Here is a 57,671-nt window from a genome sequence, read left to right as displayed (position 1 = left end):
TATGTGAAGATTCTTATGAAAAATTAATTGATAGCAACTCATACTTTACTATTGCCGACATGAATCGTAAAGTGGAGCAGTCTGGTAATTTGAATCCCTATAAGGGCTTGAAAGAACAAGGAATACAAAGTGCTATTTTTGCTCCCATAGCTTATGAAAATAATCTTTTAGGAGTTTTAGAAATTGTTTCTGAAAAGAAAGGAGTGCTTAATGGTGTAAATGCACAAAAGTTAGATGATGTATTGCCATTTATTGTCTCTGCTGTAGTACGTACTAAAACTGAAGAAAATAATAGAATAGACGCTATCATACAAAATGAGTGCACATCTGTACATACTTCAGTTTATTGGAGATTTCAAGAAGAAGCCAAGAAATTTATTTTAGATGAAACTGAAGGTAGGTCTCCTTCATTTAAAGAAATCGTTTTTAAAGATGTCTATCCCCTATTTGGTCAAATAGATATAAAAGATTCTTCGCAAGCTAGAAATTTAGCTATTCAGCGAGATTTGATGATACAACTTTCTGAAATAGATAATGTGCTTAATATTGCCTTAAAAACATGGAATCTGCCAATCTACGAGGAATTAATTTTTAGGGTAAATAATCATCTAGAGAGTATTAAGGAAATACTTTATACGAATAGTGAGCAGGCTATTTTTGATTTTGTACATGACGAAATATCTCCTGTTTTTGCGCATCTAAAAAAGTCTGATAAAGATATAGAGATTCATATTTTAAAATATGAATCTAAAATTGATATGGGTACGGGGTCTTACTATGATCATAGAAAGAACTATGACGAAAGTGTAACATTGATTAATAAAAAGCTTTCATCGGTTATTGATAAAAGACAAGAAAGCGCTCAGGCAATGTTTCCTCATTATTATGAGCGTTACAAAACAGACGGTATAGAGCATAATTTATACATTGGTGCATCAATATCAGAAAGCAAAGAATATAATCCATTATATCTTAATAACTTAAGGTTGTGGCAATTGCAGGTAATGGTTGAAATGGAAAATGAACATTACTCACTAAAACCAAAATTACCGGTACCGTTAGATGCCGCTTCGTTGATATTGGTGTATAATACATCATTATCTATTCGCTTTAGAATGGACGAAAAGCAGTTTGATGTTGATGGTACTTACAATGCACGTTACGAGGTAATCAAAAAAAGAATCGATAAATCTTATATTAAAGGTACCGATCAAAGGTTAACGCAAAAAGGGATGCTTTCTATTGTGTATTCTCAAAAGAAAGATGAATTAGAATATTTAAGATATATTAAATTCTTAAAATCTAAAGGCTGCTTTACCAACAATATAGAAATTGTAGAGCTAGAAGGGTTGCAAGGTGTATCTGGCTTAAAAGCTATACGTGCAGAGATTCTTTACAAAAGAGAACAAGAACCAGAAAAGACATATACCTACCAAGATTTAATGGATGCTTTAAAAGAATAAAACTTCACTTAACAACTGTATTTTACGATCCGGACCAAAGAATTTGAATGAAACGGCAAATGCTATTACAGATAGTATCATCCCAATCATAAATATAGTATAAGTCCAACGTAAAAGTGAATATTTTCTATTTAGAACTATCCCGAGAAAATAAAGATCTTTAGTTAAAGAAGTGTAGATATAATCTTTGTCTTTTAGCATTTCTTGAATAGCCCATTCATACTCGCTTAAGGCCATTTTGTGGAAGTTGCCGAAGAACAGTAGGTTTACATTTTTGTTCGCCACATCTTCTTTGGTGAATTCACCGCTAGTAACGTTTGGTCTTGTAGCCAGAACAGCTAGAACCATAGAAACCACACTAAAGAATACGAATATTACAGTAGGGTAAATAAGGTAGTCGTTAGAAGGGTTGTCTAATTTTGGAATTAGGTTAGATAATGCTAAAGATATAATTATAGCATTTACAGATAATAAAATGTTAGCCTTGGTATCTGCAATGTCACTAAGGGTAATATGGTTTTTTAACGTTACACGATAAAGCGTTTGAATGCCTCGATCAGGGTTTTCGCTTTTAAATTGTGCTTTAAGTTTCTCTTTCTTAGCAAGTTTCTTCTCAGACTTCTTTTCTTTTATCAGCTTTCTTAAATTCTTATCTTTTTTCTCGATCCAATGTTCTTTGGCATAATCTGTATAGTAATGGTGATCGGTTCTGAATAATTGAATATTGAGTTCTAGCCATTCTTTTTGGCTATAATTCTTAACTCCGAAAAGCTTTAGTTCTTCACGCAGTAGATCAGAAGTCTCTAGATAACTGCTCTGTGCAAAATGAGAACAGTCTGCATCGCGTATAATTTCTTCCATTAAATTATGCGGCTTTGCATCCCATTTTGTAGCGCGTATACACGATTTAATTTTTTCTATTCCGTCTTTACTATAGCCTTGTTTAGTTAAAAATTTATCTGCAATTTCACAGCTACTTTCCTCGTGTTCGTTGATGCCATTTGTGAATCCGGTGTCGTGAAACCAAGCTACGATTTCTAATAGCTCTTTATCCTTATCTGATAGAGAACATGAATCAAGTAATTGTTTAGTACTTTTAACGACTCTTTGGGTATGTCTTAGATTATGGTACAGAAACTTCTTGTCTAGTCGAGTGGTAAGTAGTTCAACTACAAATTGTTGTGTACTTTCTAAGATTTCTGACATAGAAGAAATGGATTTGAAATATCCAAATTACAAAATTTTAAAGAGGGCAACGTTAGTATGAAAAAAATATATACATATCTGTCGGTTTTTATATTCATTACTAGCTGTGCTACCTATAGTACTAAATATGTAGATGAAAAATACGCTATAGATATAAACGAGTCTAAAGATATATCACATACCTTTTATTTAATTGGTGATGCGGGTTTATCACCTATGGGCGGAATGAATCCTGCATTGAAGCTATTTAAAGATAGACTGGATCAAGCTGATAAAAATAGTACGGCTATATTTTTGGGTGATAATATCTACCCTGCCGGCTTACCTGATCCTAAAGATTCTACTGAAGCTTATAGAACCGCAAAAAACCATTTGGATGCTCAGTTGAATACATTGAATGATTTTAAGGGAAGACCACTTTTTATACCAGGTAATCACGATTGGTATGCCGAAGGGTTGGTCGGTCTTGAAAGAGAAGAGAATTATATTAAGAAAGCGCTTAAAGAAAAAGAGAAAGATCCTTTTTTGCCAGAAAACGGATGCCCTATTGATGTTGTAGAAATAGGTGATGATGTGGCTATAATTACCATAGATACAGAATGGTATTTGACCAATTGGGACAAGCGCCCAGATATTAATGACAAGTGTGATATAAAGAGTAGAGCAAAATTTTTCTTAGAACTTGAAGATGCGATAAAAGATTACCGTGATCGTACTACCGTCATTGCAATGCACCACCCAACCAATAGTTACGGAGAGCATGGAGGTCAATATTCATTAAGAAAACAATTTTATCCTAAAGAAATGGCAGTGCCTTTGCCTGTTTTGGGTAGCTTTATTAATGTGCTTAGAAGTACTTCGGGTGCATCTGTAGAAGACGTAAATAATAAACGTTATCGAGAATTAATGAACAGGGTAACTACCTTAGCGCAGTTTTCTGATCGTGTAATATTTGCATCTGGGCACGAGCATACATTGCAATATTTTGTTGAGAATAATACACCACAGATAGTAAGTGGTTCTGGTGCAAAAAAAGGTTTTACACGTTTGTTAAATGGTTCTCAGTTTAATACAGGTAAAATGGGTTATGCTACCTTGGAGGTTTATAAAGATGGCTCATCTAGAGTACGCTTCTATGGTGTAGGTGATGATAATAACGAAGAGTTTTTATTTACAAATGAGGTATTGCCACCAACCAAGAAAGAATATGTAGGTAAATTTACCGGTCAGTTTCCAGATAGTGTAAAGGCATCGGTGTATACCAAAGATGAAATAGATAAGAGCGGATTCTATAAAGCAATTTGGGGAGACCGTTACCGTGAGTATTATGGAACCGAGGTGAAAGTGCCGACCGTTAATTTAGATTCATTGATGGGAGGCTTAGAACCGGTTAAAAAAGGAGGCGGACATCAATCTAAATCTCTTCGTTTACGGACAAAAGATGGTAGGGAATATGTAATGCGAGCCTTAAAAAAGAGTGCAGAACTCTATTTGCAATCTATGGCATTTCAAAATCAGTATGTACTCGATGATTTAAAAGAAACCTATACTCAAGAGTTATTACAAGATTTTTATACAGGATCACATCCTTTTGGTCCTTTTACAACTGCTGGGTTATCTGATGCTGTAGGTATTTATCATACCAATCCTGTATTATATTATGTGCCAAAGCAACCTGCATTAAAGGAGTATAATGAAACATTTGGGGATGAGCTTTATATGATAGAAGAGCATACGGGTGATGGTCATGGAAATTTGGCTAGTTTTGGATATTCAAATGAACTGAAGAGTACTGATAGTATGCTTGAAGATATTCGGGATGATGAGCAATATGAAGTAGATAAGGATTTGTATTTAAGAGCAAGACTTTTTGATATGGTTTTGGGTGATTGGGATCGGCACGTAGATCAGTGGCGTTGGGCAGAATTTAAAGACAAGAATAAAAATAAGATTATTTATAGACCGGTACCTAGAGATCGAGATCAGGTATTCTCGAAAATGGGCGATGGTGCTTTGATGCAAATAGCTACTCGTATCATACCTGGCTTAAGGCTAATGGAAGGTTTTAATGATAATATTAGAAGTGTAAAAGGGTTCAACTCTTCGCCTATGACCTATGTGTTAGACTTAGCATTGTTAGGCGAAACCGAAAAAAGTCAGTGGATGGCGCAGGCAAAATACTTACAAGAAAACCTAACCCCTAGTGATATTGATGAGGCATTTAAATCTTTTCCTGAAGAAGTACGTGATGAAACCGTAGACGAAATAAAAGATATACTACTAGCGAGATTGAGTCATATTGAAGAAACAGCGAACGAATACTATAAAATTTTAAATAGATATGCTGTAGTCGCTGGTACAGATAAAGATGATTGGTTTGAGATAAATAGGCTTAATGATGAGGAGACCGAAGTAAAGGGTTATAGAAATATTGATGGGGAAAAAGAGCGAATGTTTTATTATAAAGTATTTGCAAAAGAAGATACTAAAGAAATATGGGTTTTTGGTTTAGACGATGATGATATTTTTGAAATTAATAATCCATCAAATATTTCAGGAATAAAGCTAAGAATTGTTGGTGGTCATAATAACGATATCTATAGGGTTGATAATGGCAAAAACGTTGCCTTATACGATTTTAAGAGTAAGAAAAACTCATTTGAAAAGACAGGTGGTGCAAAAGTAAAACTATCAGATGATTATGAGTTGAATACATACCAACCACTTAAGTTAATAAATAGTTTTAATCAAATAGTGCCTACTATTGGTTTTAATGCTGATGATGGGGTGAGAATAGGTTTTGTAAATACTTACACATATAATGGTTTTAGGCAAAATCCTTTTACCCAACAACATACTTTTGCGGCATCTTATTATTTTGCTACAAGCGGATTTGATTTTAAGTATCAAGGTGAATTTGCCCATGTATTCGAAAATTGGAACGCTGAGCTGAAATCACGATTTACAAGTCCGAATTTTGCCGTAAATTTCTTCGGTTTTGGTAACAATTCTGAGAATATTGATGATGATTTAGGTTTAGACTATAATAGAGTAAAGCTAAGGCAAATAGATTTTTCTCCTTCATTAGTATGGAGGGGTCAATTGGGTGCTAAGATAAAGTTAGGGGTGTCATATGAAAATATTAGTGTAGAGGAAACCAACGACAGGTTTATAAATACTTTTTATCAAAATAATGGGGAGGAAACTAATAACGATTTTATTGGCGCTAGTGCATTATATACTTATGAGAATAAAGATAACAAAGCTTTTCCTACTATAGGTATGTCATCATCAATAGAGGCAGGCTTTAAAGAAAACTTAACAAAAGAAGGAGGTGGTTTTGGATACATAGCTCCTAGTTTGGGCTTTGATTATAAATTGATTGCCAACGGTAGATTGGTTTTAGCTACTAAATGGAAAGCACATTTTAATATCGGTGATGATTACGAATTTTACCAAGCCGCAAGTATTGGTGGTTTAGATGGTCTACGTGGATTTAGAAATCAACGTTTTACTGGTAAAACATCGTATTATCAGAATACGGATATTAGGTTTAGTTTAAAGAAAAAGCGTACCAAGTTGTTACCTGCATCTGCAGGGTTTTTCGGAGGTTTTGATTATGGTAGGGTTTGGTTTCCAGGTATAAGTTCTAAACGTTGGCATACTTCTTATGGTGGAGGTTTTTTTCTAAATGCTTCTGATATTATTTCTGTAAACAGTGCCATATTCGCTAGTGTAGACGGACCAAGATTTACTTTCGGACTAGGATTCGGTTTTTAGGTAAACCAGTTACTTTAAAGAATATGTATAAAGATTACCACCTTTACCGTGAGCTTGCTCATCAGAAATTAGTAAGGTGTCATCATTTAGAAAACAAACGGATTCTAATTGCGAGCGGGCGCCTAGGTCAATTTCTTTAATGTTTCCTTTAGTGAAATTATCCCAAGTGAAATCTGTAAATATGAAAAGCTTACCGTAACTAAGTGCTATTATTTTATCACCTTTTGGCGATATGTCTATAGAAGTTATCTGGCAAATTTTCCAATCTGTGCATGGTACAAATGAACCAACGAAAGTAGCTTCATAGTTACCTTGTGTGTCGGGTATCGAATAAATATGAGCTTCACCGGTAAAAGATTTAGACCTATTTTTCGTTACAATATATAATTTGTTACCGTGGTGAAATATAGCTTCTGAATCATAAAAAAGGGCATCCTTTTTTGGAGGAAAGTCTTTTTGGTCAGGGTAATGTAGCTCAATTTTTTCCGCATCTATTTTATCGCCAGGTTCAATAGTTGGGTTTGGTAATTTAAGAATGACCAAGTTTTTTCGATCATTAGCGTTATTGCCGATATCAGCTATGTAGAGATTGCCAGAGGTATCTTTTGTAAGATCTTCCCAGTCATGATTTTTACCGTTTTTAACCTCTAAACTTTTAAGTATTTCTCCGTTTAGGTTTACCTGGTATATTTCATCTTTATTACCTCCATCTTCAACGACCCAGACAGTAGAATCGCCGTAGATAGCTAAGCCTGAGTTTTCAGACAAACTATCAGGCAAATCAGCAATTACCTTAAGTTGCCCGTAATTATTACACGAAATAAGTGTAATTGATAATGCAAGAAACGTTACAATTAATTTGTTCATATTATTCTGCAATTGGCATGAATATTTCTGCTTTCCAGCGTAATGCATCTCCGCCCATATTTGGGTTGTTGAAAAAGAATTCAATGGGCTTATGGTCAACCTTTATATTCTTCTCCTCAGCATAATCTAGTAAAGTGTACCAAGCTCTGTCAGAGGTCATATAGTTGCCGTTGTAAATTGCTTTTAACGATTTCATACCTATAAATTCTTTATAAACTAAGTCTTTAATGGTAGGTAGTGTATCGGTTTTTATGATAGGGTAACAAAAATTAAAACTAATACTGTCATTTTGCATGTTCCAATCGGTAGTTTCTATAAAAGGTACGCCAATTACTTGAATTCCGTTACTGGCAATAACAGAATTTATAAAAGGGTAGCTATCCATCATTTCAAAAGCTTTGTTGTTCTGAAGGCTTTTATGTTCTACGCAAGCGCAGTATGTAGAGGGTAATTCATCTTCGCCCATAAAGGTGACTTTGAATTCCTTTATATGTACATTTAAACTCTCAATGAAATCGGTTACCTTTTTTCTGGTCTGTTTTTCAAAGTTGGTATCTGAAAAAGGAATAGCTATTTTATTGCTTAAACTATGATTTTGATCTTTAACATCAACAACTATTTGAGAGGTTGAATCGGTAATGGGTTTGATTACCCATTTATATATATGAGTAGAATCACCTGACACCATCATTTGTTCTAAAGTACTAATATCTTTTATTTGACGAATAGAAGCTCTAGGTAGTGTTTTATTCCATGCTTTTAATGCTTGGTTTATAGTACCCGTATTTGCTTTGGCAACTACCCGTATTTGGTAGTCTTGAGGTTTTATGAAAAAATACCAGAGTATTGCAATAGAAATGATGGCTATTGTGATAGTAATCACTTTTTTCATGCTAAAATTTAATTTTTCTTCATTTTGATTTTCGAATTCAACAGAGCGCCAATTTTTCTTCCTTGTCCCACACCTACTTCGACAGCGGCTCTATAGTGAATTCCACCATACATTCTACTTATGGCAGCCTCATCAGCAGCTTCGTTGAAAGAATTAAATTTTCTAACAGGTAGACCATACGGCGTTTCGGTGTCATCTTCAAAACTAAAATTTTCACCAAAAATACTAGTTAATGCTACTCCTGCAGCACCTGAAACGACACTGTGTCCACTAGTGTATTCTGGAAACGGTGGTGTTTGTAAAATTGGTTTCCAGTTTTCATCTATGTGCTGGTTAATTAGCGTTTCTGGTCGAATTAAATTACTTCGATATTTTTCATCCCAACAACTAATGAATGCGTCGGCGATTGCCATTGAGGTTTTAGTGTAAGCAAAAACGGTATCATCAAAATTGCTGTTCGTTTTTTTACTGGCAATTTTCGTAATACCTATCCAATGTGCGCCAGGAGTAATTTTCTTGGTAGCGAACATTAAGTGTCCTCTTGTAACCGATACATACGGATTGCAATCCCAGAATTTAGCAATTGCTACTTCGTCAGATTCATCACCATTTTCGGTTATTTCATTACTAATATTATAAACTTCAATCAGTTCTTTGTAAAAATCGGAGTCTTTTTCTAATGAAAACGGCGGTGGAGGAACTGGTTTAAACTGAGAGGCTGAATCTATAATAAAAGGGCGAATTTTGTTCCAGTGTGGCTCAATACCATCCATGTAAGCAGGTGGGGTTGGTTGCCATCTGGTAGGGTCGTCTGTATTTACCGTAAATTTTGGCATGGTACGGGTTTGACTATAATTGTCTTTTCCCATCCATTCTTTAATATGGTCTGCAACTTTTAATCCGTATGCTTTAGAAGCTTCGAACTCAGGTTCGTTCATTGACTTCCATTTAGTGAAAAGACTATCCTGTAATACATCAAACTTATCTTCAGAGAATATTAATTGTCGGCTAATATTCATATGCGCAATTAAGGCAGATAATCGAGGATTAATACCTGAAACGGTGTCGATGGCAGGTATAGGTTTCAAATCTTTTATTTGACCAGATAATGATTGATAGTCAGGGTTTATTTGAGCAACAATTTCATAGGCAGCAATATTCGGATAAGCAAATATTCTACTTGCTACCGGTGGAGAGAAAATATCATGGATCATAATATCTATGATTTTGTCAATAGAATTGTGCAATTGATCAGGAGATACTACTATGGGTTCTTGCTTCTTTTCGCTGCAGTTCGCTAATAAAAGCCCTGCGATTAAGATGATTAAATACCTTTTCATTTTACTATGGTTTGAGAATGCTATACACCTCTGCTGCCTCGTCATTAAAAGTAAGCAAAAGGTATGTGTTGTTGTTTGAGTTTATAATGTTCATGTTTCGAATCGATTTTCCCGTTAAATCGAGTCCTATTTCATTCGCTAAGGTAACATTGTTGTCAGTACTAATCAATGCACCTGGAAAAGAATCAAAACGACCATGATATGGTTTTACACCAAAATAATTTCCGGCAGCTAGTATTTCAGTTTTGTTATCTCTATTAAAGTCATATTCTAAAAATGCCATAATGGGTGCCAACTGTAATTGATAACTAAATGGTACAAAAGTGAACTTACCATCCTTGTTTTGTAGATAGCCTGAACTTAGGGTATGTACTTCTTGAATTTCTGCGTTTGATAACATTTCTTCGCCAAGAATTTCATCCATCGATTTTCCTGCAAAAGAACTGTAGGTATTGAATTTTTTACGAAGGGATACCAATTGGCTAGATAATTCTTTTAACCCATCTACTGGGTAGTCTTTACCGTCTTTATAGGTGCTGACAATAGTTTCTGTTGCTCCGTTTTTATCAAGGTCGCCGTAAAACATTTTCATCGGATGATTTTGTGAGGCAGTAAACTTGGTATTCATTCCCCAATTACCTAAAAGGTAGTCTTGGTCTCCATCACCGTCAATATCAAAACTAGTAACAGCTTGCCATAAGCCGTTCATATCTTTATTTTCTAATGGCTGTATTTCTTCAAATTTACCTTGGTTGTTTTGAAAAAATCTAGGTGACATCCATTCCCCAACAAATAATATATCTTCCCAGCCATCATTGTTGAAATCGGTAACAATGGCATCGGTTATCATTCCTAATTTTTCAAAAGGATTATTGATTACTTTGAAATTCCCATTCTTATTTTCTAGAACATAGCTATTGGGTTTGTTTCCATAATCGGCACTGATAGATTGATTGCAAATGATAATATCTAAATCATCATCATGGTCGTAATCTAACTTTAATAGAACAGATGCATTTTCGAACATCTCTGGAAATTCTTTTTGAGTAAAAGTACTATCGCTTGCCACGTAGTACGAGTCAGTTAATGGCTTCATTTCATTAAAGAAGTCTGCCCCGCCAGTACCCACTATAATATCATTTTTACCATCACCATTGAAATCACCTATTAAAGAAGCAATATCTTCTTTAATGCTATCTTTTTTAATCTCCGGATAATTTTTTAATTGAAAAGTGGAATCCCCTTGTATGTAAATTTGAGATGGAATAAATTTAGCTCCTCCAAAGAAAATATCATCTTTTCCATCAGCATTTAAATCGCCAACACTAACAGCCGGGCCTCGATCAGACATTTGATAAGGAATTAGCTTTTGGCGTAAATAATCGCTGTAGGCATCTTCAATGTGTGTGTAGTTTATGCTTAGATTATTTGATGTTTTTTGAAATAGCTTCTGCTGTTTAGGGTGTAATGAAGTATAGTCGAAAGGTTGTACTTTATCAGGACTAAGATAAAGTGTTTGGTTGACGGCGATATTTTTCACCAATTGAGAGCTTTTGTCTGGCCATATAATTTTCAACGAATCAATATTTTTTAGTTCGTCGTAGCCAAAGTGTATAATGGGTTCAGAAGATGCTTGAAAGCCGCGAACGGTATACATTTCTTTAAACTGTTGAATTCCGTTAGCATATGAAAATACCTTGGTGCCAATGCCGAATTTGTTTTTATTGGAAAAATTCAGCTTAATTTTCAGCCAATTACGTTGGCTGTTTGTAGTGTTCTCTTGAATTTTCGCAGGACTAAATAGGTTGTTGGTTACTAAATCTAAATCTCCGTCATTATCTAAATCACTATAGGCTGTAGCTCCGGATATAATAGTGTCTTGAGCGATCCAAGATTTAGATTCATCTATAAATTGAAGATCTGCTGCTCCTTTAAAAATCATGTTACCAATAAAACCAGAAGGCATCATTTTAAGAGCCTTTTGATCTACTAGATTGGTATTATTAATTTTTGACCGGATGTTTTCGTTAGATATGTAGTTGATATAGTCAAGATCGTTCGGTCGTTTAGGTATTCCGTTACTAATGTATAAATCTTGTTCGCCATCTTGATTAAAATCACCAAACAGTGCACTCCAGCTCCAGTCTGTCGCGGCTACTCCGCTCTGTAGTGCTGTTTCTAAGAATTTACCATTTGGTTGGTTCACAGATAGCATATTTCTAGTATACTGGTTGTGATAGCCCAAGGTTTCGGTTTTCATTTTTTGAATTTGAATATCATCATCACCTTCCGATGATTTTAAAACAATTTCATCTTTACCCAACATGTCTAAAGAAATCAGATCTGGTAGTCCGTCATGGTTTATGTCTGCTACATCGCTACCCATCGAAAATCTAGTGGTATGCCCAAATGCTTCTTTAAGACTTTCTTTAAAAGTGCCATTACCATTATTTAAATAGTAATAATCATCTTCATGAAAGTCGTTGCCAATATATAGGTCAGGATAACCATCTTGGTTAAAATCAGATACTGCGATACCTAGTCCATATCCATTTACACCGCCATAAATGCCAGCCTCTTCGCTGACATCTACAAATTTGCCATTGTCGTTACGTAGTAGTTTATCGCCTGTTTCGTATACTCTTTTGTAACGAATTTGTGCGTTTCCATAAGAGTCTTGGGTGTGTATGGCATGATTAAGAAGATACATATCTAAATCGCCATCTAGGTCGTAATCTAAAAAAGCAGCTGAAGAACTGTACGATTCAAAATCCAGTCCATACTCTGCGGCACTTTCTTTAAAAGTGGCATCACCTTGGTTTATAAAAAGCTCGTTATAACCATTAAATCCATTAAGGCCGACGACAGCACATACGTAAATATCTAGGAGTCCGTCACCATTTACATCACCCATTATAGTGCCCGTATTCCAAGAACTATTTCCTGCAACACCAGCTGTTTCGGTAATGTCTTCAAACTGTAAATTACCTTTGTTTAGGTATAATTTATTCTTTACTTGATTACCAGAGAAATAAATATCAGGTAGGCTGTCATTATTAATATCACCAATAGCAACACCTCCTCCATTATAAAAATAGAGATAGTCTAGAATACTAAGGTCCTTAGATTCTGTAAGGGTATTTTCAAAGGTAATACCTGTTTTTTCGGCAGAACTTTTTACAAATAATTCACCAGAATTTTCAGTACAACCATTGGCGAATATCAATAAACATATGTATAGTATGCTATTCTTCATGTAGGCGATACATTTTTGGAGTTTCGTTATTGATTGCTACGATAATGAATTGATTGCCTTTCTTGTCTTTTACTATTTTTAATTGCTTTACCTCATTTCGGATAAAGAAACCGCTATCGGCATAATTTTGCCATTCAAAGTTCAACTTGCCATCGCCAAGTAATACGTTACCGTAATTAGCATCTAGCCTCGAATATTGAGGTTTGAACTCAAAATTATTACCAGCCATGATCAAGTCTAAGTTTCCATCTTTATTAACATCAAGACATTGAATACCACAAATACATGAAAATTGAACTTGAGGTGGTAGCATTTTAATAGTAAAGTTGCCATTACCATCGTTTATGGCAATTATAGACTCAGAGATGTTTGACTGCTTTAATATGGTATTGTCGATAATGTTCTTCGGAAATAACTCTTGGATTGTTTTTGAAGCATACTCAGAAGCTTTAATATTTTTCTTCTTCAATGCAAGAATTTGGGTTGTTAATTCCTTTTTTTGATGAAGAGGATAATCGCCGCCATCATAATTTTGTGTGGTAATTTGCTCAATAGTACCGTCATTATCAAAATCGTTTACCCACATTTTCATGGGTTGCCCCGGTTTTGGCTTGTAATGAAGATTACTTCCCATGTTACCTAAAATTAGATCCTGATCTCCATCGTTATCTAGATCATACCCTTCAATAGCTCCCCACCAACCATTTAGGCTGTCTAAAGAGCTCTTTGAATCGCTAAGTCTTCTACCAGAATTTTTGTAGATTTTTGGACTGCCCCAGTCAGATACGGTTACTAAATCATCTTTACCATCGCCGTCTATGTCTATCCATTTAGCATCAGTTATCATGCCGGCATCTTTTAAATCATAAGCAGAGCGCTCGGTAATATCTGTGAAAGTTCCGTCTCCGTTATTCAAAAGAAAAAGGTGGTCAGGGTTTATGCCGTAGGTACCAACCACACTTCTTGAGCCAACGAAAATATCAATGTCACCATCTGCGTCAAAATCTGACGGAGCTATTACGGCAACATTTTTATTAATACTCGGTAATTTGTTTATGCTCAATGAGAAATTGCCTTTGCCATCGTTTAGGTAAAGTCGAATTCCGTAATTCCCTTGCATGCCTAATTCGTTACCGCCTGTACCGATCATAAGATCTAAATCGCCATCATTATCTGAATCAAAAAAGGATGCAGTGGTGTCTTCTAATAGGGCTTCTTCCGTGAAATATTTTACAATAGGTTTAGAAAGTGAGCCATTACCACTATGTAGATATAATGCACCAGCTTGGTTTTTTGCTCCGCCAATAAAAATATCATCATTGCCATCGCCATTTACGTCACCAACCGCTAAACCAGGTCCTTCTTCTGCTAATGACTTAGAAATTAATCCCTCATTATCAAAATCCATATAGTTATTCTCTTTATGTGTCAAGAAGGTTTTATTGTCAATAGCTTCTAAAAGGGTAGAGGTTTCTTTCTTATTGATTTTAAAAATATCTTTAGCTTCATTTTGCTTAAAAATAATAGATTGGTTCGCTTTTACATTGGTTAATTTAGCTGTAGCGTCATTGGGCCATATAATACGGATGGAGTCTAACATTTCTGTAGCGCCCAAACCAATAGTCATTGGGTAATCTACAGAAGATTGAAAACCTCTTGAAGGCATCAACGTCTGATCTATAATATTATCTGGGTAGTAAAGGCGCGCAACGGTGCCAATCCCAAATTTATTACCATCATTTCCTTCAAATTTTAATTTTATATAGTTGTTTTTAGATTGCGATTCAGAATTGTTACGATAAACAAAAGTCTCCATGTTTACGTTATTGACCACAAGATCTAAATCACCATCGTTATCTAAGTCTCCATATGCAGAACCATTTGAGCGACTTGGTATTTCAAAACCCCACTGTTTATTGTAATTACTAAAGGTGATATCTCCATTATTTCGATATGCATAATTTGGTAGTGGAGTAACTGGCATTTTGTTGATAATTGAATCAATAGACTCTTTTCTACCGGTCAAAGCCATTTTTTGAATGATTTCATTTGCAAAGAAATCAACAAAATCTAAATCGGTAAGGTCATGATTGATACCATTTGTAATGTAAATATCCTTTAGACCATCATTGTCCATGTCGAACAAGAGTCCAGACCAGCTCCAGTCAGTAGCTTCAACTCCGCTGTAATAGGCAATTTCAGAAAAAGAGCCATTACCGTTGTTCAGTTGTAATGTGTTTTGAATATACTGCTGATGAAAATCTTTACTCTGCTTTAGTTTGAAAATGTTATACCCTTCAAATTCCATAACAGATTTTACACGCTGATCTGGCTCAGGTAGCATATCGGTTATGAAGATATCTGTAAGTCCGTCATTATTGATATCAGCCATATCAACACCCATAGCTGATAAGCTTAAGTGATTCGTCCATTTTTGAATTTCTTCTCTAAAAGTACCGTCTTGGTTATTAATATACAGGTAGTCTCTTTCATAAAAATCGTTAGAAACATAGATGTCTGGGTACAGGTCATTGTTAATATCCGTCACCATAACTCCTAGTCCAAAACCGATAAGACTACCGTAAATGCCTGCTTTTTCACTAACATCGACAAATTTGCCATTGTCATTTCTTAAAAGCATATCACCTACGCCTCTAAATATTTTTGGTACACCTTCCCAATCTTGAGCCCTAACTTCTCGCTGTTCTGCATACCCAAGACTACTAACGGGAATATTACTATTGTTTAGAATGTATACATCTAAATCGCCGTCTTTGTCATAATCAAAGAAAGAAGCATGAGTAGAAAATCCTGTTTCTGCTAAATTGTATTCATGACCTTTTTCGGTGAAAGTACCGTCTCCGTTATTGATGTAAAGGTCGTTGTCATGGTTGTTGCCTTCCATGTTACCGGCATTACTGACATAAATATCTAGAAATCCGTCATTGTTTATGTCTGCCATCACAACACCTGTAGACCAAGGTTTATTTCCTGATATTCCGGCAGTTTTCGAAACATCTTCAAATTTCATATCGCCTTTATTAAGAAAAAGTTTGTTAGGCTCCATGTTTCCGGTCAGAAAAACATCCGATAATCCATCATTATTAATATCTCCAATGGCAACGCCACCACCATTATAAAAGTTACGGTATTTAAATATGTTGAATTCTTTTGAGTTGGCAACGTTATTTACAAATGAAATACCTGTTTCTTCGGGTTGTAATAAGGTAAATAATGTTGGTTCTTTTTTTTCTTCTGATGTATCTACATCATCTTTGGATCCGCAAGAATATAAAAGGGAGAAAAATAAACCAAGGTAGCTTAGCTTAAGCAAATTAGAGTTCATTGTTGAGTATGTTTGAAATAGCACTTTGAGTTATTTTGTAGGCTATTAAAGTTGAGTTAGTAACCTGTGTAATAGTTCTTTTAAAATTAATTTGCAAGATAGCAAATACCTACTATTTGTAAGGCTTATTTAGTAAAAGTCGACGTTAAAATTTAAAGAAAACGTTATAGGATCGGTCGAATAATATGAATAATGAGATTTTGCACCAAGTTTTTAGAAGTAATGGAAATAATCCAATATATTTAACCTTGACTAAATAACAAACAACTCAACCAATGATAGGAATTTTATCTTTTTTAGGCTTTACCATTTTAGTGGCGGTAATTGCTTATTTCGCAACAAGAACAACAAATGAACAAACCTCTGATGGTTACTTTCTAGGAGGGCGAAGTTTAACGGCTGGTGTAATTGCAGGATCGTTACTACTTACCAATTTGTCTACAGAGCAAATAGTTGGACTTAACGGTAACGCTTATAGTGATGGAATTTTAGTAATGGCTTGGGAGACTTTGGCAGCAATTGCAATGGTGATATGTGCTATTTATTTGTTGCCTAGATATTTAAAAGGAGGTATTAGTACCATACCAACGTATTTAGAAAGAAGGTTTGATAGCACAACAAAAGCAATGACATCGGGCTTGTTTTTAAGTGGGTATGCGATTGTCCTATTACCCATCGTTTTATATTCTGGTTCTCTAGCTATTAGTGGAATGTTCGATTTACCTTCAAAGTTGGGGATTTCTGAATGGGCATCAATATGGGTATGTGTTTGGAGTATAGGAATCATAGGTAGTATTTATGCCATATTCGGAGGCTTAAAAGCCGTTGCTGTTTCTGATACTATTAATGCCATAGGGTTGTTAATAGGTGGTTTGCTGATACCAATATTCGGACTATATGCTATTAGTGATGATAACAGTATTCTAGGAGGTTTGTCAAAACTTACGACCGAGCATCCAGAAAAGTTTAACGCTATAGGTTCAGAATCTTCAAGTATACCCTTTGCAACAATATTTACAGGTATGGTTTTGGTACAATTGTTTTACTGGGGTACCAATCAACAAATAATACAAAGGGCTCTAGCAGCAAAAAACTTGAAGGAAGGTCAAAAAGGAGTAATGCTTGCTGCCTGTTTTAAGATTTTAGGTCCGTTAATTGTTGTTTTGCCTGGTATTATAGCTTTTCACATGTTTGATGGTCAATTGGATAGAGCAGATCAGGCTTATCCTAAATTAGTGGCCGCGGTATTGCCGGTTACTTTGGTTGGTTTTTTTGCTGCGGTACTTTTTGGAGCTATACTTAGTTCTTTCAATAGTGCTTTAAATAGTTGTGTTACTTTGTTTGGTTTAGATATTTACAAGGAGTATGTAAATAAAGATGCTTCAGAAAGTAAAGTAGTTTCAGTAGGAAAACGCTTTGGTGTTTTACTTGCATTGTTTTCTATGGTATTAGCTCCTTTTCTATATTATGCATCAGATGGTCTTTTTGGTTATTTGCAACAGGTAAACGGTGCTTATAGTATTCCTATTTTATCGGTAATTGTAATTGGCTTTTTAACGAAAAGAGTACCGGCTATAGCGGCCAAGGTAGGAATAGTATTTGCCGTCGTAGTTTATGTTATTTATATATTTATGCAACGAGGTCTTGGAGTTGAATGGTTACCGCATATGTTGCACGTACAAGCAATAACTTTTGTGCTAACAATAATTTTAATGTTGGTAATTGGTAAATTAAAGCCAAGAAGTAGTGATTATGTGCAGGAGTATACAAATGAGGTTGATATTACAAGTTGGAAGTATGTAAAGCCTGTAGGTTTAATTATTACACTAATTGTTATAAGCACTTATATTATTTTTAGATAAGATATCATAGTCTATAATAAATTGTAGCTTTTACTTTTAGGAGTTTTTCTAAATGAATTTGGAAAACTCAAGCTATATAATTGTATTGAAAACGCAACATTCCTTTATGCAAAAGCAATAAAAGAATGTTGCGTTTTTTTATGTTCAAATAATAAACTCTGGCTTAATTTTTCATACTTAATGAATTGTTCCTTTTTAAATTAGGAGTGATTTATTAATATCAATGGCTTTATAGTGATCTGAGTATTTGAAGAGGTAAAAGATGTGTTTAAAATTTTAATGATACGGTATTTGCATTGCTTTGTCAAAAACGTATAAAATACGGCTCTTAGTAAATACTAAGAAGGCTATTATTAAATCTTACAAAAGCTATCTTTGTCAGCATTTATTAGCTTTGATTATATTTTAGTAAAAGTCATTCTAAAAGTTGATAATAAAGAATGAATATACCCAGTTTTTTATTCTTCTAAGACGAATTAAGTAGTATTTATTTTTTCACAGTACCAATGTAAATGATTCTAATCAAACGAATGATTAGTAGGTTTCATTTCTATATGATTTATTAGTTCAAATTAAACCTTACTCACTCAGACTGCTTATGAGTGTTACTTTCTTATGATGTTTCTTATTTGTTGTAAATAAAAAGACCTCCAAAATGAATTGGAGGTCTTTTAAACTTAAACTTAAATTTTTATATGCTTAGTATCCTGGGTTCTGTACCAAATTAGGATTTGCAAGCAATTGTGCTGGTGGAATAGGGAACACATTGTAATCATCATTATTAATAGTTCCTTCTGCTTTAAATAACCAATCTCTACCAAATTGACCAAAACGAATTAAATCGTTACGTCTCCAAGCTTCTTGGTATAATTCTCTACCTCTTTCATCTAAAATGTCTTGTTCAGAAACCGTACCTAATAACTCTTCAGTATTACGTATTGTTCTTAAATCATTAATCATAGCTGTTGGGTCGCCACCACTTCTAAACATTGCTTCAGCTTTCATTAAGTGAGCATCTGCATATCTAAACACAATTTGATGACTTATTGAAGCATTTCCATTTCTAGCAGCATACTTTTGAATTCTAATACCTGTAGTTTCATCATTATTAATGAAGTTAACAGCACCGGTACCATCTTTAAAATCTCTTTTAAAAGTAAGCGGAGCACCTTGTCTGTCTTGTAATGGTGTTCCGTCTAAAGCATATTGTTGGTTAATAAGAAAACCATAACCAACATTAGATCCGTCAACATAGCCATCATTTTCAGCAGCATAAGGTTGATCAGAAAATGTTGTACCTATAGTTGGTACGCCGCCTCTGCGCTCTTCTTGACCATCTGCAGGGTTTTGAGAAGCATCTAACTCGTTAGATTCAGAATCTCCTTCAAATAGGTCATAAAATTCAGCAAGAGTACTAAAGCCGTTCCAACCACCACCTTGAATACTTGAGTTATTGTAGTGAAGTCCCATTTGGATTTTATTAATCGTATTAGCTTCTAAAGACCAGATTGTTTCAGAATCAGCGTCTGGTAAGAAAAGGTCAAAATAACCATCTTGTAAAGCGTAACCGTCAGCTGTAATAGCATCAACTAAAGAAATAACTTCAGCCATATCACCCGAATCGGGGGAACCACCTAAATAAATATGCTTGTTTAAAAGAACTTTAGCCTTTAAATATCTAGCTGCAGCTTTACTTGCTCTAAGGTTAAGATCACCGCTCCCGGCAGCCGTAGCTGGAGCGTTTGCAATAGCAATTTCAATGTCTGCAAGAATAAAATCAACAGCTGCTTGACCAGTTAATACTTCAGGTACAGATGAAGATGGTAGTGCTGTATCTCTATAAGGTACTTGACCAAAATTATCAAGTATTACCCACATGCTGTAAGCTCTAATAAAGCTTGCGTCACCAATATTAGTTGCCGACGGGCTACTTCTTGAGTCTAAGACTTGAGAAGCTTGTAATTGATTACCGTTCCATAGTTGAAATACGTTAACAATAAAAGCATGTTGTCCGTTCCAATCATGTGTGTGTAATACTCTCCAAAGTCCGTTATCACCCCAGTCACCACCACGGGTAGGAATTAAGTGCTCATCTGAAGTTACCTCTTGAAGGGCAAAGTAATTGTCCTGTCCAGCATATTGACCAGCAAGAGAACCGTATAGATTCGTAACTGTTGAAGAAGGGTCTGCTAGACCTTGAAACCCATCAGAAATGATTGAATCTGTTTCTTCTATTTCTAGATCGGTACAGGAGGTAACTCCTGCCAACGATAGAATAGAAAGCGTTAAGATTTTAAAATTATTTTTCATGATATACAATTTTTTTTAATTAAAATGATGCGTTAATACCAAAAGTGAATGTTCTTGGTCTTGGGTAAGAACCATAATCAATACCTCTTGAAGGTACACCAGAACCTAAATCACCAGTATTAGCAGTAACCTCTGGATCTAAACCGCTATAATCAGTAATTAAGAAAAGGTTTTGGCCGGTTAATGAGAAACGCAAAGAGTTTAAAGCTCCTTCACCAGATAATGGAACATTGTAACCAATGCTAGCATTTTGGAAACGAACGAAATCTCCTTTTTCCAAGAAACGAGTAGAAGCATCAGCAGAAGCTCCTGGGTTTTCTCCACTAGTCAAAACATTTTTTGTCACGTTTCGAGAATTAGAAAGTGCACCTGCTGTAAAGTAGGCATTTTCAGTATTATTATATACAGAGAAACCAAATTGACCTTGAAAGAATACAGATGCATCGAAATCTTTTACTTTTAAGTTTAAGCTCAAGCCAGTTGTTATATCTGGTAATGCATCTTCGCCAACAAAAGTCTTATCTTGGAATGGGTCTCCTGTGCCATTTCCATCTATGTCCTGGTAAATTGGATTTCCGTTGCCGTCAAAACCTTCAAAAATTGGTAGGTAGTAAGAATACAAAGATTGACCAGAAGCAAAACGTTGGGCAAATGCGCCTGTCAAACCTGGACCATTAATTGCTCCGGTGTCAATTTGACCATCAAAATTTTGGACCTCGTTATTATTGTATGCAATATTGAAATCTGCAGAAAAAGTAGTATCATCAGATCTAACAAAATCATAGGCTAAAGCAAATTCGACCCCTTGGTTTATTATGCTGGCATCTACATTTTGGAATTGGAAAGGGTCAACAGCAGGTGCTGCAGGTGGTGTTTGTAAAAGAACATCAGTAGTTTCTGTTCTATAAACATCAATACTACCACTTAAACGATCATTGTTAAATCCGAAATCAAGACCAGCATTTAAGTTGAAAGAAGATTCCCATTTTAAGTCAGGTCTATCGGTTGCAACAATAGCAGTACCGTTAGCATTGATATCAAGGTTTTGTTGAACAGTTAAGTCTGAAAAACGTTGTCTTGCCACAAAATTTCCGTAACCTAAGCCATCTTGGTTACCAGTGATACCTGCGCTTAAACGTAATTTCATGGTAGATACTTTTTCTCCAACAAAATCCTCTTCATTCATTTTCCATGCAAAAGCACCGGATGGGAAGTAGCCATATTGATTTTCAGGTCCAAATCTAGAAGAACCATCTGCTCTCATTGTACCAGTGAATAAATACTTATCGTTGATACTGTAGTTTAATCTTGCAAAGAAAGATTGTAATTCATCTGTGTTATCGAAAGAGTTTGAGAATACAGAGGTAACGTCACTACTAAGGCTTCTCCCTAACTCTTCTTGTGCTACAACCGTAGGGAGCAATCTGTTTATTAATACTCCATTGGTGTTTGGTGCATAGTAGGCTTGTTGATATAATCCAGTTACAGAGTTTTGTAAATCGTGAACAGCATTTCTTAAATCGGTCCCCATTTGGTTTAAGTCACTTGTGTTGAAACCTCTGCCTCCACCATTAAAACCGAATGTCTGAAAATCTTGGTAACCAAAACCTACTAAAGCTTCTAGGCTTGAGTTTTCAAATTCTTTATTATAGTTTATTGTTGCTTCAAAAGTTTTGTTATTTCTTTCTAAAACACCATAATTTCCGCGTCCAATATCAGAAACACCATTTATGTTGTTGATGTTTTTTGAAATAACAGACGTGTTAGAAGCTTCAGCGATATCTAAACCTGCATTTAATTTAGCAGAAAGTTCAGAAGTAAAATTGTACTGAATAGAACCGTTTAATAGATATCTATCTGTGTTGGTAATATTTTGAGTGTTATCTAATGCATTTTGAGGATTCACATTTAATCCGCCTGCATTAAAACTAGAGCTAGACGGCCATGTTGGGTTTGCAGCATAGGCTCCACCTAAAACATCACCTGCTGCACCAGCTTGTGCACTAATTGGTGCTTGAGAATCGTTAATTCTAGCGATTGACATTTGAAGTCCAAGAACTAATTTATCGTCTAAGAAACGTTGGTTAAAATTAACTCTACCTGTAATTCTTTCTAAATCGGAATTTTCAACAATACCAAATTGCTTGCCGTATCCGAAAGTTGCTCTTACATTTCCACTACCATAGTTTTTAGAATAAGAAAGGTTTTGGTTTTGAGAAGCAGTAGATCTTAATACAACCTGTTGCCAATCTGTATTAGCTCCAAAATTAACCGCATCGGCATCGCCACCTACTGAGTCAACACCAGATAAAAATTCAGAGGCATTTAAAAGATCAAAAGTATTTGCTGCTTTAGCAATACTTAAAGAGCTTGAAAAATCCCAAACACCTTCGCTATTTCCTTTACCACTCTTAGTAGTAATGATAACAACACCGTTAGCACCTCTAGAACCGTAAATAGCTGTTGCAGATGCATCTTTTAATATACTGATACTTTCGATATCATTAGGGTTGATAAAGTTCAATGGGTTTTTAACGGCACTTTGTCCAAAACCTGTTTCACCTTGAGGTGAAGTATCACCACCACCTAATGGAATACCATCAACTACGAATAGTGGATTATTGTTTGCACGTACAGAGTTAGAACCTCTAATGTTAATTTGAATACCTGCTCCTGGCTCACCACTCGTTTCCTGTATGTTAACACCGGCAGTTTTACCTTGTATTAATTGTTCAGGAGAAGAAATGTTACCGCCATTGAAATCATCAGCTGTTACAGCTGTTACGGATCCAGTTGCATCTTTAACAGTTGTAGTACCGTAACCGATAATTACAACTTCTTCCAATGCTTCAGCATCTTCATCTAAAGTGAAGTTGATTGAAGTTCTACCGTTTACTGCTACTTCTTGAGTTTTGTAGCCGATATAACTAACAATAAGTACAGCACCTTCTTCTGCGGTCAATGTGTAATTGCCATCAAAATCAGTTTGTGTACCATTAGTTGTTCCTTTTTCAAGAACACTAGCTCCTGGTAAAGGTCCACTTGCATCTGAAACAGTTCCAGATACTTCTTGCGCCTGTATGGATCCAAAGCACAAAAATGCACTAAGGACAAACAGACTTTTTAGGAATGTAATCTTCATAAATTGTTAATTTAAGTTGAGTTAATTTAATTTCAATTGTTAAAAATATGTAAAAAGGTGTGTTAACAAAGGTTTGTGCAAAGTTAAAAAGTTACGAAAACGGTTTCGTGTTAATAACTTTTATTTTTTGCGACTATAATGAATGCGAATAGGTAATATTAAGATATTCTTAATTAACATATAGGTTAAATGTGAATATTTGAAAATAATGCAAATATAAGAAAAATCCTTTTTTGTATATATTTACGAAATAGATGTTGTTTGTCAACTTTAACTTTTAGATTAATTTAAGTTATTATCTTAAATTTTAAATTCCTTTTTTTTGAAACCAAAAATCACTTTAAAAGATATTGCTAGAGAACTTGATGTTTCTATTTCTACGGTGTCGAAGGCATTGAAAAATAGTAAAGAAATTAGCAAAGACACAAAAGATAGAATAAAGGCTTTTGCAAAATTCTATAATTACCGTCCTAATAATATAGCGCTTAGTTTAAAGAATAGGAGAACCAAAAATATTGGGGTTGTTATTCCAGATATTGTACACCATTTTTTTACCACAGTATTTAGGGGTATAGAAAAGTATGCCAATAGTATGGGGTATAATGTAATTATTTGTATTTCTGATGAATCATTTGATAAAGAGGTTATTAATATGGAAATGTTGGCAAATGGAAGTATTGACGGTTTCATTCTCTCATTGAGTGCTGAAACACAACGAAAGAATGATTTTACACATTTAAAAGAATTATTAGATCAGGGTATACCGATTGTGCTTTTTGATAGAGTAACCCAAGATGTTGCTTGTGATAAGGTGGTGTTAAATGATGTCGAGATATCTCGTGAGTCGGTAGAGCATTTTATAGGGAAAGGGTCTGAAAAAATCGCCTTGATTACGACCGATAACTATTTTAATGTAAGTGAAAGCAGAAAAGATGGCTATCTAGAGGCTTTGAAGGATAATGATATTCCGTTCGATGAGAATTTGATTTTGACGTTACCACATGATTTGGACAATACAAAGTTAATAACAGAGTTTTTTGAAAAAAATGAAATAGAAGCTGTATTGTGTGTTAATGAAATTTTTGCGGTTCAATGTATGAGTGTTATTCAGCAAATGGGTTTTAGAATTCCTGAAGATATTTCTATAATCGGATTTACAGACGGAATCTTATCTCGGTTCTCGTCGCCTAAATTAAGTACTGTAGCTCAGCATGGTGAAAAAATGGGAGAATTGGCGGCTAAAATGTTGATAAATAGAATGGAGTCAACAGAAGTAGTTGAAGAGCCTTTTAAAACCGAGATTATTAATGCGACCTTAATTAAAAGAGGTTCTACAATCAATTAATAGAAGTAAGAAAATGGGAAAAGTAGGTTTTATATTTGACTTAGATGGTGTTATAGTTGATACGGCTAAATACCATTATTTGGCTTGGCGTAAACTGGCTAATGAATTAGGGTTTGAATTTACCAAAGAGCAGAACGAGCTCTTTAAAGGTGTGAGTAGAAAAAGATGCTTAGAAATTCTTTTAGATATTGGTAATATGACGGCTACGCAAGATCAGTTCGATACCTGGATGGTAGAGAAAAATGTAGATTACCTTGCTTACATTGAAAAGATGGATTCAAGTGAAATTCTGCCAGATGTAACAAGGGTTTTGCAATATTTAAAGAATAAAAACATTCCGATAGCGTTAGGTTCTGCAAGTAAAAATGCAAGACCTATTTTAGAGAAGGTTGATTTGTTGCCATATTTCGATAGTATAGTCGATGGCAATAGCGTAACAAAGGCAAAACCAGATCCAGAGGTGTTTTTGATTGCAGCGAATAATTTAGCTGTTGCAGCAAATTCATGTGTAGTTTTTGAAGATGCAGTTGCTGGTATTCAAGCGGCTAATGCTGCGAGTATGGTTAGCATAGGCATAGGAGATGCTGAAATACTAAACGAGGCTAATTACAATTTTAACGACTTTACCGAAATGAGCGATGATTTTTTAGAATCATTGATTAACAAATAACATTAAGAATAAAGTAAGATAGTTGTATTTTATTTTTTCATATTTCAATTCAATATAAATTTTATGAATCAAGATTATATAAAACCAGATAATTGGTGCATCATAGAAGAAGGTTTCGATCAAGAAAACGTAAAGTCTTCTGAGAGTATATTTAGTATAGGTAACGGTGCCATGGGGCAGCGTGCCAATTTTGAAGAAACCTACACAGGCGAAACTTTTCAAGGTAGTTATATTGCCGGGGTTTATTATCCTGATAAAACCCGTGTGGGTTGGTGGAAAAACGGCTATCCAGAATATTTTGCAAAGGTTTTGAACGCTCCTAATTGGATCGGAATAAAAATTTATATTGATGGTGTAGAGTTCGATTTGGCAACAAGTAAAAAAGTTTCAAATTTTAGACGAGAATTAAATATGAAAGAGGGTGTTTACACTCGCAGCTTTCACGCAGTAACTTCTAATAATGTAGAAATAGAGGTTGTTGTAAAACGGTTTTTAAGTATAGATATTGATGCGGTAGGTGCTATAGCTTATACGGTTAAGGTTTTAAATACAGATGTTACAATAGTGTTTGAGCCATATTTAGATAGTGGTATTACAAATGAAGATAGTAACTGGGATGATAAATTCTGGAATACCACAAATGTAAGTGCAGCTGATAATCGTGCCTTCATAGAGGCACATACCATGAAAACAGAATTCAAGACCTGTACGTTTATGCAGGCTTCTTTGGAGTATGATGGTGCTGAAGTAACAGGTGTTCCTTCAGAAAAGACAGATAATTTTGTGTCTTTAAAATTTGAGCAAGATGTAAAAGCAAATTCGTCTGTGACTTTGACGAAATTTGGCGGATACACCGTTGCAAGAAATCACCCTAATCAAGAATTGGTTCAAGTTGCACATAAGAGTTTAGATTTAGTAAGAGCCTTAGGTTTCGATCAATTATTGCAAAAACAAAAAGATGCTTGGGCTGCTATTTGGGACATGAGCGATATTATAATTGAAGGCGATGTAAAGGCGCAGCAAGGTATTCGTTTTAATATTTTCCAATTAAACCAAACATATTTAGGCACAGATTCTAGGTTAAATATTGGTCCGAAAGGATTTACAGGTGAAAAATACGGTGGTAGTACCTATTGGGATACCGAAGCATACTGTATTCCTTTCTATATGGCGACCAAAGATGATAAAGTAGCTAGAAAATTATTGAAGTATCGTTACAACCATTTAGAAAAGGCTATTGAAAATGCCAAGAAATTAGGCTTTTCTAATGGAGCGGCATTATACCCTATGGTAACCATGAATGGCGAGGAGTGCCATAATGAATGGGAGATTACTTTTGAGGAAATTCATAGAAACGGAGCTATTGCTTTTGCAATCCATAACTATTTTAGATACACGGGCGATTACAGCTACATTCCTGAAATGGGATTAGAGGTACTCATCGGTATTTCTAGATTTTGGCATCAACGTGTAAACTTATCTAAGGATAAAAATAAATATGTGATGCTTGGGGTTACCGGTCCAAATGAATACGAGAACAATGTTAATAATAACTGGTATACCAACTATTTGGCGAAATGGTGTATCAACTATACGCTAACTCAGTTAGACAAAGTTAAGAGTGGGTATTCTGATGATTATCAAAGAATAATTGGTAAAACTCAGCTTACCGATAGAGAGTGTGATAAATGGAGGAAAGTAGCTGATAAAATGTATTTTCCATATTCAAAAGAGCATGGGGTATTTTTACAGCAAGATGGCTTCTTAGATAAAGATTTGGTAAGGGTAGATGATTTGCCAAAAACAGAAAGGCCTATAAATCAAAAATGGAGTTGGGACAGAATTTTAAGATCTCCATATATTAAACAAGCAGATGTTTTACAAGGCTTTTACTTTTTTGAGGAAGATTTTTCGGTAGATGATTTAGAAAAACATTTCGATTTCTATGAGCCTTTTACCGTTCATGAGTCTTCTTTGTCGCCATGTGTACATAGTATTCAGGCAGCGAAATTGGGTAGAATGGAACAGGCGTATAATTTCTATTTAAGAACATCTAGATTAGATTTAGATGATTATAATAAAGAGGTAGAAGAGGGTTTGCACATTACCTCAATGGCAGGTACTTGGATGAGTATTGTTGAAGGTTTTGGTGGTATGCGTGTTATAAACGATAAATTATCATTTAAGCCTCAAATACCGAATCAGTGGAGTGCATATTCCTTTAAAGTCAATTTTAGAAATCGAATAATTAAAGTAAATGTTACAGCTAAGAATACTACTTTTCATCTGAAAGGAACTGAAGAAGTGACCATTCGTGTAAATGGAAAAAAAGTAGCATTGTTTCCAGATGAATTGACTACTGTGTAATAAGTCTTTAGTTTAGTGCTTTAAAGTTTAAAATTGAATTACCCCATGAATAGTAAGATTGTAATTTATCATGTATTTACCAGACTTTTTGGTAACACGAATACCAACAATAAGCCTTGGGGTACAATTGAGGAAAATGGGGTAGGGAAATTTGCGGACTTTAATAAAAAGGCGCTTGCGGAAATTAAAGACTTAGGTGTTACCCACATTTGGTATACTGGTATTCCGCATCATGCTGTAATTAATGATTATACTGAAATTGGTATTTCAAATGATGATCCAGACGTTGTAAAAGGTAGAGCAGGTTCACCATATGCAGTTAAAGATTATTACAATGTTAACCCAGATTTGGCTAAAAATCCATCAAATAGGTTAAAAGAGTTCCAATCTTTAGTTGATCGTACACATAAGGCGGGCATGAAGGTGATTATAGATATTGTGCCGAATCATGTAGCGAGAAAGTATGAAGGAAAGACGAACCCTAAAGGTGTTTCTGATTTCGGATTTGGCGATGATACATCCGTAGAATATCAAAAGGATAATAATTTTTATTACATCCCGGGAACGGAATTTCAAACACCACAATGGCGAGATGGTTATGTGCCTTTAGGAGGAGATGTTCCAGATTTTTCATATGCTAAATTAGAGGAGATTCCGGCGAAATGGACAGGTAATGGTTCTCGTAGTCTCCAACCAGATATGAACGATTGGTATGAGACCGTTCGTATAAATTACGGTGTTAGACCAGATGGCAAATTAGATTTTGATATGCTGCCGAATGATTTTGGGGAGAAAGATTATGAAGAGCATTTTAATTACTGGGTAAAAAGAGTAGTTCCTAGTTCTTGGCGTAAGTTTAGAGATGTTGCCTTGTATTGGTTATCAATGGGTGTTGATGGTTTTAGATATGATATGGCAGAAATGGTTCCTGTAGAGTTTTGGAGCTTTATGAATTCATCTATCAAAATGAAAAACCCTCATGCTTTTATAATGGCAGAGGTGTATAATCCAGATTTATATAGAGCCTATATCCATAAAGGAAAAATGGATTATTTATATGACAAGGTCGATTTTTATGACGGTCTTAAACATATAATGAAAGGTTACGGTTGGTCTGATCATTTGCCAGTTGTGCAAAATGGCTTGCATGATATAGAGCATAACATGCTTCACTTTTTAGAAAATCATGACGAGCAGCGAATTGCTAGTCCAGAATTTGTAGGTAATGCTGAAATAGGCAGACCTGCAATGGTCGTTTCTGCAACTATAAGTACATCGCCAACGATGATTTATTTCGGGCAAGAAGTTGGTGAGCCAGCTGCTGAACATCCAGGTTTTGGTAGTCCGTCAAGAACATCAATATTTGATTATATCGGTGTCCCTCATCACCAACGGTGGGTAAATAATAAAAAGTTCGATGGAGGTCAATCTAGACCAGAAGAAGTTTCACTAAGAGACTTCTACAAACGACTTTTGAATTTTACTATTGGCAGCGACGCGTTAATGGGTGCTTACCGTGAAATTCATTTTTATAATAAAGAAATTACTGAAAATTACAATCACCGGGTGTTATCATATGTTCGTTGGTCTGATAATCAAAAACTGATAGTTATTTCAAATTTTGATGTCAACGAACATTTTTCGTTCGATTTAAAATTACCGGTTGATTTAATGAATACATGGCAATTAAAAGAAGGTGATTATCAATTACTTGATGCGCTTTATGGTCACACCAGCTCATTACGAATAGAAAATGGAGAAGGTCATGTCGCAATCAATCTAAATCCTTTAGAATCCTTTATTTTTGAATTAAAATCTTAAGATATGCTCAAAAGAATTGCCTTAGCTTTTATTTGTATCACTTTAGCATCCTGTAATATGAAAGAAGAACCGTTAGTAATTGGTCATAGAGGTGCTATGGGTCACGAAACTGAAAACACCTTGCCATCTATTCAAAAAGCCATGGATTTGGGTGTTGATATGATAGAGATTGATGTCTTTAAAATTAAAAGTGGTGAGATTGTAGTTTTTCATGACGAAACATTAGATAGACTAACAAATGCACCAGGTAATATTGAAGATTATTACATATTTGATTTACACAAGGTTATTGTAAACGGCGGACATAAAATACCAATGCTTCAAGATGTATTGAAGCTAATTGATAATAAGGTTGCCTTGAATATAGAATTGAAAGGAGCTGGAACTGCAGATAGGGTTAATCATATCATGAATTCTTACATTGAAAAAAGAAACTGGTCACCTGAAAACTTTATAATCTCAAGTTTTAATTGGGATGAGCTGAAGGAAATGCGTGAACATAATCCGAATGTAGCTATCGCCGTTTTAACCGAAGAGAATCCTTTAGATGCCATACCTGTGGCTAAAGAATTGAACGCCGTGGCTATTAATCCGTATTTCAAAAATCTAGATTTAGAAAATGCAAATGAGATTAGAGATGCCGGTTTTAAAATTTATACTTGGACGGTAAATGAACCTGCAGATATTGAAGCTATGAAGCGTATCGCGGTAGATGGTATTATTACAAACTTTCCTGAACGGATAAAATAATGTACGACGTTTTAGTAATTGGTGGTGGTGCAGCAGGTTTCTATGCGGCAATACATATCGCAGAGAAGAGACCAAATACAAAAATTGCAATTTTAGAGCGTGGTAAAGACGTACTCACCAAGGTGAAAATTTCTGGTGGTGGTCGTTGTAATGTTACGCATGCAGAATTCAATCCGGCAGATTTAAGCAAGAACTACCCAAGAGGAGAAAAAGAACTTTTAGGTCCTTTTCATACCTATGCCAGTGGTGATACCGTTGGTTTTTTTGAAGAACGTGGTGTGGCTTTAAAGATCGAAGAAGATGGCAGAATGTTTCCGGTCAGTAATTCATCACAAACAATTATAGACTGTTTTATTTCAGAGGCTGATAGATTAGGAGTTCAGGTGAAAACACTTTGTTCGGTAAATGGAATTGAGCAAATTGTGGAAGAAGGAGTTAAAAAGTGGAAGGTTGCTGTAGGCGAGAGTTTTATGTACTGTAAAAAGCTCATTTTGGCAACGGGAAGCAACCCTAAAATGTGGAAGTATATTGAAGCATTAGGGCATACAGTTGTACCACCTGTACCGTCATTGTTTACTTTTAATATCAAAGATGAGCGTATATCAAATATACCTGGTGTGGCTACACATGCCGAGGTCAACGTAATCCCAAAAAAGAACTTTGGTAAAAAGACAGGAAAAACAAAATTAGATGCATCTGGTTTAAGTTCAGACGGACCATTATTGGTAACCCATTGGGGAATGAGCGGACCGGCAATTTTGAAGCTTTCAGCATGGGGAGCAAGAATTTTAGAGCAGTATAATTATCAATTCAAAATTCAAGTGAATTGGGTGCCGGATTATCACCAAAATGGATTATTGGAACTGTTCCTTAAGGTGAAACAAGTGGAAAAGAAAACGGTTTTAAGAACCAAGGTGTTGGATATTCCTAAACGTTTATGGGCAAACTTGGTAAAAGCAGCTGGTATAGATGATACAACAACATGGCCAGAAGTATCAAAACAACAATTAACTTCATTATCAGAACAACTGACTGCAGGTATTTTTCAGGTAAATGGAAAAAGTACTTTTAAAGAAGAGTTTGTTACGGCCGGTGGCGTGGACTTAAAAGAAATCAATTTTAAAACTTACGAAAGTAAAATTCTGCCAGGTCTATATTTTGCAGGAGAAATTATAAATATAGATGCCATTACTGGTGGATTTAATTTTCAAAATGCTTGGACGGGTGGTTTTATTGCTGCCAATGGAGTAGTTGAAGGTTTAAATGCAAATATTCAAAAATAATGAAAGTATACATCGCATTTTTAAGAGGGATAAATGTCAGCGGAAAACATAAAATACCGATGGCAGAATTTCGAGATTTGTGCAATGGTTTAAAACTACAAGATGTGAATACTTACATTCAAAGTGGTAATGTGGTTTTTAAAAGTGAACTGCAAAATACATCAGAGTTAGAAGCATTGATTTCCAAAGCTATTTTAAAAAGTTTTGGTTTTGAAGTGCCTGTTATAGTAAAAACAACATCTCAATTACGTGATATTCTTAAAGATAATCCGTTCGAATCGGAAGATGAGATTATAAAAAAGCAAATCTATTTTGTATTGCTAAATGAAGTTTCGAAACTTGAAGAGCTTACTGCGTTTAAGGCAGAATCGTACGAGAACGAAGAGTTTTCAATTTCTGATAATTGTATTTATTTAAAGTGTAAAGTTGGGTATGGCAAAGCAAAATTGAATAATAATTTGATAGAGCGAAAACTGAAGGTTTTGGCAACTACCAGAAATTATAGAACCATGCACAAATTATTAGAGTTGAGTAATTAGGTTAATTCAGCTCCCAGATTTTGTAATTCAATGCCGTAGCGAAACAAACCCAAAGTAAATACGGAATTAGCAATATGGCTGCAAATTTGCTAACTACATTGAACCATTTAATAGTAAGAAATAAAACGACGAGAAGTACCATAATTACGAGCAGCCCATAAAAAGGTTGTTTTAATCCGAAAAATACGATACTCCACAATCCGTTTAAAAGTAGTTGAAAACCAAAATGATACAATCCGGTTTTTACCCATTTATGATGAAAACCTTTGGCCCAGACCCAACCGGCAGAAATACCCATCATAATATAGAGAGCACTCCAAACGGGAGCGAAAATCCAGTTTGGCGGGTTAAAACTTGGCTTATTCAGTGTCATATACCATCCGTTTACAGAGCTTTGCGTGACTACGCTGCTAAGAAATCCAATAGCCGAACAAATGACAATGCCAATAAGAATGTAAGTAAGCTTTCTTTTCAATTGGTTGGTGTTTACCTCTAAAATAAGGATTTATTTTAATTGATAGTCCTAAAAACTATATTTGCACAAATTGAATATTCAATGTCAGAAAAAGAATTTATTCCAGCATCATATACCACATTGAAAGAAGAAGGCACAGTATCGTATTCTTCGCCCAGTAATATTGCTTTGGTAAAGTATTGGGGTAAGAGAGAGAATCAGATTCCCGCTAACCCATCTATCAGTTTTACATTGGCGGCATGTGCTACAAAAACCAGTGTGCAGTATAAAAAGAAGGACCAAAAAAGTGATGAGTTTTCGTTCGACCTGTTGTTTGAAGGCGAAGCAAAAGAAGAATTTAAGCCGAAAATAAATACATTTTTAAAAAGAATAGAAGACTATTTACCGTTTTTAAAAGAGTACCATTTCGTTATAAATACATCAAATTCTTTTCCTCATAGTAGTGGTATAGCATCATCAGCGAGCGGTATGTCAGCATTGGCATTATGCTTTATGGAGATGGAAAGGTCATTCTCAGTGTCTATTTCTGATGAATATTTTAGCAGAAAAGTTTCGTTCTTATCTCGTTTAGGTTCTGGTAGTGCATGTCGCAGTATTGAAGGACCTTTGGTACAATGGGGCGAAACAGCTTCAATCGAAGGAAGTTCAAACTTATTCGGTATAAAATATCCGTACGCAGTACATGAGGTATTTAATAATTTTCATGATACCATTTTGTTGGTTGATAAGGGAGAGAAACAGGTGAGCAGTACGGTAGGTCATGAGTTAATGCATGGACACCCGTTTGCAACTCAGCGGTTTGATCAGGCACATACCAATTTAGAGATGTTGAAATCGGTTTTAGTAGATGGTAATTTAGACACTTTCATAAGTATTGTAGAAAGTGAGGCACTTACATTACATGCTATGATGATGACGAGTAATCCGTATTTCATATTAATGAAGCCCAATACCCTTTCTATAATTAATGCGATTTGGAAATTTAGGCAAGAATCTAATACCCATGTTTGCTTTACCTTAGATGCAGGTGCGAACGTGCATGTATTATATCCTGAAAATGAAAAGCATATCGTTTTTCCATTTATAAAAGAGAAGTTAATGCCTTTTTGTCAAAATGGGCAGTATATTTGTGATCGAATTGGTCTGGGTGCTAAGAAGTTGTAGGTAATTAATGTACTATTTTTTTATAAAAAACGTTTGTAAAAGAATGATTCATCTATTCTGTTTAACCTTTTAAGGTAAAACGTTCAACTTTATGTGAATCTTTGACTATATTTATATAAGTTTCAATATTAGCTTAGTTTTTAAAATGAAAGGACCTCTTTTTTATTCAAAAATTCTTCTCTTCGGAGAGTACGGTATCATTAAAGATTCCAAAGGATTATCAATACCCTATAATTTTTATAAGGGAGCTTTGAAATCTGATGCTAGCGTTTCAAAAGAGGCAACAAAATCTAACGAAAGTTTAGAGTCATTTGCTCTTTATTTAGAAGAACTAACTGTTGAGGAACCAAGTTTGGTTACTTTCGATTTAGACCTTCTAAAAGCTGATGTTGCTGAAGGTATGTATTTTGACAGTTCTATACCACAAGGGTATGGTGTTGGTAGTAGTGGTGCTTTAGTGGCAGCTATTTATGATAAATATGCCCAAGAAAAAATAACGGTTCTGGAGAACTTAACCAGAGAAAAATTATTAAAACTTAAAACGATATTCGGTAAAATGGAGTCGTTTTTTCACGGTCAATCATCTGGGCTTGATCCATTGAATAGTTACTTAAGTCTTCCGATTCTTATAAACTCTAAAGACAATATTGAGTCTACTAGCATACCTTCACAAAATGTAGAAGGTAAAGGAGCCGTATTTTTATTAGATAGCGGTATTATTGGAGAAACTGCACCAATGGTTCAGATTTTCATGGAGCAAATGAAGAACGATGGTTTTCGTAAAATGCTAAAAAATCAATTCATAAAGCATACAGATGCTTGTGTAGAAGATTTTGTAAACGGCAATATTCAGTCATTGTTTGGTAATTTAAAGCAATTGTCTCATGTTGTTTTAGATAATTTTAAACCTATGATTCCTGCAAAATTTCATGCCTTATGGAAAAACGGAATCGACACCAATGATTACTATTTAAAGCTTTGTGGCTCAGGTGGTGGTGGTTATATTTTAGGTTTTACCGAAGATTTTGAAAAAGCTAAAACTGCGTTAAAAGACTATAAACTAGAAGTAGTCTATAATTTTTAGGTAATTTCCATCCATGCTTAATAGAAGAAATAAACTCTTACTTTTAAAAGTACTGAGTCTGTTTTCAGTGGTTAGGGGGTATAACATTCTAGTTATAGCACTAGCTCAATATTTAGCGTCTATTTATATTTTAGCACCAGAACTTCCTGTTCGTAAAGTAGTTTTTGACGTTAATCTTTTCGTTATCGTAATAGCTTCAGCTATGGTTATTGCTGCTGGTTATATTATCAATAATTTCTACGACGCAGAAAAAGACCTCATCAATAAACCACGAAAGAGTATGCTGGATCGCTTGGTAAGCCAGCGATTTAAGCTAACGACCTATTTTGTGCTCAATTTTTTTGCGGTAATTGCAGCCAGTTATGTATCGTTTAAAGCGGTTTTCTTTTTCTCATCATACATTTTTGGCATTTGGATCTATTCGCATAAGTTGAAGAAAATTCCATTTTTGGGTAATATTATTTCAGCCACTTTGGCAATTACGCCATTCTTTGTCGTATTCATTTACTACAAGAATATTCAGCCAGTGATTTTTATGCATGCGGTATTTCTTTTTTTATTGATACTAGCACGAGAAATGATCAAGGATTTAGAAAATATTTCAGGAGATTTAGCTCAGAATTACAGAACTATTCCGATACTTTACGGAGTACGAACTTCTAAAGTTCTTATCAGTTTATTGATTTTATTGACTCTTGTGCCATCATTACTGCTTATTTTTAAGTTCGATGTGGGGTATATGAACTTTTATTTTATGCTTTGTGTGGTATTGCTAGTCCTCTTTGTATTTCTTTTATTCAAGGCAAAAGCCCGTAAGGACTATGTTTGGCTGCATAATATTCTAAAACTAATTATAGTAATGGGAGTCTTTGGTATTCTACTCATAGATGTTGACCTTGTTTTAAACAGAATACTATAGTTGTTCGTAATATGTTTCATATAACTATTTGAACGGCAACGCAATTTGCTACCTTTGTGCAAAATTGGTACAGTTATGAGTAGGGATGATTCTAGTAGAGGAAAAAATGCTTCAGGTAGGCAAGGTGGTAATTTTAAAAAGAAGAGTTATGCTCGCGGTAATGCTCCCATTAAAAAAAATGTGACGCCAGCTAAGCCACAAGATCCAAATTCTATTAGACTAAATAAATATGTAGCCAACTCTGGGGTATGTTCTCGAAGAGATGCAGATATATACATTGCTGCTGGTAATGTAACTGTAAATGGAAAGCCTATTACAGAAATGGGATATAAGGTTAAGTTGAGCGATGAGGTAAAATTCGATGGTCAATTATTAAATCCTGTGAAGAGAGAATATGTATTGCTGAACAAGCCAAAAGACTTTCTTACTACTGTACGTGACGAAAAAGGGAAAAGACACGTTTCTGGATTAATATCAAGTGCTTCTAAGTCAAAATTACTTCCGGTAGATAAATTGGAAAAAGAACATACAGGTTTACTTTTGTTCACCAATGATGGTAGTATGACCAAGGTGTTGAAAAGCCCTGTAAATGGCATGCGTAAGATTTATCATTTGGTTTTAGACCAAGAATTAAGAAGTGCCGATTTAAAGAAGATTCAAGAAGGCGTAGTTGTTGATGAAAAGGCAGTTCGTGTACAAGATGTAAGCTTTATTGCTGATGCTCCAAAGAGAGAAGTTGGTATTGAAATTTATAGTTCTAGAAATAAAATTGTAGAACGCATTTTTGAAAATTTAGGATATACAATTCAAAGAATGGATAGGGTTGTTTACGGTGGTCTTACTAAAAAAGATTTGCCAAGAGGACACTGGAGGTATTTGACCGATCAAGAGGTTATTAATCTTAAGATGATCAAATAATACACTGTCCTTGTCTGTAGTAGCAACCCTTTTGGGGTAGGAGTATTAATTTATGGTGCAACAGGATTATTCTATCAGTTGCAAAATTCATTAAATGACATTTGGGAGGTAAAACCAAAATACTCGAATGAAGTGCTATCTACTTTATTTATGAGATTAAAGGGCTTCGGATTTATAATAATTATAGGCTTTTTACTATTGGTCAGTTTTGTGCTCACCTCATTATTGTCAGCCTTTTCTACACAACTTTCTAAACTTTTGCCAGACGGAATGTTAGAGCTAGGTTTCGGATTAGATTTTATACTATCCCTATGCTTTATTTACCTTTTATTTGGAGCAATGTTTAAATACCTGCCCAGTACCCATGTTCGGTGGAAAGCAGTTAAAGTAGGGGCTGCATTAACTGCGTTACTATTTTTAATAGGTAAATATGCTCTTGCGTTCTATTTTGGTAAAGCAGAGCCAGGTTCAACCTATGGTACCGCAGGAAGCATAATTTTAGTAATGCTATGGGTCTCGTATTCTAGTTTAATTGTCACTTTCGGAGCCCAGTTTACCAAAATTTATTCAGATAGCTATTTGAAGGAGAATTAAATCTCCTTCATTTTATCATTAATTTCCTTTAAGCAAAGATTACCTAAACTACCCTCGTGTGTGTGGTGAATATCTCTTTTAGGGGTAAAAGTGCCTTCGTTAATTTCTTGTCCCATTTTCTTGTATGCATCTCTAAAAGGCATGCCATTTTGTACAAGTTCATTTAAAGTATCAACACTAAATAAGTAGTCGTACTTTGGGTCTTCTAAGATGTCATTATTAACTTTAATTTCTTTTAAACTGAATGTCAGTATTTCTAAACATGCTTTCATGTCTTGAATGGCCGGTACAATAATTTCCTTTACCAATTGTAGATCTCTATGGTAACCGCTTGGTAAATTATTTATGATTAAAGTAAGTTGATTTGGTATAGACTGTAATTTATTACACTTACCACGTACCAATTCAAAAACATCAGGATTCTTCTTATGTGGCATAATGCTAGAACCCGTAGTCAACTCATCGGGGAAAGAAATGAAGTTGAAGTTCTGACTCATATACAAACAAATGTCCATAGCCATTTTAGAAAGTGTTGCAGCAATATTTGCGATGCCGAAGGCAGTTGCTTTTTCCACTTTTCCTCTACTCATTTGAGCGGCAACTACATTGTATTTTAGTGTGCTAAAGCCCATTTCTTTAGTAGTAAATCTACGATCGATAGCAAATGAACTACCATAACCAGCAGCACTGCCTAACGGGTTTTGGTCGGCAACTTTGTAGGCGGCTTCAATAAAATAAAGGTCGTCAATTAAACTTTCTGCATAAGCAGAAAACCAAAGTCCGAACGAAGAAGGCATGGCAATTTGTAAATGCGTATACCCTGGTAACATAACATCTTTATATTCTTGGGCTTTTACTAAAAGAAGATTAAAGAGCGACTTTGTCATCGATTTAATTTCTGTTAACTCATCTTTTAGATAAAGGTGCATAGCCACTAAAACTTGATCGTTTCTCGAGCGTGCGGTATGTATTTTTTTGCCAGTATCGCCTAAACTAAGGGTAAGCATGTATTCTATTTTAGAATGCATGTCTTCAAAAGAATTTTCGATAGTAAAAGTTCCTTTTTCTATTCGTGCAGCGATAGTATTTAACTCTCTTACGAGGTCTTGAGTTTCTTTAGGGGTAATCAATCCGATTTCGCCTAACATTTTGGCATGAGCTCTAGATGCAATGACATCGTACTTAGCCAATAGTAAATCTAGTTCTCTGTCATTACCTACTGTGAAATGATCAATCTTTTTATCAGTGCTAAATCCTTTATCCCAGAGTTTCATTTTAAGTCAGTTTACAATTATCAATGAACAATAATCAATTGTACATTGCTAAATGATTATTGTTTATTGCAAGTAGCCTTTTAATATTTTAATATACAAATCTATGCCTTCTTCAATTTCATGTACATAGATAAATTCATTGGCTGAGTGAGAGCGTGTGCTATCTCCAGGTCCTAGTTTCAATGACTGGCAACTTAATGCTGCTTGATCAGAGAGGGTAGGTGAGCCGTAAGTTGTTCTACCTAAAGCAATACCCGATTTTACTAACGGATGGTCTTTATCTATTTTCGACGAATTGAGACGTAAAGATCGCTCCTTTAATTCGCATGGCGCATTCTTCTTTAGTAAATCTGCAATTTCTTTGTTGCTATAGGCGTCATTTACACGAACATCAACTACCATATCAACTTGTGCTGGCACAACATTGTGTTGTGATCCTGCACTAATTTGAGTAACGGTCATTTTTACATCTCCCAGGGCTTCAGAAGTTTTCTCAAATTTAAAGTTCTTAAACCATTCTAATGCTTTGATAGAATTATAGATGGAATTATCATCATTGGGATGCGCTGCATGCGAGGGAGTGCCTTTGACTACAGCATCGAAAACTACTAATCCTTTTTCTGCAATAGCCAGTTGCATTAATGTTGGTTCGCCAACAATAGCAACATCTATATGCGGAAGTCTTGGTAATAATCCGCGTAAGCTATTTTCACCTGCATTTTCTTCTTCTGCAGAAGCGACCATAAGAATATTATGCCTGAGGTTTTTATCATGGTAATAGTTTACGAAAGTTGCTAAAAGAGACACTAAAGGTCCACCTGCATCATTACTACCTAATCCGAATAATTTACCATCTTCAATATGGGGCAAGAAAGGGTCTTTGGTATAGGCTTTATTAGGCTTAACGGTATCGTGATGCGAGTTTAAAAGTAGGGTTGGTTTAGAATTGTCCCAAAATTTATTCTTCGCAATAATATTGTTGAGGTCTCTTTCTGTAGGGATATCGTATTTTGCCAACCAAGCTTGTATTGCATCAGCAGTCTTGTCTTCTTCCTTAGAAAAAGATTCTATTGAAATTAATTCCTTTAATAATGCTATAGCACTTTCTGTTAGTTCTGTTTGGTTCATCTTAAAGTTGTATTGTTGTGAACAGTTCTGTTTTTGTATCGAGCATCGTAACATCACCTAAACATACTTTTGCTACGCTATTATTCAATGCATGAAAGCAATTGTGAAGTTTAGGTAGCATGCCATCAGCAATTATTCCTGCTGATAAAAGTTCTTTATATGTAGTTGTATTAATATTTTTTACAACGCTATTATGATCAGCAATATCTAGTAAAACCCCCTTTTTTTCAAAGCAGTAATAAAGAGTAGTTTCATAGGTTGATGCCATACCGATTGCAATTTCAGATGCTATGGTATCTGCATTGGTATTCAGTAATTGTCCGGCACCATCGTGCGACAGTGCACAGAAAATAGGCGTAAGGTTGATGGATAAGAGATTGCTGATTAGTTCAGAATTTATGCCGTCAATATCACCGACAAATCCGTAATCTATTTCTTTTACGGGGCGTTTATGTGCCTGTATGCTATCACCATCAGTACCACTTAACCCGATGGCATTAATATTTTTTGCTTGAAGCTGAGCAACGATTTTCTTGTTTGCCAATCCACCGTAAACCATAGTAATTATATCGACAGTTTCGGCATCGGTAATACGTCTGCCATCAATCATTTTAGATTCAATACCTAGTTTAGTGGCTAGTTGGGTAGCTAATTTTCCGCCACCATGTACTAAAATTTTTAGTCCGTCTAGTTTGGCAAATGCAGTAAGAAAAATTGCTAAAGCTTTTTCATCCTCAATGACATTACCGCCAATTTTCACAACGCTTAGTTTATTTTTCATCGTCAGAAAATTTGAACATGAGTACCATGGCAACGATAAGAATAATGTTACTAACCGGACCCATATATGTTTTCCAATGTGCGGTACTATGATCAATATCGACCATATTTGCTACAAATAAAATGAGTGCAAATAATGCGATGCCGATATAAATCCATTTATTAATTTTCATTGCTTTCCAGTATTTTCTTTAGAACCAATTGTGCTGCGTATGTTCTGTTATTCGCTTGTTCAATGACCAATGATTGCTCATTATCTAAAACTTCATCGGCAACCACTACATTTCTACGTACGGGTAAACAATGCATAAATTTAGCCTTTCCTAATTTTTTTAAGGTCATTTGCCAAGTAGTATCTTGAGATTTTATTTGACCGTAATCGGTATAACTGCTCCAATTTTTTACATATACAAAATCGGCATTTTCTAGCGCCTTTTCTTGATCATATTCAATCTTAGAATCTTTGGTAATATTAGAATCTAGTTCATAACCTTCAGGATGCGTAATTACAAATTCAGCATTTTGCTTTTGCATCATTTGTATAAATGAATTGGCAACCGCGTGTGGTAAAGCCCTAGGGTGTGGCGCCCAAGACAAAACTACTTTTGGGTTGTTCTTAAAGTTATGTTCTTCTAAAGTAATGGCATCGGTTAGTGCCTGTAAAGGATGCCCAACAGAGCTTTCCATATTTACGATAGGTACAGATGCATATGTTTTAAAGCCGTTCAGTACTTCTTCTGCTTCATCCAACTCTTTGTCTTTTAAACCTGCAAAAGCACGTATAGCAATGATGTCGCAATATTGAGAAATTACCTGTGCAGCTTCTTTTATATGTTCAGAAGTACCTTGGTCCATAATAGTACCATCAGCATATTCTAAAGCCCAACCTTCACTACCAAAGTTCATAACAATGACTTCCATACCTAAATTCATCGCTGCTTTTTGAGTGCTTAAACGTGTTCGAAGTGAGTTGTTGAAAAATAACAAACCTATAGTTTTATCACTCCCAAGAGCTTTATGTTTTTTAGGTTGCTCTTTTAGGGCAATCGCTTGTTTTACCCAGGTAGATAAAGAATCGATATCGTTTATAGAAAGGTAATTCATGATGCTTTAATTTTTGTAAATGTGCTGTTGTTATCAATGGCGTCGGTAATGAAGTGATCTTTTAAACCATTAGTGATCCAAGTTTCTATACCTGCTTTTTGGGCGATAGTGGCTGCATCTAATTTAGATTGCATTCCGCCTGTGCCATGGGTAGATTTAGATTCGCCAATTTCTTTTAGTAGGGTGCTTAGGTCCGATACTGTTTCAATAGTTTTTGGTGTAGAAGTCGATAAAGAAGACTTCGTATATATTCCGTCAGTATTGGTGGCAATAATTAGAATATCTGCAGATAAAAGAGAAGCCGTTAGTCCTGCTAATTTATCGTTGTCACCAAACTTGATCTCATCGGTTGCTACCGTATCATTTTCATTAATGATAGGGATGAAATTATTAGCGACCAGAACGTTTATCGTGTTTTTAATATTTACTCTAGTTTGTTCCTTTTCAAAATCAGAATAGGACAATAAACATTGAGAAGTAAAAAGACCTAGTTCTCTAAAATTCTCTTGAAAAATACGCATTAAGTGGGGCTGACCTATAGATGCCAATGCCTGTTTTACATTGATTTCTTCACCATTATGTTCTAATTTTACGAATTGCTTTGCTGCGGCAATAGCACCAGAACTTACAATGATGAATTCATATTGGTCTTTTAAAGCTGCTATTTGCCTACCAATATCTTCGATTTTACCACGAGAGATATGGTCAGTGTCCTTGGTTAAGGTATTAGAGCCTAATTTTAATAAAATTCTCTTTTTCAACATGCTTGTTTCCTTTTTGTCAGGATAACTCTTAACTATCTTACTTGTCCATTTCCTTTAACGTACCATTTATTGGTAACCAAATGCTGCAAGCCAATTGGTCCGCGTTGGTGTAATTTGTCAGTACTTATTGCTAGTTCGCCACCTAATCCAAATTGTCCACCATCAGTAAAACGGGTAGATGCATTATGGTACACAGCCGCAGTATCTACAGATTGCATAAAAATCTCTGCCTCTTCTTCGTCTTTTGTGATGATAGCAGCTGAATGTCCGCCACCGTAAGTGTTGATCAATTGTATAGCCTCATCAACATCGGGCACCTGCCCAATCACAATTTTATAGTCTAAAAATTCTTCATACCATACCGACTCATTTTCCATTTGAGAAGTACCATCCATACCGGCTAGTTTGGCATCGGTTAGAATTTCAACATTATGTTTTTTTAAAGTTTGAATCAAGTGACTTAGAAATTCAGCCTTACGAGGTAAATCTCTAGAAATAATCACTTTGTCCACCGCATTACATGCAGATATTTTAGTGGTCTTGGCATTGATAATTACGTCTAAAGCCATTTGTAAATCTGCTTCATGAGAAACATATACAAAGTTGTTTCCACGACCACTAACAATTACAGGGCACTGAGCATGTTGCTTTACAAAAGCAATCAATTTTTCGCCACCACGTGGAACAATCAAATCTAGTTTTTGGGTAGGATTTTCAAGAAACTGCTGTGTTTCTGTTCTTGAATAATTTAAGTACGTAATCCAATCCTCAGAACAGTCACAAGATTCTAAAGCTTTATGCCACAAATTGACTAAAACCAAGTTAGAGTTTAACGATTCTTTGCCGCCTTTTAATAAAATCTTATTTCCAGATTTAAAAGCAATACCCGCAGCTTCAATTGTTACGTCTGGTCTAGATTCATAAATGATCATGATAGTGCCGAACGGAGCCGTTTTATTGCTTATTTCTAAGCCGTTATCATGTGTAAATTGAAAACGTTCTACATGTAAAGGGTCGGCTAGGGCTGCTAATTTTTTTAAGGAAGAAACCATTTCTCTTACCTTATCTTTATCCACCTTTAATCGGTCAATCATTGCGATGTCGGCAGATTCGAAAGAATTTAAATCTTTCTCATTTGCAGATATTAAAATAGATTCTTCTTGTTGAACCAATTCTGCCATACGTTTTAGAACGGCATTTCTTTTTTCTAAGCTGAGTGTTTTTATCATGATAAAGCAGTCTTAAGAGCGGTGAAAAACACGTCTAAATCTTGTTTTGTAATATTCAATGCAGGTAGTATTCTAAGTACCGTTTTGTCTTTCGCTCCACCGGTAAAAAGATGGTGCTCATGAATTAATTTTTTGCGCAAATCAGCTACTTGAAAATCGAATTCTAGCCCGAGCATTAAGCCTCTGCCTTTTACTCTTTTTACTTGTGGAATTTCTTTAGCCTTTTCATTGAAATAAACTCCTAGTTCTTCGGCATTGGCAATTAAGTTTTCTTTTTCAATAACTTCTAAAACTGCCATTGTAGCTGCGCATGCGAGGTGGTTTCCACCAAAAGTGGTACCTAGCATTCCGTATTTCGCTTTTATACTTTCGTGTATAAGAACGCCACCAACAGGAAATCCGTTACCCATTCCTTTTGCAATGCTAATAATATCAGGCTGTATGTTATGATGTTGAAACCCAAAGAATTTACCACTTCTACCAAATCCGCATTGCACCTCATCGGCTATTAATAAAGCGTCATTTTCTTTACATAGTAAAGCCACTTGTTGTGAGAATTCTGTAGTCGGTTCATCCAATCCGCCTACACCTTGTATCGATTCTATGATTACGGCACAGACATTCTTTGAAATTTCTCGTTCAAAGCCTTTGATATCGTTTAGGTCTAGAAAGACAACATCATGTTGCTGATTCAATTCGGCATTTATAGATGGATTGTCAGTTGCCGCTACTGCAGCAGATGTACGCCCGTGAAATCCGTTATTAAAAGCGATAACTTTAGATTTACCAGTAACAAAAGATGCCATTTTAAGTGCATTTTCATTTGCCTCAGCACCAGAATTACACAGAAATAGATTGTAATCTTCACATCCAGAAGCGACACCTAATTTTTCGGCTAATTCTACTTGAAGCGGATTTTGAACAGCATTACTATAAAATCCGATTTTATCTAATTGATTTTTTAGGCGCTCCACATAATGTGGGTGCGAATGTCCAATAGATATTACGGCATGCCCACCGTAAAAGTCTAAATAGTCTTGACCTTTGTCATCGGTAACCACAATACCTTTTGCGGAAACGGGAGTAACATTATATAGTGGGTAAACGTCAAATAATTTCATAAGTCAATAGAATCAATTTTAATAGTGAATTGGTTTGTATTACTTCGTCTTAAATTCAGTAATCTTATCGTAAGAGGCGATAATGCCGCGTATTAAAGAAGAGCTTAAACCTTGGTGCTCCATTTCATTTAGACCGGTTATGGTACAGCCCATTGGTGTAGTTACGCGATCTATTTCTTCTTCAGGGTGATTGCCAGAATCTATTAATAAGCTTGCAGCACCATTACAAGTATGCATGGCTAGTTCTTGAGCCTCTTTGGCATCAAAACCTAATTGTATGGCACCTTGCGTGGTTGCACGAATTAGACGCATCCAAAAAGCTACACCGCTTGCGCAAATAACTGTTGCAGCTTGCATTTGACTTTCAGGTATTTCCATAGAATGTCCCATTCTGTTGAAAATTGCCTTTGTGAGATCTATACGTTTTTTCCCTTTTTCATTACTACAAATACAGGTCATAGATTTACCAACTGAGATTGCTGTATTTGGCATACTTCTAACAATGTAATTATCCTTACCTATAACTGCCTCTATTTTTTCGATTCCGAAACCGGTTATCGTAGATATAATCACATGATTTTCGGTCAATAAATCTTTTACACTTTCTAAGATTGCAGCAAAATGAACGGGTTGTACCGCAAATATTAGAATGTCTGAATTTTGTACCGCCAAACGATTATCGTTTGTAACGGTAACCTTGTCAAATTTTTCAAAATCAGCAATAGATTTGATGTCTCTTTTAGTAAGGTACATGCTAGTGGCACCATTACTTTTTAGAATTCCGTTTGCTATAGAAAGTCCTAAATTACCTGCACCTATAATCGCTATTTTCATGTTTTATATTTTTCTTGTACCAATTGCATAGTACTTTTTACATTGTTTCTAAAAGACACCTGCTTTTAGGTTCAAGCCTAAATTTTCTTCTAATCCAAAAATTAAATTCATATTCTGAACCGCTTGCCCAGATGCACCTTTTAAAAGGTTGTCAATTGCTGATGTAATCAATAAAATATCATCGTGTTTATGTAAATGAATATGACATTGATTGGTGTTTACCACCTGTTTCAGGTTGATAGGTTCATCAGAAATTTGGGTAAACATGGCGTCTTTATAAAACTCTTGATAGATTTTTTTGGCATCTTCTAACCTGCCTTCAAATTTGGTATAAGAAGTCGCTAAAATTCCACGAGTGAAATTCCCTCTATTGGGCATGAAAAATAAGTTGCCCGTATTCTTTTGAAGTGAATGCAAACTTTCGTTAATTTCACCTAAATGTTGATGGGTAAAAGGCTTGTACCAGCTTACATTATTATTTCTCCATGAAAAGTGAGAAGTTGCAGACGGACTAACACCTGCTCCTGTACTGCCAGTTACGGCATTTATATGTACTTCATTTTCCAGTAGATTTGCTTTTGCTAATGGCAGCAACGCTAGTTGAATAGCAGTGGCAAAACAACCAGGGTTGGCGATGTATTTTGCGTTCTCTATGTTGCTTTTGTTCAATTCAGGTAATCCGTATACAAAGTGCTTTCCTTCAAAATCAGCATCGGCATCAAGTCTGAAATCATTACTTAAATCGATGATAATAGTATCAGTAGAAAAGCTATGTTCCTTTAAAAAAGCCGTAGAGTTACCATGCCCTAAACATAGAAAAACAACATTCACATCTAAATTTACATCACCTGTAAATTTAAGGTCTGTAGTACCTAGTAAATCTGGGTGTGCCGTAGTTACCTTTTTACCTGCTCTAGTAGTACTGAAAACAAAATCTATTTCCGTTGCCGGATGGTTCAATAGAATTCGAATAAGTTCCCCACCTGTATAACCAGAACCGCCAATAATACCTGCTTTAATCATAATTTTATTTTATGTAATTAGTACGAAGTACTTGATTAACACTTTTAATCTTTTTACTTAATACTTTGTACTCATTACTTAATACTATTTTTCCCTAACTCCTAACTCCTAATTATCCCCATTAACATGGTTATATATTTTACCAGAATTTGATAGAATTTTTATAAAGCCTTTAGCATCATCTGCAGTCCAACCTTTATTGACTTCACCGTATTTACCGAAAGCATCTGTCATTAAATCATGTTTAGATGAAATACCGTGTAATCTAAACTGAAAAGGATATAAGCCAACAAAAACATCTCCTGAAACCGTTTTTTGGGTGTCGGTCAAGAAAGTTTCTATATTTCTCATTACAGGATCTAGGTAGTTACCTTCATGCAATAACATACCGTAGAAATTACCTTGTTGTTCTTTTTGATATTGTTGCCACTTTGTAAGCGTATGCTTCTCTAATAAGTGGTGTGCTTTTATAATAATTAATGAGGCAGGAGCTTCAAAACCAACTCTTCCCTTAGTGCCTATAATAGTATCGCCTACATGAATATCTCTACCAATAGCATATTTTGAGGCTAACGCTTCTAACTTTTCAATATTAGCAACGGGAGTATCTTTTATTCCATCAATAGCAATTAGCTCTCCTTTTGCGAAAGTCAGTTTTACGTCCGCAGGGTTCTTTTCTTGTAACTGGCTAGGGTATGCATTATCTGGCAAGGCCTTATCAGAAGTCAAGGTTTCTTCGCCGCCAACTGAAGTTCCCCAAAGTCCTCTGTTGATAGAGTATTTTGCTTTTTCCCAAGGGTAATCTACTCCGTTTTCTTTTAGGTATGTAATCTCTTCTTCTCTTGCTAATTTATTATCTCTAATAGGAGTGATGATTTCGATTTCTGGTGCAATGATTTGAAAAATCATATCGAAACGAACTTGGTCGTTACCAGCGCCTGTACTACCGTGAGCAATATAACCAGCACCTACTTTTTTAGCGTAGTTTACAATCTCAATAGCCTGTACAATACGTTCTGCACTAACAGAAAGTGGGTAGGTATTATTTTTTAGTACATTACCAAAAATAAGGTACTTCACTACTTTGTCATAAAAGGTCTGTACGGCATCGATTGATGTATATGATGTTGCACCTAATTCAATCGCTTTTTTCTCGATTTCTTTTATTTCATCCGAAGAAAATCCGCCAGTATTTACACTTACTGCATGAACTTCAAACCCTTTGTCTTTTGATAAATGTTTAGCGCAATAAGATGTGTCTAATCCGCCGCTGTATGCTAGTACTAATTTTTTCATTGTAATATGTTCAAATCCGGTGATGCCGGGTAATTATTGTTTTGTTTGATAGTGTTTAGAAAAGAGATGTTAGAAAAAAGGTTGAAAACCTTCAGCATTCAGCTCATATTTTTATTATTCTATATTCTATACTTGTTACTTCTTTTTGAGAAACAAACTCTCTTTAATACTTTTTAATCTTGTAAAAGCCTTGCCGTTCATTTCTTTTGACTCTTCGGTTTTTTTCTTAGTCGTACCATCATAGAGCATACCTGTGCATAAGCACATTTTCTGTTCTGTTCTCGTAAGAATATCGAAGTTTTTGCAGGTTTGGCAACCTTTCCAGAATTCTGGGTCATCTGTAAGTTCAGAGAATGTTACAGGTTTATAACCAAGGTCATTATTGATTTTCATAACTGCTAAACCAGTAGTGATTCCAAATATTTTAGCATCTGGAAATTTCTCTCTACTAAGGTCAAAAATCTTAGCTTTTATTCTCTTGGCAAGTCCCTGACCTCTGTAGTCTGGGTGCACTATTAGTCCGGAGTTGGCAACAAATTTCTCGTGTCCCCAAACTTCAATGTAACAGAAGCCAGCAAATTTCTCTCCGTCCAAAGCTAAAATAGCATTGCCGTTAGAAAGTTTTCTCTGGATGTATTCTGGAGTACGTTTCGCAATACCCGTACCGCGAACTTTAGCAGAATCGGCTATAGTATCGCAAATATCCTGAGCGTATTTAAAATGTGATTCGTTAGCAACAATTAAGTTCATTGCCAGTTAGATTTAAAAGTGTAAAAAAAGTTTTGATTTGTTGTGCGGAAATGGACTCACCTAATTCCATAATTATATCTTACCCTTACGGGCGGCGACGGCGAGATGTGAACGGACGCGCAAGAGCAACTGTGCTCACGGTACTATTTAGAAAGTAGTTTATTTCGTTCATTACGGGGTAAATGTACAAATTATATTTATTTGACATCACACATAGTATAATTTTTACAAAAACTTCATTTTTTGTTATTATGTGCAATAATTTCATAAATAATGAAGCTGTACACTGAAATATACTCAATGGCAAGAAGCCAGAGGTTTTCTTTAAAATCTGCCTGAGAATAAGCGAAGTAGCTCAGTACAATAGCGGCAGACCAAATGATAGTGTATCTATACGTGGTAAAAATAGAAAGTAATACCAGAAAAATGGCGTACCAAGGGTGCACCGTTGTAGACATAAAGTAGTAGATAGTCAATACCCACATCATTGACCAGAGTACCCTGTTTAGATCATATTTTTTTGGTAAAAATGTAAATAGCCCTACGGTGGCTATGGTAAGTAACGGGGTGATTTTGCCATATTCTTTAATAAACTCCCACGGTTTTGCTTCAAAATGTATGGCAGTTTTTTTAGCGATATTATAGATGCTAGCATTGAATTCAAAATTAGAGAACCAAAGTTTCAGGGTTTTAGAATAGTTGTCTATAAATTCTGGAGTATCAAATGGTAGAAAAAGAACAATAGAGGTTATGCCGATGATAGCATAGAAAATGATGCTTTTTTTCCATCCTAAGTACTTAAAGAAAAGTGGTAAAAATAATAGGGGTACGAGTTTTATTGAAATAGAACAAGCTATAACTATACCTGCAGTTTTCCATTTATCTATTGATAAAAGAAACATAGCTAGAATAAAGAAAAATAGCATAACACCTTCGAAATGAAGGTTGCCGGTAAGCTCTACAATTACAAGCGGATTTAAAAAATACCAGAATATTAAATGCGGAGATCTGTTCAAGTTTTTCAGCAGCTTTCTGCCAAAATAAAAAATACCAATATCGGCCAATATAATTATAGCCCTCATAACTACTAACGAGCCGAACATACTTTTGCCGCCGATAAGCGCTGCAAGGGCAAATAGAAGCTGATTTAAAGGTGGGTAATTACTATAATGGCGTGCACTTAAACTACCCATACCTTCATAAAGAGTATTGGCATTTGGTATCATAGATACCATGTTTTTCATTAACTGATCTGGTGTGTGTAAATAGGGGTTGGCACCGCTAGATACCAAGTGACCATCCCAAATAAAACGATAAAAATCTTGAGATAGATTAGGTTCTATACAAAGAAAAATAAGCCTAAAAATTACGCCTATACCCAGTAGAAATCTAAAGTTGAGCTTTTCGAACTGTATAAGTTTAAAACAGAAAAAGAAAAGTGCAACAAAGAGTGTAAGCAGCTTTATGAAATCTGTTCTCTGCAAGTGATATGCAAAGGTGTAATAGAATACAAAACTCAATACCGCCAATATCAAGGAAACCTTATGGAGTTTCAAAAAATTTTTAAAGGAAAACGGCATTAGGGGTTTGGGTTTAGTAACAGGTCAATTTAATGGTTTTTATTGAAATATGTTTTAACGTTCCATCATTTTACCAATAAGTTCTTTCATCATTTTTGCAGCCAAATAAGCAGTCATGTCGTGAAAATCGCGATCAGGGTTATATTCTACAATATCAGCACCTACTATTTCGGTATCAATGCTATGAATTAAATCTAAAACTTGACGAGATGAGAGTCCGCCTGGCTCGTGATGAGAAACCCCTGGAGCAAAGGCAGGGTCAAAGCCATCCATGTCTAAGCTTATATACAACGGGTTTTTAAATTTAGGAATGTTATTTAGGTCAAGGTTTCGCATTTCATGAACGTCTACATTGTACTTTTTTGCCTGTGCAGCCTGATGCGGATTCAAAGTTCTTATACCAATTTGAACCAGTTTTACTGCAAAACCGTTTTCCATAATGCGTGCAAAGGGGCATGCGTGAGAATACGGGTCGCCTTCATAGTCATGGTACAGATCTGCATGGGCATCAATATGTAGGATATCTAGCTTTGGGTAGTGCTCATGAAAGGCTTTTATTATAGGGAAGGTAACCGAATGATCACCGCCTAATGAAAGTAGTTTAGCGCCAGATTCAATATTCTTTCTGGTAATGTCTGTAATATCAAAATACTCATTTATGGTAAAATCACCTTTATCGGTTATGGCATCATTTTCTATGGATACCCCAAATTCGGTACATAGATTCATAGAATCGCTGTACAGTGCTTTTCTGATTAAGTTAGGAGCTTTCGCCGGACCTTGTTGAAAAGAGGACTTGGCGTCCCAGTTTATACCTTGAATATTTATGTTTTGCATGAGTGTTGCTGTTAGTTGATATTAAAATTAATACATGGTATTAGGGTTCTCAGACTTTTCGGGTATTTGCTGAATAGAATCCCAGTGTTCGCAAATTTTACCGTTGTCATCAAACCTAAAAAAATCCATAGTAATATATTGGTCGTTACCAGGCCATGTTTGGTGCGTGTGTAAGGCGACTAGGTCACCTTCTGCAATACTGCGCACAAATTCAATAGATTTCTGTGGGTATTCTTTTTGCATACGTTCAAAGTAATCGATGAAGCCTTGTGTGCCGTTCGCTACTGCTGGGTTGTGCTGAATATATTCGTTACCTACATATTTCTCTATAGCCAGTTTTGGTTGCCCTAAATAAGCTGTTTTGTAAAAAGCAATGGCATTTTTTTTATTTTTCTGTAAGTCCATAATTTGAAATTTAGTCCTTTGAGATTTCAGTAATCGGAAGTTTTAATTTTTTATACTCATTAGGTAAGTCAACAAAAGCCTCATTAGTAAAGCTAAATGTACTGCCTCCATCAAAAATCCAATAATTACCTTCTAATTTACCGTTTTCGCTAGTGGTATGCTCTCTTGGTACATTATTAATTGAATATTGATTTTTCTCTTTGTCATACCAAATACCCAAGGCGCGTAAATCATTTTCGTCAGTATAATTAAAAGAAATACGTGGTGCTATAGTCCCTTCGTTATTTTCAATCGTCACATCTTTGTTGGTAAAGTTTTCTAGTTCTTTAGCCCATGGTAGTTTGTTTTCTTTCCAATTTACTAATTGCTCCCATTGTGCCAAGGTAAGAGCAGTGTCTTTTTCAGTTTGTATGATGGTAAAAAGATGTTCTTGAACAATCTCTATTTTATGGTCTTTTGGGTAAACGGTTACCGTGTTTTTGTCTGCTGCAATTTTACTCTCTTCTATACCAAAGAATGATGCTAAGAGAAAGAATATTATTTTTATTTGTTCCATTGATAAGACTATAGTATTGTAAATTTTATGCTTTTATAAGTATCTTAAGTTAGTGAAAATATGTTTTTATAGTTTAAAGAGGTAATTCTAGATTGTTAGTTTAAACAATCTAGAAAAATAGTTGAATTCTTTGATGTAAAAAAACCTTAAGCGTTAATCATAAAAGAAGAATGTATATAATCAAAATCAGTATCTTTAATTCTTCCACGACTGCTGATCAGTTATAAACTATAATGGCAGAATTATAACAAACTAAATCCAAATTCAATTATCATGAAAAAAATTATTTCTACGAGCATTGCAACAAGCTTTTCCATAGCTTTTCTGCTACTTTCTTCTTGTAAAGAAGAACCAAAGGTTGAGGTAGACCAAACTGTGGCCTTGAACAAATGGTTCGATGATAAGTACGAAGAGAAGTTACAAATGAGTCCGTTAGGGTTGACCGCTCAAGGTCGAAAAGACCAATATGATAAAATTGATGATTTAAGTAAGGCAGCTGAAGAGAAAGAGTTGGCGTGGTATACAGAAACTACCAACGAATTAAAAGAGAAATTCGATTACGATAAGCTAAACGATGCCGATAAAACGTCTTACGATTTATGGGTTTATCAATACGAAACATTAAAAGAAGGTGCCACTTTTGAGAATTTAGATTACGTTTTTGATCAAATGCGCGGTATGCATACACGTTTACCAAGTTATTTGATCAATTTTCATAAGGTCGATAGTCTGTCAGATATGAACGCTTATATCTCTAGAGTAAAAGAGGCATCTAGAGGTATTGATCAATTGGTGGAAAGAGCAAAAGATCAAGCTGCGGCAGGTAATCTTCCTCCTAAATTTGCATTTACCACGGTTATCGCTCAAACCAAATCATTAAGCGATGGTACACCGCTATTAAATGATATGTCTGGTAAAATCGATGCGCTGGTTGCATCCGAAAAAATAACAGCAGAGGAAGCTGCTTCATTGAAAGAGCAATCAGAGCAGGTACTTAGGGAATATTTTAAACCTTCTTATGAAAAGCTTTTAGCTTGGCTAGAAACTGAAATATATAACGCCGAAGAAACCCCAACGGGAGTAAGCCGCCATGAGAACGGAAAAGACTTTTATAACTATAGACTAAAAGTGTTCACAACAACCGGAATGACTGCAGACGAAATTCATGATATAGGGCTCGCCGAGGTAGCAAGAATAAAGGGAGAGATGATGGCGATTAAAGAAAAGGTAGGCTTTGATGGCGATTTAAATGCTTTTTTCAAGTTTGTAAATACAGACCCACAATTCTTTTTCCCGAATACAGACGAAGGTAGACAGGGGTATTTAGATGAGTCGACAAAGTACTTAGATGATTTAACGAAAAAGTTACCAGACTACTTTGGTATTTTGCCAAAAGCAAAGTTGCAGGTAAAAAGGGTAGAGGCTTTTCGTGAGCAAGATGGTGCGCCACAGCATTATTCTGCAGGTACGCCAGATGGATCTAGAAAAGGCACGTATTATGTGCATTTATCTGATATGAATGCGATGCCGAAAACTACGATGGAAGGTGTTGCGTATCATGAAGGTAACCCAGGGCACCACATGCAAATTTCTATAGCACAAGAGTTAGAGGCGGTACCTAAGTTTAGAACTCAGGCAGGTTTTAGTGTCTACAGCGAAGGTTGGGGTCTATACTCAGAAGCATTGGCGAAAGAAATGGGCGGATATCAGAATCCATATTACGATTTTGGTCGTTTGGTAAATGAAATTTGGAGGGCTATTCGTTTGGTAGTAGATACAGGTTTACATGCCAAAGGATGGACAGAAGCCGATGCAATCAAATATTTTATCGAGAATTCTTCTATCTCTCAAGGTGCTATTGTAGCAGAGGTTCAGCGTTATATGGTAATGCCAGGGCAAGCAACCTCTTATAAAATAGGAATGCTTAAAATTCAAGAATTGCGTAGAATGGCGGAGACCGAGTTAGGCGATAAATTTGATATTAAGGGCTTTCATGATACTATTCTTGGTGGCGGTGCTTTACCTTTAAATTTATTAGAGCGCAGGGTAAAAGCTTGGATAGCAACCCAGAAATAATTAGAATTCATCTATTTTAAAGTATATTAACACGCCATAAACGAATGTTTATGGCGTGTTTTTTTTAATAGGAGTCCCGGTGGATAAAAAAGATAATAAATCAATACGTAATAAAAAACCATGGCCTACCAAAGATGCCATGCAGCAGGTCTATGAGAAGAAACTGTGGGGTAGTGGTACTGCAGATTTTTACTCTGGTGAAGGTTCTCATAAACCAGAAATTGTAAAACCTTATATCGATACATTAATTGCTTTTTTAACGTCCTTTGAAAACCCTATTTCAGTATGTGATTTAGGATGCGGAGATTTTAATGTAGGTAAAGAATTAGTGCGGTACACAAAGAACTATATAGCTGTAGATATTGTTCCAGAACTGATGGAACGAAACAGAGAAAAATACATAGTAACGAATTTAGAATTTCAATGTTTAGATATCGCTAAAGACACATTGCCTAAAACAGATTGTGCTATTCTTCGTCAAGTCTTACAGCATATCTCTAATGATGAGGTAAAGCAGGTTGCGGCTAAGCTTGTTAATTACAAGTATGTAATAGTAACAGAACATCTTCCTAATAAAGATTTTACACCTAATGTAGATATTATCTCAGGTCAAGGTACTCGTTTAAAAAAGCAAAGTGGTATCAATCTTTTGTTGGCACCATTTAATTTGAAAGTTGTAGAGCAACGCGAACTTTTAAAAGTCGTAGATGAACATGGTATTATTGTAACTGTATTATATAAGATGTATTGATTTGTCAATCCTGATAAATGTCATAGTATTAATCTACGTTGTTATCTAGCTTTGGTGATATCATAAAAACAAACGTAGATGAGCAAAGTAGAGATAAATCAAGGAGAGATAAAAGTAAAATTTAATGAACCAACTTCTGGTAAATTGTCTTTTGAACAATTAGGTATTTCTAGTGAGGGAGCCTCTTTGGAAGGCGGATTACTTCGTGTGGTTTTTGATTTAGAAGGTATTGGTGAGCATGATTATTATCAAGTGCCAACTTTAGAGTTGTTTTACGAAGAAAATATGTCAGAAACACATTGGGTGTGTGAATTTAACGGAAAAACCATTCTTGATAAATTAGACCATTACGGTCATTCAACCATTTTATTATTGAACAGAAAGGTGTTGAGTGAGTTAGAGCAACATCATGAAAATGTATTGATAGTTCATGCAGAATTTCCGCAACCGGCTAAATTGAATTTGAAAGAATCTTCAATTCGTCTATTCAAATAAAGAAGTTTATATTTTTAAAAAGGGTAGCGAAAGGTTTGTTGGTTTTATAGTGGTAGTTCAACGCAAGCAGACCCGTTAGATTGTTGTTTAGTTCATAGGTCATTTTCGCTATCCTTTTTTTTTACAGTTTCTTGTTTCATATATCCAAGAGCCCAAACAAGAATTCCGGTCCAAAAAAACAGTTGATTATATTGGGTAATTTCAGGTATGGGATCCTCTCCAAAGACTCTCATTTCCATAAATTGAAATATAAGACCGATTATAACGATTACTAAAACGATATAAACTGCTGTATTCGGTTTTTTCTTACGATATTTTATTTTCTGGAAACAAAAAGTAGAAAACCACCAATTATTAAAGTAATCAGAAAGGGTAAATACTTTAAGGGTGTATCATCTCTTTTGCCTATTGGCACTTCCCATTTTCCTTCTTTTAATGTAAGGTTTAGTTCGTGTTGATTATCGCGCTGTAAAGTGAATTTATCTTTAGGAAATCCATCTAATAAAAAGATAACAACAGTTTGACTATTGTGTAGGCCTTTGAATATTTTATTTTTCAGATGAATGGATTTAATATCTTTTGGAATACCTATAATTTCGGTAACTATCTTGGTTTCATGACCTAAAAACACTTTAGAGTTCTTGAACCTAAGTGTGTCATTGTTGTTAAGAATAAGAGAGAATCTAGACTTAAAAAGTTGAAGGACTAAATCTTGAAATTCTTCGGGAGATTTATAAGCACCTTCTCCATTAACATAATTTACCTCTTGTTGAAAAGCTGTCAATGAACTGTTTAGTTGTAAAACAATTTGTCCATTTTCAGTTTTAGAAATAATGATATTATAAAAATCAGGACTATGGGCTAATGCACTAGTACTTACCCATAGCAAACTGAAAAATATAATTTTTAAAGTAGTGTTTTTACAAAGCATATTCACCACGTAAGCCATCAATAAAATTATTGTTACCGGCATTATCTACATGATAATGATATCCTCTAATTTCATCATAATGACCACGAGAGTCATCTAGGTCAGTATAGGCTTTACCTTCTGCATCAGTATTTCCGAAAATGCCATATCCATCAAAAGCATAACCGATCATAGCAGCATGGTTGTCTGACTGCTCAATTTTTTTAGAAACACCAGTAGCAGCATGGTAGTGATATCCTTCGTTTAAATTTATATGTCCGCCAGCATCATCAAAAGGAGCTAAGGTATACGCACCTAAAATAGCATCTACGGGAGCGGGAGCGTTAAAAATAACACCATTAAATGCCAAACCTCTATTAGAAGGCATTGTAGAATTCCCATTTGGTCCACCATGACCTTCTGGTCCGCCATTTGGTGGTGCTCCTGGTCTTTCATGTCCATCATCTGGTCCGCCACCAGGTCCGTTTGAAAAGGCATATGGTTTAGCCGCTTTTTTAGGAGTAATAGGTATGTAATAGGTGTGCGTAATATCACCTATATAAGATGGTAGGCATTCCACACAAAAATTCTCATATTCTTCGCCAACATTAGGGTTGGCAGCATCTTCACATTCTTGCTTAGAACTCGTTTTGGTAATTTCGCCAGTTTCGCTATTGTACATCATCCACGTATCGTCATCATAAAATGTACTAAGGTTTTTTACAAATTCGCCATCTACATCATAGACTTTACCACCTTCTAACCAGATACCACCAGCAGAAGCATCATCAGAAATATTACCGGGGCACCATGGTCCCATTTCGTGATCGGTAGGGGTTGAGGTCACAACTATTTTATAACAGTCTGCGGTTGAACCATCAGAGAGTTCTCTGCTAACAATAGAAATCGGTTCGACCAATCCGCCAGATAAAAAATTCTCTTTCTTTACCAAAATAGTTACTTCAGTATCTGCTGTAGTATTGGTATTTGATTTTTTGTCTTTGCACCCTGTGAAAATGAATAGTAATACAGGTATCGCTAAAATTTTAAGATGATGTTTTATCATAACTCCCTTCTCGTGGTTAGTACTATAAAGTTAAGAACTTTGAATGTTTTGGCGTTTATTGTATCAACTTATCTGTCGGAAAAGAGCCTGATTTATATTATTACTAGTGAATAGCACTTCAAATTTTATAATAATCTAAATCAGACATTTTTTAATATTCTATTATAAGAAAGGCTTTTTAATTTGTTGAACTAGTTTAGTTCTATTGTAGGCTTCCCTAAAAATGTAGGCTTCCCTAAAAATAGGACAGTTCATAATTCGAATTTACTAACTTTAAATTCAAACTGTCACGATGAAAA

General features: G+C 35.2%; 45 protein-coding genes and 1 pseudogene (1 of these 46 running past the window's edge). 18 read left to right on the top strand and 28 right to left on the bottom strand.

The features are described 5' to 3' along the window. A protein-coding gene (locus Q4500_RS04815; RefSeq protein WP_303598597.1) for a GAF domain-containing protein crosses the window boundary here: on the top strand, positions 1–1,463 show its 3' portion. It extends 910 nt beyond the left edge of the window; the window shows 1,463 of its 2,373 coding nt (coding positions 911–2,373); its start codon lies off the left edge, out of view; its stop codon occupies positions 1,461–1,463. Here Q4500_RS04815 and Q4500_RS04810 read toward each other — a convergent pair. After that, positions 1,452–2,669 (bottom strand): Pycsar system effector family protein, encoded by a 1,218-nt coding sequence (locus tag Q4500_RS04810; protein ID WP_303598596.1) that lies wholly within the window; start codon positions 2,667–2,669, stop codon positions 1,452–1,454. The two genes, Q4500_RS04815 and Q4500_RS04810, sit on opposite strands and share 12 nt — an antisense overlap. A 57-nt stretch (positions 2,670–2,726) precedes the next feature. On the opposite strand from Q4500_RS04810, the gene Q4500_RS04805 reads away from it, so the two are divergent. Further along, the gene (locus tag Q4500_RS04805) at positions 2,727–6,449 is read left to right on the top strand and encodes a metallophosphoesterase (RefSeq protein ID WP_303598595.1); all 3,723 of its coding nucleotides are present in this window, start codon (positions 2,727–2,729) and stop codon (positions 6,447–6,449) included. Positions 6,450–6,458: 9 nt separating this feature from the next. Here the strand turns inward: Q4500_RS04805 and Q4500_RS04800 are convergent, their stop codons facing one another. Genes Q4500_RS04800 through Q4500_RS04780 form a run of 5 tightly spaced genes read right to left on the bottom strand, consistent with a single transcriptional unit; the run spans position 6,459 to position 16,150 of the window. Continuing rightward, a complete protein-coding gene (locus Q4500_RS04800; RefSeq protein WP_303598594.1) occupies positions 6,459–7,316 on the bottom strand; it encodes a hypothetical protein in 858 nt (285 codons plus the stop codon). 1 nt (position 7,317) lies between these two features. After that, on the bottom strand, positions 7,318–8,208 hold the full coding sequence (locus Q4500_RS04795) for an AraC family transcriptional regulator (protein ID WP_303598593.1): 891 nt from the start codon (positions 8,206–8,208) through the stop codon (positions 7,318–7,320). 8 nt (positions 8,209–8,216) lie between these two features. Next, complete coding sequence (locus tag Q4500_RS04790) at positions 8,217–9,548, bottom strand: vanadium-dependent haloperoxidase (protein ID WP_303598592.1); 1,332 nt, start codon at positions 9,546–9,548, stop codon at positions 8,217–8,219. Between the two features lie 4 nt (positions 9,549–9,552). Next, positions 9,553–12,804, bottom strand: coding sequence for a VCBS repeat-containing protein (locus Q4500_RS04785; protein WP_303598591.1), 3,252 nt, complete (start codon positions 12,802–12,804; stop codon positions 9,553–9,555). After that, on the bottom strand, positions 12,794–16,150 hold the full coding sequence (locus tag Q4500_RS04780) for a VCBS repeat-containing protein (RefSeq protein WP_303598590.1): 3,357 nt from the start codon (positions 16,148–16,150) through the stop codon (positions 12,794–12,796). The genes Q4500_RS04785 and Q4500_RS04780 overlap by 11 nt, the downstream gene beginning before the upstream one ends. A gap of 275 nt (positions 16,151–16,425) precedes the next feature. Here Q4500_RS04780 and Q4500_RS04775 point away from each other — a divergent pair, with 275 nt between their 5' ends. Then, positions 16,426–18,012, top strand: coding sequence for a solute:sodium symporter family transporter (locus tag Q4500_RS04775; RefSeq protein WP_303598589.1), 1,587 nt, complete (start codon positions 16,426–16,428; stop codon positions 18,010–18,012). Positions 18,013–18,711: 699 nt separating this feature from the next. On the opposite strand, the gene Q4500_RS04770 is transcribed toward Q4500_RS04775, so the two are convergent. Both Q4500_RS04770 and Q4500_RS04765 read right to left on the bottom strand, forming a co-directional pair. Next, a complete protein-coding gene (locus Q4500_RS04770; protein ID WP_303598588.1) occupies positions 18,712–20,322 on the bottom strand; it encodes a RagB/SusD family nutrient uptake outer membrane protein in 1,611 nt (536 codons plus the stop codon). Between the two features lie 19 nt (positions 20,323–20,341). Further along, positions 20,342–23,464, bottom strand: coding sequence for a SusC/RagA family TonB-linked outer membrane protein (locus Q4500_RS04765; RefSeq protein WP_303598587.1), 3,123 nt, complete (start codon positions 23,462–23,464; stop codon positions 20,342–20,344). A gap of 322 nt (positions 23,465–23,786) precedes the next feature. Here Q4500_RS04765 and Q4500_RS04760 point away from each other — a divergent pair, with 322 nt between their 5' ends. From Q4500_RS04760 to Q4500_RS04730, 7 genes are all read left to right on the top strand, one after another. Continuing rightward, positions 23,787–24,809 carry a LacI family DNA-binding transcriptional regulator gene (locus Q4500_RS04760; RefSeq protein ID WP_303598586.1) on the top strand — a complete coding sequence of 341 codons (1,023 nt, stop codon included), beginning with the start codon at positions 23,787–23,789 and terminating at the stop codon, positions 24,807–24,809. Between the two features lie 13 nt (positions 24,810–24,822). Beyond that, positions 24,823–25,479 (top strand): beta-phosphoglucomutase, encoded by a 657-nt coding sequence (gene pgmB / locus Q4500_RS04755; protein ID WP_303598585.1) that lies wholly within the window; start codon positions 24,823–24,825, stop codon positions 25,477–25,479. Between the two features lie 63 nt (positions 25,480–25,542). Continuing rightward, positions 25,543–27,846, top strand: a complete 2,304-nt coding sequence (locus Q4500_RS04750) for a glycoside hydrolase family 65 protein (protein ID WP_303598584.1) — start codon at positions 25,543–25,545, stop codon at positions 27,844–27,846. A 45-nt stretch (positions 27,847–27,891) separates the two neighbouring features. Continuing rightward, positions 27,892–29,667 (top strand): alpha-amylase family glycosyl hydrolase, encoded by a 1,776-nt coding sequence (locus Q4500_RS04745; protein WP_303598583.1) that lies wholly within the window; start codon positions 27,892–27,894, stop codon positions 29,665–29,667. 3 nt (positions 29,668–29,670) lie between these two features. Then, on the top strand, positions 29,671–30,417 hold the full coding sequence (locus Q4500_RS04740; protein WP_303598582.1) for a glycerophosphodiester phosphodiesterase family protein: 747 nt from the start codon (positions 29,671–29,673) through the stop codon (positions 30,415–30,417). Next, positions 30,417–31,700 (top strand): NAD(P)/FAD-dependent oxidoreductase, encoded by a 1,284-nt coding sequence (locus Q4500_RS04735; RefSeq protein ID WP_303598581.1) that lies wholly within the window; start codon positions 30,417–30,419, stop codon positions 31,698–31,700. Before Q4500_RS04740 ends, Q4500_RS04735 begins: the two co-directional genes overlap by 1 nt. After that, positions 31,700–32,239: a DUF1697 domain-containing protein gene (locus tag Q4500_RS04730; protein WP_303598580.1), complete on the top strand. Its 540-nt coding sequence runs from the start codon at positions 31,700–31,702 to the stop codon at positions 32,237–32,239. Before Q4500_RS04735 ends, Q4500_RS04730 begins: the two co-directional genes overlap by 1 nt. Before the next feature lies 1 nt (position 32,240). Here the strand turns inward: Q4500_RS04730 and Q4500_RS04725 are convergent, their stop codons facing one another. Next, on the bottom strand, positions 32,241–32,714 hold the full coding sequence (locus Q4500_RS04725) for a TspO/MBR family protein (RefSeq protein WP_303598579.1): 474 nt from the start codon (positions 32,712–32,714) through the stop codon (positions 32,241–32,243). Between the two features lie 81 nt (positions 32,715–32,795). Between Q4500_RS04725 and mvaD the strand changes: the two genes are divergently transcribed. The 5 genes and pseudogenes from mvaD to Q4500_RS04700 form a co-directional block, all read left to right on the top strand. Continuing rightward, the gene (gene mvaD / locus Q4500_RS04720; protein ID WP_303598578.1) at positions 32,796–33,878 is read left to right on the top strand and encodes a diphosphomevalonate decarboxylase; all 1,083 of its coding nucleotides are present in this window, start codon (positions 32,796–32,798) and stop codon (positions 33,876–33,878) included. Positions 33,879–34,023: 145 nt separating this feature from the next. Next, positions 34,024–34,962, top strand: a complete 939-nt coding sequence (locus Q4500_RS04715; protein WP_303598577.1) for a mevalonate kinase — start codon at positions 34,024–34,026, stop codon at positions 34,960–34,962. Between the two features lie 13 nt (positions 34,963–34,975). After that, on the top strand, positions 34,976–35,881 hold the full coding sequence (locus tag Q4500_RS04710) for a geranylgeranylglycerol-phosphate geranylgeranyltransferase (RefSeq protein WP_303598576.1): 906 nt from the start codon (positions 34,976–34,978) through the stop codon (positions 35,879–35,881). Between the two features lie 75 nt (positions 35,882–35,956). Beyond that, positions 35,957–36,799 (top strand): pseudouridine synthase, encoded by an 843-nt coding sequence (locus Q4500_RS04705; protein WP_303598575.1) that lies wholly within the window; start codon positions 35,957–35,959, stop codon positions 36,797–36,799. A gap of 42 nt (positions 36,800–36,841) precedes the next feature. Then, positions 36,842–37,393, top strand: a pseudogene (locus Q4500_RS04700) (YihY/virulence factor BrkB family protein); the annotation flags it as partial. Here Q4500_RS04700 and argH read toward each other — a convergent pair. The 16 genes from argH to Q4500_RS04620 form a co-directional block, all read right to left on the bottom strand. Further along, positions 37,390–38,667 carry an argininosuccinate lyase gene (gene argH / locus Q4500_RS04695; RefSeq protein ID WP_303598574.1) on the bottom strand — a complete coding sequence of 426 codons (1,278 nt, stop codon included), beginning with the start codon at positions 38,665–38,667 and terminating at the stop codon, positions 37,390–37,392. The pseudogene Q4500_RS04700 and the gene argH overlap by 4 nt on opposite strands. 63 nt (positions 38,668–38,730) lie before the next feature. Then, a complete protein-coding gene (locus tag Q4500_RS04690) occupies positions 38,731–39,795 on the bottom strand; it encodes a M20 family metallo-hydrolase (protein ID WP_303598573.1) in 1,065 nt (354 codons plus the stop codon). A gap of 1 nt (position 39,796) precedes the next feature. Continuing rightward, entirely contained in the window at positions 39,797–40,576 is a 780-nt protein-coding gene (argB, locus tag Q4500_RS04685) for an acetylglutamate kinase (protein WP_303598572.1), read from the bottom strand. Further along, positions 40,566–40,748 carry a hypothetical protein gene (locus Q4500_RS04680; protein WP_299322270.1) on the bottom strand — a complete coding sequence of 61 codons (183 nt, stop codon included), beginning with the start codon at positions 40,746–40,748 and terminating at the stop codon, positions 40,566–40,568. The genes argB and Q4500_RS04680 overlap by 11 nt, the downstream gene beginning before the upstream one ends. Beyond that, complete coding sequence (locus Q4500_RS04675; protein WP_303598571.1) at positions 40,738–41,679, bottom strand: acetylornithine carbamoyltransferase; 942 nt, start codon at positions 41,677–41,679, stop codon at positions 40,738–40,740. The genes Q4500_RS04680 and Q4500_RS04675 overlap by 11 nt, the downstream gene beginning before the upstream one ends. Then, a complete protein-coding gene (proB, locus tag Q4500_RS04670; RefSeq protein ID WP_303598570.1) occupies positions 41,676–42,443 on the bottom strand; it encodes a glutamate 5-kinase in 768 nt (255 codons plus the stop codon). Before proB ends, Q4500_RS04675 begins: the two co-directional genes overlap by 4 nt. A 32-nt stretch (positions 42,444–42,475) precedes the next feature. Continuing rightward, the gene (locus Q4500_RS04665; protein ID WP_303598569.1) at positions 42,476–43,672 is read right to left on the bottom strand and encodes a glutamate-5-semialdehyde dehydrogenase; all 1,197 of its coding nucleotides are present in this window, start codon (positions 43,670–43,672) and stop codon (positions 42,476–42,478) included. Then, positions 43,669–44,793, bottom strand: coding sequence for an aspartate aminotransferase family protein (locus tag Q4500_RS04660; RefSeq protein ID WP_303598568.1), 1,125 nt, complete (start codon positions 44,791–44,793; stop codon positions 43,669–43,671). The genes Q4500_RS04665 and Q4500_RS04660 overlap by 4 nt, the downstream gene beginning before the upstream one ends. 39 nt (positions 44,794–44,832) lie before the next feature. Beyond that, positions 44,833–45,627: a pyrroline-5-carboxylate reductase gene (gene proC / locus Q4500_RS04655; RefSeq protein ID WP_299322289.1), complete on the bottom strand. Its 795-nt coding sequence runs from the start codon at positions 45,625–45,627 to the stop codon at positions 44,833–44,835. Between the two features lie 48 nt (positions 45,628–45,675). Next, positions 45,676–46,650, bottom strand: coding sequence for an N-acetyl-gamma-glutamyl-phosphate reductase (argC, locus tag Q4500_RS04650; RefSeq protein WP_303598567.1), 975 nt, complete (start codon positions 46,648–46,650; stop codon positions 45,676–45,678). A gap of 108 nt (positions 46,651–46,758) precedes the next feature. Further along, positions 46,759–47,946, bottom strand: a complete 1,188-nt coding sequence (locus tag Q4500_RS04645) for an argininosuccinate synthase (RefSeq protein WP_303598566.1) — start codon at positions 47,944–47,946, stop codon at positions 46,759–46,761. Positions 47,947–48,081: 135 nt separating this feature from the next. Beyond that, positions 48,082–48,696, bottom strand: a complete 615-nt coding sequence (locus Q4500_RS04640; protein ID WP_303598565.1) for a GNAT family N-acetyltransferase — start codon at positions 48,694–48,696, stop codon at positions 48,082–48,084. A gap of 236 nt (positions 48,697–48,932) precedes the next feature. Further along, a complete protein-coding gene (locus tag Q4500_RS04635; RefSeq protein WP_368389724.1) occupies positions 48,933–50,252 on the bottom strand; it encodes a mannosyltransferase in 1,320 nt (439 codons plus the stop codon). Positions 50,253–50,330: 78 nt separating this feature from the next. Further along, complete coding sequence (speB, locus tag Q4500_RS04630) at positions 50,331–51,113, bottom strand: agmatinase (RefSeq protein ID WP_303598563.1); 783 nt, start codon at positions 51,111–51,113, stop codon at positions 50,331–50,333. 27 nt (positions 51,114–51,140) lie between these two features. Further along, the gene (locus Q4500_RS04625; RefSeq protein ID WP_303598562.1) at positions 51,141–51,518 is read right to left on the bottom strand and encodes an ester cyclase; all 378 of its coding nucleotides are present in this window, start codon (positions 51,516–51,518) and stop codon (positions 51,141–51,143) included. 10 nt (positions 51,519–51,528) lie between these two features. Further along, a complete protein-coding gene (locus Q4500_RS04620) occupies positions 51,529–52,074 on the bottom strand; it encodes a hypothetical protein (protein WP_303598561.1) in 546 nt (181 codons plus the stop codon). 273 nt (positions 52,075–52,347) lie between these two features. Here Q4500_RS04620 and Q4500_RS04615 point away from each other — a divergent pair, with 273 nt between their 5' ends. From Q4500_RS04615 to Q4500_RS04605, 3 genes are all read left to right on the top strand, one after another. Further along, a complete protein-coding gene (locus Q4500_RS04615; protein WP_303598560.1) occupies positions 52,348–54,150 on the top strand; it encodes a DUF885 family protein in 1,803 nt (600 codons plus the stop codon). 79 nt (positions 54,151–54,229) lie between these two features. After that, positions 54,230–54,901, top strand: a complete 672-nt coding sequence (locus Q4500_RS04610) for a class I SAM-dependent methyltransferase (RefSeq protein ID WP_303598559.1) — start codon at positions 54,230–54,232, stop codon at positions 54,899–54,901. Between the two features lie 78 nt (positions 54,902–54,979). Further along, positions 54,980–55,396 (top strand): hypothetical protein, encoded by a 417-nt coding sequence (locus tag Q4500_RS04605; protein WP_303598558.1) that lies wholly within the window; start codon positions 54,980–54,982, stop codon positions 55,394–55,396. Between the two features lie 92 nt (positions 55,397–55,488). On the opposite strand, the gene Q4500_RS04600 is transcribed toward Q4500_RS04605, so the two are convergent. From Q4500_RS04600 to Q4500_RS04590, 3 genes are all read right to left on the bottom strand, one after another. Then, positions 55,489–55,635 (bottom strand): hypothetical protein, encoded by a 147-nt coding sequence (locus tag Q4500_RS04600; RefSeq protein WP_303598557.1) that lies wholly within the window; start codon positions 55,633–55,635, stop codon positions 55,489–55,491. A gap of 77 nt (positions 55,636–55,712) precedes the next feature. Continuing rightward, positions 55,713–56,327, bottom strand: a complete 615-nt coding sequence (locus tag Q4500_RS04595; protein ID WP_303598556.1) for a hypothetical protein — start codon at positions 56,325–56,327, stop codon at positions 55,713–55,715. Next, positions 56,317–57,372 (bottom strand): YHYH protein, encoded by a 1,056-nt coding sequence (locus tag Q4500_RS04590; protein ID WP_303598555.1) that lies wholly within the window; start codon positions 57,370–57,372, stop codon positions 56,317–56,319. Before Q4500_RS04590 ends, Q4500_RS04595 begins: the two co-directional genes overlap by 11 nt. Between the last annotated feature and the right edge of the window lie 299 nt (positions 57,373–57,671).

Origin of the sequence: Maribacter sp. 1_MG-2023 (assembly GCF_030547005.1) — a bacterium.
Taxonomy (GTDB): domain Bacteria; phylum Bacteroidota; class Bacteroidia; order Flavobacteriales; family Flavobacteriaceae; genus Maribacter.
Note: the sequence above shows the minus strand (reverse complement) of the source record. Positions and strands in the feature narration are given on the sequence as shown.

Excerpts from the sequence above, each read along its gene's own strand:
- Q4500_RS04810 (WP_303598596.1), bottom strand. The coding sequence starts at position 2,669 with ATGTCAGAAATCTTAGAAAGTACACAACAATTTGTAGTTGAACTACTT.
- Q4500_RS04805 (WP_303598595.1), top strand. The coding sequence starts at position 2,727 with ATGAAAAAAATATATACATATCTGTCGGTTTTTATATTCATTACTAGC.
- Q4500_RS04800 (WP_303598594.1), bottom strand. The coding sequence starts at position 7,316 with ATGAACAAATTAATTGTAACGTTTCTTGCATTATCAATTACACTTATT.
- Q4500_RS04795 (WP_303598593.1), bottom strand. The coding sequence starts at position 8,208 with ATGAAAAAAGTGATTACTATCACAATAGCCATCATTTCTATTGCAATA.
- Q4500_RS04790 (WP_303598592.1), bottom strand. The coding sequence starts at position 9,548 with ATGAAAAGGTATTTAATCATCTTAATCGCAGGGCTTTTATTAGCGAAC.
- Q4500_RS04785 (WP_303598591.1), bottom strand. The coding sequence starts at position 12,804 with ATGAAGAATAGCATACTATACATATGTTTATTGATATTCGCCAATGGT.
- Q4500_RS04780 (WP_303598590.1), bottom strand. The coding sequence starts at position 16,150 with ATGAACTCTAATTTGCTTAAGCTAAGCTACCTTGGTTTATTTTTCTCC.
- Q4500_RS04775 (WP_303598589.1), top strand. The coding sequence starts at position 16,426 with ATGATAGGAATTTTATCTTTTTTAGGCTTTACCATTTTAGTGGCGGTA.
- Q4500_RS04770 (WP_303598588.1), bottom strand. The coding sequence starts at position 20,322 with ATGAAAAATAATTTTAAAATCTTAACGCTTTCTATTCTATCGTTGGCA.
- Q4500_RS04765 (WP_303598587.1), bottom strand. The coding sequence starts at position 23,464 with ATGAAGATTACATTCCTAAAAAGTCTGTTTGTCCTTAGTGCATTTTTG.
- pgmB (WP_303598585.1), top strand. The coding sequence starts at position 24,823 with ATGGGAAAAGTAGGTTTTATATTTGACTTAGATGGTGTTATAGTTGAT.
- Q4500_RS04750 (WP_303598584.1), top strand. The coding sequence starts at position 25,543 with ATGAATCAAGATTATATAAAACCAGATAATTGGTGCATCATAGAAGAA.
- Q4500_RS04745 (WP_303598583.1), top strand. The coding sequence starts at position 27,892 with ATGAATAGTAAGATTGTAATTTATCATGTATTTACCAGACTTTTTGGT.
- Q4500_RS04740 (WP_303598582.1), top strand. The coding sequence starts at position 29,671 with ATGCTCAAAAGAATTGCCTTAGCTTTTATTTGTATCACTTTAGCATCC.
- Q4500_RS04735 (WP_303598581.1), top strand. The coding sequence starts at position 30,417 with ATGTACGACGTTTTAGTAATTGGTGGTGGTGCAGCAGGTTTCTATGCG.
- Q4500_RS04730 (WP_303598580.1), top strand. The coding sequence starts at position 31,700 with ATGAAAGTATACATCGCATTTTTAAGAGGGATAAATGTCAGCGGAAAA.
- mvaD (WP_303598578.1), top strand. The coding sequence starts at position 32,796 with ATGTCAGAAAAAGAATTTATTCCAGCATCATATACCACATTGAAAGAA.
- Q4500_RS04715 (WP_303598577.1), top strand. The coding sequence starts at position 34,024 with ATGAAAGGACCTCTTTTTTATTCAAAAATTCTTCTCTTCGGAGAGTAC.
- Q4500_RS04710 (WP_303598576.1), top strand. The coding sequence starts at position 34,976 with ATGCTTAATAGAAGAAATAAACTCTTACTTTTAAAAGTACTGAGTCTG.
- Q4500_RS04705 (WP_303598575.1), top strand. The coding sequence starts at position 35,957 with ATGAGTAGGGATGATTCTAGTAGAGGAAAAAATGCTTCAGGTAGGCAA.
- argH (WP_303598574.1), bottom strand. The coding sequence starts at position 38,667 with ATGAAACTCTGGGATAAAGGATTTAGCACTGATAAAAAGATTGATCAT.
- Q4500_RS04690 (WP_303598573.1), bottom strand. The coding sequence starts at position 39,795 with ATGAACCAAACAGAACTAACAGAAAGTGCTATAGCATTATTAAAGGAA.
- argB (WP_303598572.1), bottom strand. The coding sequence starts at position 40,576 with ATGAAAAATAAACTAAGCGTTGTGAAAATTGGCGGTAATGTCATTGAG.
- Q4500_RS04680 (WP_299322270.1), bottom strand. The coding sequence starts at position 40,748 with ATGAAAATTAATAAATGGATTTATATCGGCATCGCATTATTTGCACTC.
- Q4500_RS04675 (WP_303598571.1), bottom strand. The coding sequence starts at position 41,679 with ATGAATTACCTTTCTATAAACGATATCGATTCTTTATCTACCTGGGTA.
- proB (WP_303598570.1), bottom strand. The coding sequence starts at position 42,443 with ATGTTGAAAAAGAGAATTTTATTAAAATTAGGCTCTAATACCTTAACC.
- Q4500_RS04665 (WP_303598569.1), bottom strand. The coding sequence starts at position 43,672 with ATGATAAAAACACTCAGCTTAGAAAAAAGAAATGCCGTTCTAAAACGT.
- Q4500_RS04660 (WP_303598568.1), bottom strand. The coding sequence starts at position 44,793 with ATGAAATTATTTGACGTTTACCCACTATATAATGTTACTCCCGTTTCC.
- proC (WP_299322289.1), bottom strand. The coding sequence starts at position 45,627 with ATGAAAATAGCGATTATAGGTGCAGGTAATTTAGGACTTTCTATAGCA.
- argC (WP_303598567.1), bottom strand. The coding sequence starts at position 46,650 with ATGATTAAAGCAGGTATTATTGGCGGTTCTGGTTATACAGGTGGGGAA.
- Q4500_RS04645 (WP_303598566.1), bottom strand. The coding sequence starts at position 47,946 with ATGAAAAAATTAGTACTAGCATACAGCGGCGGATTAGACACATCTTAT.
- Q4500_RS04640 (WP_303598565.1), bottom strand. The coding sequence starts at position 48,696 with ATGAACTTAATTGTTGCTAACGAATCACATTTTAAATACGCTCAGGAT.
- speB (WP_303598563.1), bottom strand. The coding sequence starts at position 51,113 with ATGCAAAACATAAATATTCAAGGTATAAACTGGGACGCCAAGTCCTCT.
- Q4500_RS04625 (WP_303598562.1), bottom strand. The coding sequence starts at position 51,518 with ATGGACTTACAGAAAAATAAAAAAAATGCCATTGCTTTTTACAAAACA.
- Q4500_RS04620 (WP_303598561.1), bottom strand. The coding sequence starts at position 52,074 with ATGGAACAAATAAAAATAATATTCTTTCTCTTAGCATCATTCTTTGGT.
- Q4500_RS04615 (WP_303598560.1), top strand. The coding sequence starts at position 52,348 with ATGAAAAAAATTATTTCTACGAGCATTGCAACAAGCTTTTCCATAGCT.
- Q4500_RS04605 (WP_303598558.1), top strand. The coding sequence starts at position 54,980 with ATGAGCAAAGTAGAGATAAATCAAGGAGAGATAAAAGTAAAATTTAAT.
- Q4500_RS04600 (WP_303598557.1), bottom strand. The coding sequence starts at position 55,635 with ATGGAAATGAGAGTCTTTGGAGAGGATCCCATACCTGAAATTACCCAA.
- Q4500_RS04595 (WP_303598556.1), bottom strand. The coding sequence starts at position 56,327 with ATGCTTTGTAAAAACACTACTTTAAAAATTATATTTTTCAGTTTGCTA.
- Q4500_RS04590 (WP_303598555.1), bottom strand. The coding sequence starts at position 57,372 with ATGATAAAACATCATCTTAAAATTTTAGCGATACCTGTATTACTATTC.